Genomic DNA, 57,671 nt, shown 5'->3' with positions numbered 1-57,671 from the left:
AAAGGACTCGCAGGAGAAAATCTACGAGATCATATGACTGACCTAGAACTTATTATTACTATGCTTGGAGAAGCTACAACCTCCCAGCTTACACAACAAAAAAACTCACATGGTATGTCTAAATTAAGAAATGATGCAAAAATAGGTGGTGCTGTTGCAGGTAGAACGCGTAAAGATATTGAGAAACAATTGGGTGAAACGATAGTTTCAAAAGAAAACTTTCTACCAGATAAAAATCAAAACACACTAATTGAATAGCATCTCTCGTATATTGGCTATTTCTATGCTTGAGAACGAAAATGTTCTAAAATAGTCTGCCAGGGCACACCATAAAATACAGATTTAAAGCCTTTTTATAACAATAAATCGTATAAATAAATGGAAGTTACCTCTCTCCAAAAAGGATCCGAATATATGCCATCATCAGTTAAATTTATAGTAGGAAAAAATAAAAGAGGAAAACTGATCGAGGTTTCTTGTGAACCTAAAAAAATGTTTTCCTATAAAAACAAACAAGGCCTTGCAAAACCTGATCCATATCTAACAAGAGTCACCTTTAAAAGGCAAGTATTAGACAAATATTACTCAAATCCAGAATTTTATTCAGTTCAAGATGGCGTATTGAGGGGAGAAGATTGGTATATTCCAATAGATAATAATCATACTACGTACATCATGGCATATCTCGGAGATCTAAACAATTTGCCACATGATGAGCAACATTATTGGAGAAGTTACAATATTTTTGAAGAATCACCGCGAATGAGTAATGTTGCAATAGCTAGAGACTTTTACTGTGAGTTTAGAGGGCCGGATAGCGCCGATCTATTATTCAAAGAAATATTTGGCATATTCAATGAAATTTTTGACAAAAAAAATGGATGGAAATTATTTAAACCCCTTAATTATCATGATAAACATAATCTGGAATCATTGGCAAATTTGTCTATTAATAGCCAAAAACAATTTGATGAAGGAATTTTGCGTCTAGCAAAAATACTTATTGATTCAATAAATGTTAAAAAAATTAGCGAAGTGGTAACTTTTAATGATGAGGAAGAAGGAAGTTTGGATAAATTAGAAAAGTATTTCTCAGTCAGTAAAATATTTAAAACAGAAGAATTAATTAAAACCTTGAGACGAATTCAAAAATTGAGATCATCTGGAAGTGCTCATCGTAAGGATTCTAACTATGAAAAATCGCTGAAAAAGGTACCCGGTGATTCTTTACAAGAAAAATACTCTAAAATTTTAAATGATTGTAGCAAGTCACTAATGCTTCTTCTTAAGTAAAAAATTAATCTATGGCTAAGAGCTCTTTGACTTTTAAAATAAGAAAGTTCTAAAATAGTCTGCTAGAACACACCAGGCTTCACTCACAATAATCATACACAAAGGGTTTAACATGAAACATATATTTGCAATAATCATTGCATGTATTGGCTTACATACCGCACACGCCATGGAAGATCTACCACCAATAATAAAAGGTGATATACAGATACGTAACAATCTAAGCCAAGTTGTTACATATATTCTAACATATCAAATACACGGTAGAGACAAGGAATCAGGAGTATCATTTAAAAACAATCATATTGGAACTCGAGGTGAAATAGGTGCCCAGTCAATAAAGCTTCTACGTTCCTCGATGCAAATAGGCAAACAAAGTATATGGTCCACACCAATAGTATTACATTTTGCCAGCGATAGTTACCAACCAATAACCTTTCAGATAATTGAAGATCCTTTGGGCACCTATACTATTACTAGCTCAAAAACCGGCCAATTAGAATTCTGCAAAGAAAACACTGAAGATTAATTAACAACAAAAAAGGCGGAAATACATCCGCCTTTTTTTTGATCTTATGCTACTAGTTAGCTTAGAATATTCGTCACACCATCTTTAGTAACACGCACACGTTGTCCGTTACGCAATGTTAGCTCAAATCCGGTAAAATCTTGCTCATGGTATATTGCTGCCCAGTTTTGTAACACTTTCAAACCAACTTGTTCACCAAGCACCACACTCGCCTCTGCATCAGAACGGTAGTGTACACCGGCAAAATCACGAGCTATCGCAATGTTAGATGCAAGTTTATCAAGTTCACCACCTACCGTTAGCAACAACGCACCTTCTTCTTCCGATAATGGAACTAACTTAGTTGGATCAGATGGATCCGGTTTAACCGGTGCGGTATAGGTTGCAATCAACTCAGTATCATCAAAGAATGCTTTTACAATAGTTGCACTTGCAGAAGAAAACGTTGCATGCCCAGCCGGATATGATGGATGATCCGGTGAACCTTCAGGATATTGTTGTGCTAATAAGTAGGTATCTGCACCCTCACCTTGTTGTGAGTTATACTCTTTTACCCATGCAAGCAAATCAATTCCTGCAAGCTCTTCAAAAATAGTTTCATATAAATCAAAAGGATTTGTATCAGTTACTTTTGCACGGTGAACTAATCCAGCCATAGCTTCTGGACGAACCTTGCGTGATCCTAACCATTTATGTGCCCATGCATTTTTGAGCCCTTCTTGTGCCGCAGTAAATATTGCTGCATCAATATCAGCAATACCCATAGTCACAAATTGACACTCATTTGGCATATCACCATTAAAGTACGGTAAATTAGATGCTTGAGGAAACCTGTTATAAAGCAGTATATTTACTGCATCAAAAAAGAAAATTGCAGGAGGATCATTATGCACAGCAGTTCCAACATCTCGTCCATCTATAATATAACGATATCCACTAAAATCTGATGGCTCATACGGCACGGGAACTATACCATTTTCTATATCAATAAAATCATCCCACGTTACACCAAATTCACGATCTTGCGCAATAGAAAAATATTGCGGCTCTTCATATGCTGTATAATTTCTGTGTAAAGGTAACCACCAAAATTGTGAGATATAGGGACCAACCAAATCCCCTACCGCATTACCTCTGAATAGAACTCCCGCAGTTACCTCACCATCAACTTTTGGACCTTGGTACGCATCGCCAAGAGCTGTCAAAATTGCCGCTGCATTATTAGTAATCGATCCACCATTGACTGTATCAACGTCGGTACCTTCTCCAGTTCCATATTCATCAAATGCCACTGAACGACAAATTGCATGTAAATAATTCTCAATTATATCAGCTGCAGCTTCTGGACTTGAAATGGTTGGCGCTGGTGCAATCGGAATAATAGCACATGGAGCACCTACAAGGCTATGTGCATATGCACCTTGTGGATTTTTAAATTGAATGCTAGCGCCAATTGCACGTACAATCTCATTGAAATTCACTTGATCTGCCGTTTCTATAGCGTGTACCAGTGCTTGAAAGTTCTCTTGACCAGATGCATTCAAAAGACCGGTAACCGCATCATGTTGTAATGATTTGGTAAACGAACCTGCATAAGGAGCAACACTCTGATCCGCATTAAGCTCTGTTGTAATATCATATGGCGCTAAATTTGCCGTCATTTGATTTGCAGCAATCACACGGCACAAATAGTTATCAGCCCGTGGATTAATGCGTATGGTGTTTTCACCATACAGCACCGTGTTTAGGAATAATAAAATCGGAACTACTACTAAATACATCATACGAAAATCTCCTCGTTTCAACATTGTAATTAATTAAAAATCAATACCAAGTTTGCCCCATATTAACCAACGATCAAGAGACGTATTCATACGACCAGCAAACTCATATGACCCACCAACTCCTGCGGTAACCGGACACTTAATATCTGCCCAATCATAACCCAATGCAGCATATACGGTGTTAGAAAGTACACATGGATGCGCAGCAGAATTTAAATCAAGATCATCAATGGTTAATGCTCGTGTATCATAATTATCAATCACATCAGTTGTTGTGTTTTCACCATGGAATACTTGGTTAGCAACACTTGCTTCATTAGATAATAAATCATTTGTCATAGTACGAACTGGATTGACAAAACCACGACCTGAGTGATCTTTTATAGCAGCACCACCAAGTGAACAACATTCAAGTTCTACACATTCTGCTTCTCGCGCATAGAAGTTATAGCCAATTTCACCAGTAAATCCACGATCTGCAAAGTTTGGATCACGATTCAATGTCAATGCTACGTTAAGGCTCACGCTATATCCAGGTTTCACTTTCACATCTTGTGTTAATATATTAATACCCGGTGTTGCTAAGAACCATGCATCAATAGATGTAGCTTGCAAATCATTTGCTTGTATTGCTTGATCTTTGTTTTTGTAGAGTTCCATATAACGGCTCCATGGTTTGTATTTTAAATCCATAGAACGTTTTTCAGTGCGTGAGAATAAATATTGCATCATAATATCGGTATCAATAGTAGCTACATAATTATTACTACTAAAACGATGGAATTCTATTCCCATAGTTGTATAGGAATACAATCCCCAGTGCCCAGCAGTACCTACAATAGGTTCAAATATATATTTGCCTTCTGGTTTGTTACCGGTTGGAATGGTAATCCCAAGGAATGAGGTTGCAAAACAATGCTCATTCGATGCCCATTCAAGACCAAGCATTGCTTGAATAAATGCAAGACGAGTTTTTGATAATGAACCGCAACAAATTTTACCAAAGCACCAATCACTTTGATTTAATGCTTGCGTCATGTTGTGTAATTCTTGATTTAGATTAGTTACTTCATCTTCAATAGGTGTTACATCATAAAATTGACCTGTGCTCGTAATTACCTCACACAATCCCATATCATTTTTTACACGCATTAATGGTGCTGATACAGCAAAAAACCAGTTACGCTTGCATGCTTCAAATTTTGCTAGGAAAGAAAATCCAAGACCAATTACTGACTGTTCCGGCCTAAGAGTAATTCTACTGACAAATGGATCGGTAATGTTACTCACGCCCATTGGTAAAAACATAGCAACTTCATCACTATATTCTACGCTAAATAAATTAAAATGTTGCGGTAATAGCGCAGTACCTTCTTCTTCTATAGCGCCATTTACATTAATGCACTCAGAACAAAAAGGTGAGAAAAACTTAGCAATATCATCAGATTTAGTAGTTTTACCACCAAAAAGTGTCACATTAAAGTTCATGTTCTTTTCATCTACCGCGCCATTACATCTACGCATAAGCGTAAGATATTCAGGAGAACCAACTTGAAACTGTGGTCGCACACTGTAAAAAGTATGACTAGTAACTTTGCCGCAACAGTCATTGCAGTTATCCGCTCGTATTATCCCAGACAACAATAGCAGTACTGTTAGACAAAATAACTTAGAACGATATACAAGCATTACCTATCTCCTCATATTAGGGGTATTTTTATACAAAATAAAAAAACCATTTAATACAAGAAAATAGTTTCTTGAAATATCGTTAAAAAAGGTCTAAATAAGCCTATTACACTTTTTTAACGTTCACGTTATATAATTTTTTAAATTACTTGATTATCCCATTTTCTGGTGACACAAATAAGCGACTAAATTCTCTAGCCGCTTGAATTAAATGTTCTTTTGTATCATCTGATATATCAGCAGTGGTTGCAATTGTATCATAAATTGCTTGATGTACTGATCGTACATAGCTAACAAATTCTGTTGCAAATGCATGCACATGTCTTGGTGCAATATCATCCAGAAAATTTTCTCTGAATAAAAAGAGCATCAATGCCTGATCAACAAATGAATAGGTAACATGCAGTGGCTGCTTGAGTAATTCAACTGCTCGCTCACCTCGGCGTAATCGTCGTTTTGAAATCTCATCAAGCTCAGTACCAAATTGTGCAAAATCCAATAATTCATGATACTGTGCAAGTTCCAGACGCAAAGCTTTAGTTACCTTTTTAATGGCCGCTGTTTGAGCAGCACCACCAACTCGAGACACTGAAAGTTCTGTATTCACAGCAGGTCGCACGCCTTGGTTAAATAATTGTGTATCCAAAAATATTTGACCATCGGTGATAGATATTAAGTTAGTTGGAATGTAGGCAGTAATATCATCACTTTGAATTTGTGCAATTGGCAATGCAGTCAATGATGCCCCGTTTTTCAACTTACCTGCACGCTCAAGCAATCGAGAATGTAAATAAAACACATCACCCGGATATGCCTCACGTCCTGGTGGACGACGTAACAATAATGACATTTCACGGTATGCTATAGCATGATTAGTCAAATCATCATATACAATCAAAGCATCTCGTCCTTGATTACGGAAATATTCACCTATCGTGCATCCAACATATGGCGCAAGATATTGATTCAACACCGCCTGCCCTGCACGTGCACTCACTATAACGGTATACGCTAATGCACCACTTTCTTCAAGTAAGCGAATAATACGCGCAAGAGCTGCTTCGCGCTGACCGATAGCAACATAGATACAAATAATCCCTTTATCTTTTTGATGCAAAATTGCGTCAACTGCTAGCACTGTTTTGCCGGTACCTCGATTACCAATAATTAATTCACGTTGTCCTCTGCCTACCGGAATTAATGTATCTACCGCAATAGTTCCTGTTTCTAATGGCTCATTAACTGGACTACGCTCAACAATACCTTCAATAGGTGCTTCAACAGGATGCATAGCATCAACTTTGATCTTACCCATACCATCTAACGGTTTTCCTGTTGCATCAATAACGCGACCGAGTAACTCTTGACCAACCGGTGCCATAAATACATTACCGGTACGTTTGGCTACTTCTAATTCTGCTACAGGAATGTCAGCGTACAATAAGAATATTGAAACTACGTCTTCATCAAGCTGAAAAATAATACCGCGATTACCACCCTCAAAATCAATCATTTCACCCGATATGGCATTCGTCAAACCATGCACCTTGCAAATATTATCACCAACTTGAACAACAATACCTATTTCTTCAAGTTTATCTTCTGGCAGTCCACGTAATGAACGCTCAAATAATGAAACTAAATCAGTACTTTTAACTTCCATGGTTTTCCTTTAGCGCATAAAAAGCTGTTGTACATGTGCCAATTGCTTGCGTATAGAATGTTCCCATAGTGAGGTAGCACTTTGCAAACGAACGCCTGCAATCAAATCTGTGTTAACAGTATATTCAGACAAAATAACATGTCCTGTACAAGCAGCAAGAAATTGTTCTATTTCTTGCAACTGAGCATCAGACAATGCATGCGAGGCTTCTATAGTAAATGGCTCAATACCATGTATCTTGTAATAAATTTCACTTACCTTACTGAATATCAGTGATAATAATGCAGAACGCTTATCTTTAAGCAATATATCAATTAATGTGTGTGCTGCCTGTGGTACATGAAACTGCGTACACACATAATAAAGCACTTCGCGTTTGATATCCTTGCTAATAATAGGCAATCTCAAAAAAAATAATGCCCTACTCCTTTGGTGGAAAAAATGTGCTACCTTTTGCATAGCCCCTACATCTTCACGTGAAAAAGAAGCACCAAATACCTGCATAAATGCTTGCGCATATTTGCGTACCAAATAATCAGAGTTAACTTGTTTCATTTTGTACTCTTCATGTGATCTACAACGCTTTTTATGTACTGTACGCCGGCTGGTTTCTCAGAAAATTTTTCATGTAATTGCTCACGTGCTTGTTCTAGAGCTGATGGCAATGCTGCTCGTTCAAGATTCTGTTGATACAGATGTTGAGCCTTTGTTGCCATAGTCTGTCGTATTTGTTCTGCTTGTTCTTGTCTGCTAACACGTTGCTCATCAAGTTCTTGCTCAACTCGTTTGCGCCATTCAATTACACGTCTTTTGAGTTCTTCACACTCACGAGCTTCACGTTCAATCATGCTATCTAACTCTTTTACTGTTTCTTGCAAAGCATCTGCTTCTTCATGTAGCATTTTTTTTTCTGCGTCTTTTTGTGCCATCATCTGTAAGATAGAGTCTAAAAGATACTTCTTAAACAAATAAACAAGCACAACACCAAAAACAATAAAATTAATAATACGAAACACAATCGCAATTACATATGAGCTAGGAAACATGCTCTACCCTTTTTATAAGCGCCTGCTTAATGTGTTCTGTTGCATGCTTAATAGATTGAGCATCAAGTGGTTGTGGTGTGATAGAAGGCGTTAATTCTTTCAATACGACGAGATACAAATCCTGAACACGTGGTTTATGATCTTTAAAAAACTGTTTACATGATTGCACCTGCATATCTAGTTCTTGTTCTTTTTCAAGACACACCGCTTTACCACTCACAATTAAATTTTCAATCGCGCGATACGACTCTTGTTCATCGTGCAATAATGCTACGGTAGGCTTAAAAAATAAACTATACAGTAATGCATATGCAATACCAAAATTTAACATTTGAACAATAATGGTAATATTAATAGTCATCATAGCTATCGTATGTATCTATTAAAGGCTCCATCCAACAAAAATCAATGCCCCTGCAATCAATAACGCATAAATTGCCGAGGTTTCTACCAATCCCATTGCAATCATCATAGTGGTACGTATTGCATTACTTTGTTGTGGATATTTACCAATATTCTCACAAGCTTTCATACCAACAAAACCTTGACCTAATGCAGGTCCAACAGTACCTATCCCCATGGCAATCGATGCACCTAAAAAGGCTGCTGCTTTTGCAAAAAACACTGTTTCCATACGCACTCCTTGTGGTAAAAAGTGATATATTACTTGCATAAATCATATATTGATATTTATTCTACTGCACTTTCATATTATTTTACAAGTGTATAATTTACATGATCTGATGCGGATACTGCACCGCCTATCATCGCAAAAAATGCCACTATTTGATCCATATGTTTTTCTTGTTCATATCTATCATGTTCAAAATCACGATCACACGTAAGCGTTAATACCGGTATATCTCGCAAACTCTCGGCAACAAGCTCTTTACGTATTAACCATTGTTCATGGTATGCATGTAATTGTTGAATATACGCAAGTGCTACCGTTTCTTCTTCGGATCGGTTACGTTTTCTCAAACGTTCATAACATACGGCAGGATCAACTTGTAAATAAATAAAACCGGCGGGCTTTGGTATATATCCATCAACCAACCAATTAAACCATTCTTGATACAACTTCCATTCTAATGCATTCATGTTGCCAGACTCATACGCATTTTTGGCAAAACAATAACGATCAGAAAATACTGATCGCTCCAACACTTGAATAGAATATGGATTAGATTTTGCATGCTCTTGTTGTTCAATGACACGAGAAACAAAAGCATATGTTTGGAAGGTGTATGCCCAACGTGGCATATCTTTGTAAAATGCATCAAGCAAATTATGTTCACCACCTACTTGTTGCCACTTGGTATGTGGTTCACGCACTACCTGCACATTTAAATATTTTTTTATAACTTCCAAAAATGTAGATTTACCAGCTCCTATATTGCCTTCAACAATAAAATAATTTTGTGTCTGCTGTTCTCGTAATACCATATAGTCCCTTACAATTTTACAAAAACCCCCACGCATACAATGTGGTAATAATTAATCTTAACGAGTATACAAAAAAAAGCGATCATTATATTTATGCAACTTTGTCATGCAGCAAAAAATAATATAGAATCTGATTGTTGTTCTACATAAAGGTAAACAAAAATTTATAAAAAATTAAGAAGAGCGCACAATGAAAAAGCTAAAAATATATTTTTTACTTAGCATCTGTAGTATTTCATGCATAGTATCCGCTATGCATTCTTTCGACGATATTTTCGATATTTTTGACACCCCTGAGGCAATGGAATTTTTAAGTGAAGATTCAATAGAAGGCATTTTGCAGCATCACCGCAATGTCAGCCCAGAAACCATCATGCAACAATTAGTAGACGCAGGTATTATCCCTTTACTTGAAGAAGATTTGTATTGCCATACCAACCCATTCAATCAACGTAGCTTACTTGATTTCCCTTTATTTGAACTTTTACACTGCGATTATAAAGGTCGCTGGGTAACCGGTTTCGATTTCTTCTATAACCAGATGAGTGATTCATTCTATACTGACCACAGCGATAGGTTATCTTCGTATCTTAATTTTGCGAGTGAATCATTTATTGATAAAATTCAAAACTCTGTAACTCCTCTTATCGACGCCTTTTCGGATGAAGATTATAATATTGATATTGCCAAAATACTCTGCATCGCAGCCAACTTAAAAACGCACCAACGTCGTACCGGCTTTATGATTCATGGCATGCGCCAATGGAAAAAATGGCGCCTCAGATTTTTATTTCCACTTTATTATCTTGAACGCAATTTATTTCTAACCGATGCTGAACGCGATGCCATTGCAGAAGAATTTGGTTTCGATACCGAGCAAGAAGATGAAGAATTTCAAGATGCACACTTTATCAGCGATAAGCTCGGATTTGGTGACACTCGACTTGAAATCGAACGTAAAGTATTCACTGATAAACGTGCACGAGTACGCGCCGGCATTCAACTAACCATTCCAACTGCATTTGCACTCAAAAAAGGATTAAAGGGTAGTTCATTCGCTCGATTTAAAAATGCTTGCTTACCTGCACCCACGCTTATAGAAGATATTTTTTGCGACATTTTAGATCCGGCTGGCCCTCAAATACAAAAAGCATTTGATGAATTGACTGCATTTGCACTCGGCGCACTTGATCGCTTATCGGCAAATTTATTGGATACGAGCCTGGGCAATGGTGGCCATGTGGGCATTGGTGCCATACTACGTATTAATTCAGATTTGAACAAAACCATTCACTTGCCGTGGGCAGAAAATGTGCACGTATGCCACCGCGGCTCAATAGAATATTTATTCCCCAAAGATGAAAAAATATTTTATGTAGAAAAAAATAATGCAGCAGCTTTTGAAGACCGTGATTTTACCAATGATGCACAGGCTGCTGCAAACCTTGCATTTTTAGAACAAGAACTCGTCAAACGATTTTATCCTGTTGCCGTAGACACAACCGTACAACCGGGTATTATTTGGCGTTGGCTGAGCAGATTAGATTATTTGGGGGCGCATGCTGGTGCCAACTTTGGATTCGATTTTTGGCTACAGACTGAAAACAAATTAATTTCTATGGACACACCATGTTTTGGCGACATGACCTTGCATCTAGACAAAGATCGTGCAAAAATTGGCTATGCATGCCAAGGTCAGTTTTTTGGTGGCATAAACGGCAAAATAGAACAAGCAACACGCATCTGGTTTCTTGGCATACAAGCAGATGGTACGCTATTCTCTCGTGGTATAGGACATGATTGGACCGTAACATTTAATGTTGAAGTGAATTTTTAAATAGATCAAAGGAACGTATTATGAAAAAATTACACATAATTTCTCTTCTAAGTTTATTAACACCGGCAGCACATATTGCGGGCGTTCATGATACACATATTACACTTGAATCACCGGTACTTAAATTATTTGATGGTACTGCATTTGGTATTAATGCTGACATTATTGAATTAATCGGTCTTGTCCGTAGAGAAATTAATACCATGCTGGTTGGCAACAAAACAAAAAACGAATCATACGTAGGTATTTACACGTATGAAGGCAAGCAATACACCATAACTGAGTTAGCTGCCTTAGAACAAGATACACGTAGTTTGGGTAATACACACCGTAGCAGAACAATTCATGAATTGCTTGATCAAGTTAAAAAAGAGTTTATTGCTAAAGTTGAACCGTTTATGGAACGAGCGCGCAGTACCAAACACCAAATGCTCATCCTCATAGAAGAATCTACAAACAAACGCAATAAGAAAGATAATTTTTTACTCAAATGGGCCGATGCACCCGAAGGTCATGAAGAAGCTGTATTTTTAAAAGAAATTAAATCATTTACCGCACTTGTAGCATTTGCCCAAGATTTACTCGATTTTCTTGGTGACTTAGTACGTAGCTGCCCAAAAGGTCGCGCACAATTTGTAGAACGAGTTCAAAAATGCAATAAAATACATACGTTAATGCCAAAATCAATTCCACAACTTGATAGTGAAGGTCAAAAAGCATTTATGCACTATCTGAAAGACAAACATGTTGATAAACTAGATATTAACGATATAACACAAGACAAAATAGCTACTTTATTTTCAAGTTTTTCACGCAATGAGGATGTTTAATACTCAATGACCGAACCTTTAGAACAATTAAGTGGTACCGTTGACCGGTTATTTTTTCACAATGCAGAAAATGGCTTTACCGTCTTTGTATTACAACTGGATAAAAAGCGAGAAACCATTGTTAAAGGCTATTTGCCCAATATTCAACCGGGGCAACATGTTCGTGTCAGCGGTACTTGGATAACTCATCCCAAATTTGGCAGACAATTTGATGCACAACAATGTCATGCACAAACACCAACATCACTTATTGGCCTTAAGAAATATTTAGGCTCCGGACTTATTAAAGGCATTGGACCTACGTATGCAGAAAAACTGGTTAACTATTTTGGGCAGGATGTACTGACCATCATTGACCAACATCCCCAGCGTTTGCATGAAGTTCCCGGTATTGGCCCCAAGCGCGTAGACACTATTATTACTGCTTGGCATGACCAAAAAGAGATTTCTCACGTCATGGTGTTTTTACAAGACAAGGGGATATCACCCGTATATGCAACAAAAATTTATAAAAAATATGGTGCAGAATCTGTTGCCATTATTACACAAAATCCATATCGTCTTGCTACCGACATTTGGGGCATTGGATTCAAAATGGCGGATCAAATCGCCCAAAATATGGGATTTGCACATGACTCGGTCAAGCGTATCACTGCCGGATTATTACATACTATCTCTACTATTATTAGTAACGGTCATTTATACATTGAACTTGATGCACTAAAAACAAATTCAACAACGTTACTTGAGCTTGATGCAACCGATGCAGCACCAAAAATAAAATGTGCTCTGCATGATTTGTACAATGAAGATAAAATAAAATTGATCACGCATAATGAACAACATTTTGTCACATTATCACAATATTATTTTTCTGAAAAAGGCGTCAGTACAAAACTTAAAAAGCTAGTAGAGCAACTACGCTTACGTACATTTGATATTGATGCTATATATACCAAGCTTCGTACTGCACAAGATATAGCCCTTAATGAAGACCAACAACGAGGCATTTTAACCTGTTTGCAAAATAACGTAACCGTCGTTACGGGTGGACCGGGAACCGGCAAAACCACTTTAATTAAAAAGTTGCTCAGCATACTTGATGAAAATAAATACTCTTATAAACTAGCTGCACCAACTGGCCGTGCTGCAAAGCGCATAACTGAAAGCACCGGTAAACAAGCAGTCACCATACATCGTTTGCTTGAATTTGATGTGAGCACCATGGGTTTTGCACGTAATGAACAAAACGCACTGCACGTCGATTTCTTAATTATTGACGAAGCCTCTATGATTGATATCTTCCTTGCATTCGCCATACTCAAAGCAGTACCACTCAATGCACATGTGGTATTTATTGGTGATATAGATCAACTACCTTCCGTAGGAGCTGGTAACTTCTTAAAAGACATTATTGCCAGCAATATAGTCCCTACCATACGACTGACTGAAATTTTTCGGCAAGCTCAAGATAGCTTAATAATTATTAATGCACACCGAATTAATAATGGTGAATTTCCCGTATCGCAACTACCGGGCGCACGGCGAGATTTCTTATACATTAAAGAAAATGATCCACAAAATGTGCAACATCATTTGGAAAATATCTACAAACAAGGACTGGCTAAATTTAATATTTCACCACATAACACTACCGTACTGGTGCCTATGAATCGTGGTGTCGTCGGTACCCATACGATTAATTTTAATCTACAACAGCTACTCAATCCAGATGAACATAAACCACAAATAGCACAAGCGGGTACCACTTTTAAATTGCATGACCGTGTTATGCAAATCAGAAATAATTACGACAAATTGGTATTCAATGGCGATATTGGCACCATAGAACAAATTGATGTGCAAGAAAAACAACTCACGGTACGATATCCAGAACGCTCAGTAGTGTATGAATTTAGTGAACTTGATGAACTAGTACTCGCCTATGCGATTACTATTCATAAAAGCCAAGGTTCTGAATATGATGCCGTCATTATTCCCATATTTATGCAACACTTTACGTTGCTACAACGTAATTTATTGTACACGGCAATAACACGCGCAAAAAAATTGTGTATATTTATAGGGCAGCCAAAAGCAATTGGTATGGCAATTAATAATAATACCGGACTTGAGCGCACTACGTTTTTACCACAATTTTTAACTACTGATTTACAATGTCGCTAAAAAATTTTTTTTTATGTTTGTTAATTCCTGTAACAATTTATGCACGCATATACACACCACCAATTACTATCATGCTAGATCCAGCTGGTGATGCAAAAACCACCGGGCGGACCATACAAGATTCTCTTGAACGTAGTATCACTTTGCAATATGCAGAAGAAATAAAAAAAATACTAACCAACCGTAACCCACATATGCGCGTAAGCATTACACGCCAACCGGGTGAAATTATATACCCTTTGCAACAAGCATCTTTTGCTAATCGTATGCAACCCGATTTGTACATAAATATTAATTTTTATCACGAAGCAGGCACAAAACCACACATCTATATATATCATTTTTCATATGGTGATGATTTTATTACACATACACATGGGCTTGCATTATACCCGTATGATCAAGCGCATTTATTCAGTCGAAAAAAAACTCTTGCGTATGGTATACACATGTGCAACATTTTAAAACAACCTGCATATGATAAATTATTCACGGTACACGGCCCATATTCATTGCCATTCAAACCGCTTATTGGCATCATTGCACCAGCAATAGGCATTGAAATAAGTATAAAGAATAAAGATGATTGGCACTCATATGTGGAACCGCTTGTAGAAAGTATTGAATTTATAACAAAAGGTATTCTATGAACATAAAGCACATTGCTATTACCTTACTCTCCATACCATTTCTGCTTGCTAGCATGCAAAATACGGGTATGGAAATAGAAGGTATCTTAATTCCACACGATATACTCAGTGAATGGATTTCATGGGCTGCAGACTCATCAGCAGATGCCACACGTGCAAAACTAGAACTTCGGCAAGAGAAAAAACGTGAAGCAAATCTAGAAGAACAGGAATTTGAGAAAGAAAACAACAATGGACGCTTTTTCACCCAACTGACAACCGATGCATCATGGTGTGGGCTTGGATCCTTTACATGGGGAGAGAAAAAACAAAAAGAACATTTTTTTACCATGTGCAGGCAACTATACACATGCAGCTTGGTATGCAGGACATGGCATCATGCAGCTCAACTACCGCTGCGTATGCGTAACTACATGCTTACACATAAAGACAACCTATCCAAACTTTTACGTGGATTTATAATTGATACCTCTCATTTGCTTGCAGATGAAGTTATACAAAAAAACTATACCATATTGAGCACATTACTTGCGTATAACATACTTGACCTTACCATTCTTACCGACTGTATGGATTATACACCGGAGGTCAAACAACACCCACACCATGAGCGCATATGGCCTGCAAGAGCTTGGACTGAACACATTAATAAACCAACATTATGGACATTGCTACATTATGCTGCATATGCACCAAATCCAGATGTACTCGAGTTACTACTTGCAACCAACACAATACCAATTGACACCACAGACAATGCTGGTGCAACGCCTTTGCATATTGCATGTAATTTGATTGAAGAAGAAGATGAATGTCAATTCAACAAAAATTCATCAGACAATGAAGAAGAAGAATTTGAGTCATTAGACGTAAGAACAAAAAGATTTCATCTTAAATCGGTATGTACGTTACTAAATCATGGCGCAAACCCCAATATCGAAGATAACAATGAACACACACCAGCAGATTATACAAATAACACGGAAATACGGGGTTTATTTAAACAATATATAGTTTAACGTTCGTGAAAAAAATTATACTATATAAGGAAATCATATGAACCTATACACATTATTGATTACATTATTCTTATTTCCTCTATCCTCACATTGCATGCATATTAATGACATGCCCATGGACATGCTTATTCAGATTTTTTCTTATCTTATTGTTCCTGAACCAGCACCCGCGAATCAACCTGCTACAAGCACATGGGAATGCCCAGAAAAAGACGACAAAATAGATTTAGTTAAACATGCATGGCAAAAAAGGGATTGGCTTAGCCTTGTATGCCGTCACTGGCAATCGGCTGCGACCACGGCAACTGAGTCGTTTTATCAAGATTATGACATATCGCAAGAAACTATATTTGATACGTTATTTAGTTTATTCACGCCTCGAGAACACCAGCTCCTTAAAGCATATTTTAGTGACCAAGCATACGCTGACGAAGAACGGCCTCGTAAAAGAAGAAGATTACATGAATAATACCGGCAAAATATTATTTTGTGTGTTATCAACAGTAGCAATACACCTGCACGGCATGCATATCAATGATTTTCCTCATGACATACTGCGTACCATTCTTACCTTTGCAAGCTATCAGACCGCTTTGGATCAAGCAAACGAAGATGATGAGTATGTACAAGCGCTTGCAATGCAACAAGTAATGGAAACTGAGTTAAACTCATCAGAACATAAACAATTCATACGTGATTTCCGTTCTCCTGATGAGCCTATTCATTTTGAAGATTGTTTACCAGTATGGAGTGTTACGAGCAGCTTAGGACATTTTTTTGCATTTTGTACCGCAGCCAACAAATTTTGCCCATTAGTTTGCACAACATGGTTTAAGGCATGGCAATTCCACAATAAAGCGAATACCGTAACCCACACCATACAACAGCTGGTAAAACAAAATTATATACACAGCCATGCACCTGATCTGGCTTATACAGTATTATTTTTCGTTAATAACAATGCACATGATAATTTTGATGCAGAAGAAAAGGATATGCTTGCAGAACTAATTCGTTGTGATGCTATACGCCATACCGCCATTGATTGGAAAACTTGGGATTGTATGTACATTACGGTGCCTAAACATCCACATACGCGTGATGTCTCCACATCATGGTCACTACTCCATTATGCAGTGTACACACGCAAGGTGCCACTTGTAGCTCTGCTGCTTGATGCCGGCATACCAATTAATATACAAGATAATGCAGGAGTTACACCACTCCATATTGCAACCAGCAAGGGAACTCACCACATATTATGGCTGACATCCCGCAATAACCCTGATCAATTGAAAGGGTATAATGGAATTCTTGATGAGCAACTTGAAACAGTTAGATTACTGCTTGAGCATGATGCAGACCCGACGATGCAAGACAACCTCGAACAAACACCAATGGATTACACCGATGAATCGGAAATACATGCATTATTACAAAATTACACACCAACACATAAAAAGAGAAAATTAACACATTATCCCACATGAAAAATCATCATTACTACCTACTTGGATTAATCAGTTTGCTATGCGGTATGATATTATTTGCATGGTTTAATGAATTTATACTCATACGTACACCATTTAATACACAAACGTATACACCACCAGTTCGTGCATCAAAAAAAACAGTAACACTGCACTTTTGGCATACCGATGCGTGGCACACAGAAACGCAAGATATTATTTGGCATACTGATGCAGCATCTAATCTGTATTACTTACTAAAAGCGTGGCTCAACATTCTTGATGAAGAACAAGTGTTGGACAAAAAAGTTGGCCTACAAACTGCACTGATTGCTGCTTCTGGGCATGAAGCATATATTTCTTTTGACCGCAATCTATTCGATAAAACAGCATCTACTTTTGAAAAATGGATGCTTATTGAAGGATTACTCAAAACTATTCGTGAAAATAATATTCCAATTCAACAAGTACAATTATTAGTACATCATCAGCCATTACATGATATGCACTTGGATTTTTCCAAGGCATGGCGCATAGAGGGGTTTATTGCAATAATTTAATAACGCGCTAGACTACCTAACCATGTATTAACACTATGCATATTAATTTTGCAACGAGTAGTAATGAAACATACGCATCATGTGTACACACTATTTATATACCTTGTGTGTATATACTCATCAGTCATTGTCTGCCAGCAAGGACCCTTACGGGTCATGCATCAACCTATAGTAAATGGTAAATTAAAACCCGGAGAATTTGAGTTTACCGGTTATATTATGCATGAGGCATTCTGGGATTCGCATCAAGTGAATGGTTCTTCTGAAGATACGTCTCTCAACTTTCCTGATAGGCAGCATTATGATGCTCGTGGTTTTAATATCAATGCCAAAGGTCAATACGTCATGGTTCCTATTGAGACCAACTGCCGTTTAGAATTTGGTGGACCTAAAATTGGTGACGCTAAAAGTCATGTTGCAATTGAAGCTGACTTTTTTGGGTTTACCGAATTTATTACCAATTTAGACTTTGGTAGTATTTTGCGCATGCGACTTGCATTCATACATTTATCGTGGAAACATAGTGCTATTTTAGCAGGACAATTTTGGCACCCTATGTACATACCAGAATGTTTTGCAGACACTATTTCTTATAACTCTGGGCAACCCATTGATTTATATGCACGCGTACCACAAGTACGCCACACCTACGTCCGAGGTGATCGTCTAGAAATTATTCTGTGTGCAGCAACCGAGCTTGATTGTCCGAGCTTGGGACCTATTGGTGCAAGCACGACCTATATTCGTAATGCGCTTGTACCTAATCTACATATGCAAATTAAAACAAGAATTCGTAATCACTTTTTTGGATGTGGGGTAGATTACAAACGCTTAGTTCCACGCTTGGTTACCAACAAAGATGTAAAAACATCTACCGCACTCAATAGCTTTGCTATACTCGCATATGCAGCATTCAATTGGAATACGTTCTCTATGCACACAAAACTAATGTATGGTGGTAACTTGACTGATTATGGTGGGCTAGGCGGTTATGCCGTACATTCAGTTCAACCATCCACCGACATACGTACGTATACTAATCTCCGCAATATTAGTTTCTGGATTGATAGCGCAATAAAAAAATACCATACGGTGGAACCCGGGCTATTTATTGGTGTTGATAAAAACCTAGGCGCACCAAAAACGATTATTCAAAATATTACTGATGCAAACGGCATCAAAGAAAATACTATCTACTCCTTTGGTGCTGACATCGACATTTTGTTTCGTATATCACCACGCCTTCGGTACGTCATCAAAAAATTTACCATAGGATTAGAGCTCGAATATACACGCGCATCATTTGGTACTATTACATCTGATGGTACTGTCACTAACGCAAAACCAACCAGTAACACACGCTTATTACTTGCGCTGTATTATGATTTCTAGTCCGAATAGCGTATAAAAATTTATTGCAATAACCGCTAGATGATATAGGGTACTTACAAGACAACAGATATGGAAAAAAGATGGTAGTATACAAAAAAATTATTCTTCTTTTGGCAGTTACTGCCACAACTTCATACAGTATGGCAGAAAAACTGAACAAGACATTTCTTGAGACGTTCGAATTCTCAGGATATGTACGCCACAGTACATTTTGGGACACACGTCAAGTAGTTACCGAACGTGACGGTTTTGGTATTTATTGGCCAAAAGAAAAAATAGCCGATAGATGTGACAATGATATAAACGCAAATGGCGAATTCAACATGTTACCCATTCGTACCCGTCTGGAAGTCAAAATTAACGGCCCAAAGGTCAATAGCGCTAACAGCTGGGGATATGTTGAAGTCGACTTTTTCGGCAAAAAAGATTTGCCCAATTTAGTAACCATGCGCCATGCATTCTGGCAGCTTGACTGGAAACGTATCCATCTGCGTGCCGGACAATATTGGCATCCACTTTATGTACCCGAAGCACAAGCAGATATGATCTCTACGTCACTCGGATTTCCGTATCAACCATATGCATTCTCACCACAAATTATCTCTACATTTGATGTTTCAACTATAAAGATTATTACGGCATTAGTTACGCAACTTGATTACCCAAGTGATGGCCCAGAAGGTCCACGCACCACGTACTTACGCAATGCTATTACACCAGATTTACATGGCCAAGTTCGTTTTTATTTGAATAATCATTTTTTCGGCTTTGCAGCAGATTGGAAACGACTCAAACCACGGTTGAGTGCAACCAGTCCCTTGACAGGAGAAATTTTTAAGGTTAATGAATCAATAAGTAGTACCTCGGCAATTGTGTACGTTGCTCTACAGTATGAAAATTGGCGATTGCGTAGTAAGTTTGTATATGGAGAAAACTTATTTGATTTACAACAAATCAGTGGCTATGCAGTCAAAAGTAGAAATGCGTGTACCGGTGAACAAGACTATACAAATACGCGAGCTCTAGCCGGTTGGGTTGACATAGTTGGAACCAAATGGGAAACATTAGAGCCTGGAATATTTATTGGTTACACAAAAAATATTGGTTCAAAAGATGTATTATTTAGAAACGCAGAAGGTAACCCAATTATTTTTGCACATGCACCAAACATTCAATATGCAGCACGGGTTGCACCACGCATACGATGGAGAATTAGTAAGTTAACTATAGGCGCTGAAATTGAATATGATCGCGCAGCATTTGGTGATATTGGCCCACAAGGTAAAATTGAAAATGCAGTACCAGTAAGCAACACGCGATTACACATTGCATTGTTCTATTACTTCTGAAAATAATTATAAAAAAGGAGAAGTGATGAATATCCTCAACCCATTTGAAACGCTCAGCACGCAGCACAAAGGTTTTGTATTAGCAATAGCCGGCTTGGTGTTGCTACTCGATCGCTACGGTGTACCTATTCCATTTTTTAACAGCATAGTTATTGTCGGCTCTTTGTATATGATTGGTTATGGCATATATATGTCCGGCATATATAAACGATTATTAAAAAATACAAAAAAAATAAAACAATAATTTTACATGGGTGTGCCATGTATATCAATAAGCTATACCTACTTGTTTTGTATAGTTTGTTTTTTGCAAACATACTACCTGGTATGGATAAGCATGCTGAATTAAATGGCACACCAATACGTATAAAAAAATCGCTAGCTGCTACGTATGCATTGTTTGAAAACGTAGCTATGTTAAATGGCCCACTTGAATTATCTATAGGCATGCGGCAAGCACGATTGCTTTTTGTTGTCTGTAATAGCGCATATCAAAGCCAAACTAAGATCAAAGAATATCTATTCACGCTACCTATACATGATGTGCAAGACTTAATTATTACAAGTGATTATGTGGGCAATGACGATTTGTTACAATTAGCTATCAATATCTTTGTACAAAGAATAACCCAATCGCCACAGACATTATGGCAATGGCGCACTATTCTACATCAACGCTTAGAACACTTCCCCCTGCCACTTGAATGTGCTATTGACCGTTGCATACGTAATAAAATAATACAACAGATTATTACACTTAATTTAGCCACTACAAAGAAACGAATTATAACATACTGGTTTACGTACCCTGTCTCTTGTATGGGTATAAGTCCTGATAATATCTTTGTTAACGGATCTACACAAGGTGAAGTGTGCTTTTGGGATGGTATGTATGGTACTCATTTAAGATCGTATCGACAACCACATACACAAAAAATTATATCTCTACATTTTGATCAAAAAAACAAATATGCCGCATCGGTATCAGCAGACAATAGTATTCAATTATGGCAATTGTACGGGTTTTGTTCACCTCATCAGTCACCATTTGTTGGTTCAACATGCAATCTGAATGCTGATGGCACCCTTATTGCGGTGGCACATGATAACCTTATTACCATTTATGATACTACAAATTATAGTACAACAGATACACATGTCACCCGTTATACCAGTACAAAAATACCTTACAATATAAAAAAATTATGCTTCAACAATGCGAGTACTATGCTTGCATCATACATAAAAAACACCGACATAAATACATACGGCATACATGTATGGGACATAGCAAATAATACATATATAACAATTACAACCAAACCACTTATGGAATTATATTTTAATCATGATACGCAAATCACCGGTATTCATTATGATGGTACTCATACTACATGGAGCACACAAACGGGGACCCGTATTAGAAATACTCAAGAATTCGAGTATTCTGCAAAATTTCCAATTCATACAGAAACAAATTCTACTGCACACTTATTTATGCAAGCCACGTGCGCACAACAAAATATATCGGGTAAACTAAAGAAAAAACATCCCGATGATTTTAACCTATACACTATAAGTGCAAATGGCAGATCCATAGCACGGTCAACGTGGGGAAATCACATAATTACCAAACTAGAACTCTTCAATGAACGAGAAATAAATGCCCTACATTCTCTAAAAACAGCCACTACAACCAATCAACTATTGCTCATTACTGCGCTCATACAAGCTGCAAAAAAGAATCGTCATATAGATTTATCAAAATACCCCGTATTGTCCAAGCAATACCGTACTGTCCCTAAAAATGTACGTAAGTTACTCAAAAAAAGTATTACCATAAAAGTATAAAAGCTTACTCTTTCATGCCTTTACCTTCTGATATTCTGCCATTTTCAGGAATACCTGGTTTTTCTCCAATACCCGGTTGTACGACTGATACATAACGACGCACCGGTACTGCAATATCAATACCATGTTCCTGTAATTTTTTGACGATCAAAATACGTACATCGCTTGCAATAACCCATTGATCCAACGTATACACATCACTCAAAAAACCACGCACCATGAATTTATATCCATATTCAGAAAAATCATCAAGACGTACAATCGGCCGCGGATTTTTCAATACTTTTGGATGGGACTCAACAGCCTCGGTAAGTACTTGCAGCACAAAAGCAGGATCATGTGCATAATCAATAACAATAAGAATGTCATTAAACGCAATAAATTTACGTACATAGTTCCAGTTTACTATTGCATGATTAATAACATATGAATTAGGAACTACAATGGTTGTGCTATTTTTTCTGCGTAAAACAATAGATCGTGGTGTAATTTTACGTACCACGCCAAGCGTATTTTCATCTATTTGAATAAAATCACCAATTTTAAGTGGACGCTGTACTAAAATTATAAAATAACCAACAAAATCACTGATTGGTTCTTTTAATATCCAACCAACCCCAAGTGCCAATGCACCCACAATCCAAATGACAAGATTCCCAAGGCCAACATTCTGTAAGCCAAGAAACACGGTAGCAATAACAATCAGATACCGAGATATACTGGTAACCGTGTGTTGTACACCCATATCAACAAGAAGCAAATCAAATATTTTATCAAGCACAAAACGATTGAGCGCATATGATACGAGTAACCCTCCCAACACAAACGTAATAAGTTTGAGAATCGACATTACGGTAATTGGTGGCGTAACGCCAGGTATAAGCGGTTCACTCAGCCAGCTGCCGACATCTTTGAGCCCCAGTGGCCACCCCCATATATATGCATTAAGTACAATACCGAGTATACCTACACATATAAATAAGGTGATAATAAGTAAACCAAACCATGTCTTTGCATGAGAAAATCGCTCACGTACAATTTCATCTTCACGCGCAAAAAACACCCGTGATGCAACATTTTTGAACACACCATATAGCCAGAACAATCCTGCAGCAAGCAAACTGGTCAAGAATATGCCTTTGAGCAAATACCAGACCAAACTTCCAAAACCTACGTATGGATTGATCATTACAATAATAGTAATTACTGCTAACAGTAACAATGCATAATATCTATCAACTTGATCTCGCACCCAATGGCTAAAATTATTATTGTCAGGTAATACATTGAGTATTTGTTCTTTGGATATTAAGAAAATTAAACCGATCTGGAAAATAATATAATTTATAGCAAACAAAATACTTGCTAACTCTGATTGATAATCTCTAATCCAGCGGAAAACTTCAAATGCTTCACGAAATAAGAAAATAATAATAGTCGCATATAATAGCGTAGAAAAAACTATCATAAACCGACGTTCAAATTCTTGGCTCAAAATTGGATACTGCTCTTGTTTATTAAACGTAGACATAAAGCGAATAAAGCAATTTGACAATACAAGCAAATAAGGAATAGATCCCAAATAAAACAATATATATATGTATGGGTCTAATACAAACTGCGTCATAATAGCGGCAAGTAATACTACCCAAATTGTTATGCTCACAAAATAGGTATGTATAAACTTAAGTAGCACAATAAGCATCATACTCAGTACGCGTATAATACCACCCGTATGCATGCGCATAAGTAGCGCAACTACCGGCGTGATACACAGACGAACTACAAATAATCCAACAACTAAAATTAATAATTTCAAAAGAATAAACAAGGTATTATATGGATTTTCTATCGTGTCTTGCACTATCTCAACAATTGACTCAAAGCTAATACGTCGTAAATAGGTGTACACATCGGTAAAGAAAACTTCTACATCTTTGACAATATTTTTGACACCTTCCCATGAAATTGCATATTCGGGGCGATACCAAATAGTGATTGCATTCATTTCTGCAATAATAAAGTTAATTTGACGAATGGTACGTTCAGCAGCATCTATGCCTTCACCATAAATACTGTTCAATAACTTGAGTAAATCAATACGCTCTTTTACCGAACGCTCTGCTCGAGCAAGCATTTCTATGCAGGTAAGATATTCTTTACCTGCATGCTTGAATATACGCGATTGATTGTCTTGAATATTTTTACGCAACTGCGCAATAACATCGAGAATTTTCTTTTGCCCTTCAAGCTGCTCATCTATATTTTGTATCTCGGTACGATACAAGGTAATATTTGCTTTTGCTTCTGACCGTGGTGCATCATATTTTTTTAGCTCTTGAGCAATTGCATCTTCGGAAGAAAAAGCACCACTGTTCAATTTGTGGAATGACTCTTTGACTTGTAACTGAATTGCCTCATTATTGGAAATAACTGTTTCTATGGTACTCTGCAAATCAAGTAAGCGTCGTTTTGTTTCAAGTAATAGTATGTACGCATTCATTGCACCAACTTGGCAAACTCCCAAATAAGATGCCACTGTTTGTTGCGGCTCTATACGCCATGCATCAAGATCTGCACCCAATGGCACATTGAACCGTTTGCTCATTACTTCGAGCGTATTACTCTTTTCTTGTTTATCTGCCAGCACTACTCCTAACCGCTGGCGATACACATCTTGCATGGCAAGATGTTTTTTGCGCTTATTTGCAAGTTCTTGTTTGGCATTCGCAACATCTGCTTCACTCACACGAATTGCCGGCTTGATACGCCTAAACTCATCTTTCAATATACGCAGCTGACCTTCTGCTATAAATTTTTTTGTTTCAAATAATGCAATTTTTTGCAGAATTTCACGTAAACGCAACTCATCAAGTTGATTACGAATACTAAACAAGCGTTCTTCAAGATTAATTAAAGTAAGGTTTTCTTGCTCATTAGCCTCAGGTTCAAACTCTTTTGGAAATCGCTCTAGTTCTTCTCGTTTTTGTTTAAAGACCTGTGCTGCTGCCGCTGCACTTTGCTTGCGATGACCAAGCTCTGTTTTTGCATTATTTATTTGCTCAGTTAACTGTGCAACACGGCGTTCTTGATCCAAAATAGATTGGTGCAATTGGTGTAAATCATCAAATGAGTAATAAATAAGGTAGTCTTTAAACTTATGATCTTTTTTAAATCGACTAAAATCAGTATCTTCAAGATATGTGGACAATAATTTAATGTGCTCATCCAAGATAGAGATCAACTCTTCGCGTGCTTTCTGCAGATCTTTAATACCTTGGTATAATTCATTGAGTATAGTTAGTTTTTTGTTAAAAAAATCATCAACAGGATTACGGCGTAATTCTGTTTTGACTTGTGTAATTTCTTGATCAAGTACTTGTAACTGCTCACTGGTATCAAGCTGGAATTTATCTGTCGCTTGTTCTAAGGTAGTTTTTTCTTTTTGAAGTTCGGCACGTTTTTGTTTTTTTTCTTCTATCACATCAACAAAAATTTTCTCACCGGCTGTACGCAACGTTGATCCCGCCTGGCTGAGTAAATCATTTGCCCCCATGGACACACTAACACTAGGTACCAATATCATTACTATCGAAAAAATATGTATCAAATTTTTCATGCCACCCTGCTTTTTACTAAAAAATGTATGGTTTTTAAAGTTTGTATATCTGTATATTCTGCCATACAATACAATAACCATCTATCTAATTTTTTTTCGTATGTTAAATCTAATTGCTTAGCATCAAGTGTGTCAATAGACACCGTAGCCAAATACTCAAAAAAACCATGCTCATGCTCTTCCGGTGCACTCATACCCAGCGTATAGAGCAATTTAAATAAAAAAATTTTTTTGATAAACATATTGTGCTGAACTGGTTTATAGATAAATTGCACGAGTTCAAACATATCTGCTACACAACTTCCTACCGGCATAAAATGATAACATAGTTCAAGCACATGATGTAGAAATAAAATATCAGATTGTGCTAATGCAAGCGGTGCATCTTCTATCTGCACTGCCTGTATAAAATAAGTGGTACGTTTATATTCAATCTCATAACTAATGAGCGCACCAAGCATAGCAGTATCGTACCGCACAACAGCATCAATTCTACCAAGCTGGCTATCAAGTAGTGCAATGGTATACTTTTTTGGGAAAAAACGATGTAAAACTATTCCGTAGTGGCGCATAAACCTACTGCATCAATCCCAAATCTTTTAAAAACGCTTTATTATTTGGCTCGCGTCCCAGAAAATTTCTGAGCAATTCATTTGGATCAGCACTACCACCTTTGCCAATCACTGTATTGATATATTTTTGGCCTATTTCAGGGTTAAGCAACCCATGTTTTTTTATTTCTTCAAAAATATCAAGCGCAAACACCTTCGACCACATGTAGCCATAATATTTTGCCGCATATCCCGTCAAATGCCCCCAAGAAGCATAAAAGTGATTTTCCGGCATCCAGGTAAACTGTGGACGGTATGCATCATGCAAATCCTTCATGATTTGATAAGGATCTTTGTCTGCACCGGGCATATAATAATGCAACGCTTGCTTAGACAGCACTAATTGTCGCTGCAAGAAATTACCAGAATCAAACGTCTTGAGTGCAAGAATATTATCAATCATGTCATCAGGTAATGGCGCACCGGTTTTGTAGTGACCACTCACTTTTTTGAGCATATCACGATCCCACAACCATTCTTCAAGCATTTGTGATGGCAATTCAACAAAATCATTCTTTACATTGGTGCCGGCTTGTGATGCAAGTTCTGTTCTACCAAATACCGTATGCAGCGCATGTCCAAACTCATGGAAAAATGTATTAACATCACTGCGTTTGAGTAATGCTGGTTTATCACCAGTTGGTTTAGGAAAATTTGCCACTACCAACACCACCGCAGGAATCTTCTTACCATCACGCTGGAGAGCGGGACTTAGCCCCCACTGTGCTGCATGGCTAAATTTATTTGGGCGTGGGTATAAATCTAAGAAAATATAACCCAACAATTCATGACCATCTTTGCTATATACCTCAATAAGCTCTACATCTTCATGCCAAATTTGAGTATGAGGCACTTTTTTGAAATCAATACCAAAAAACTGTTTATAAATATCAAACAAACCATCAACCGTCTTTTGCATAGGAAAGTATTCAGATAAGGCACGTTCATCAACAGCAAGGTGCTTCTTTTTATATTGATTTTGCATATAGCTAAAATCCCATGGCTTGATGGTACCATCAGCTGCTAATGTTACTGACTCAGGCAAGTCACGTTTGAGCTGCGCAAGTTCTTGATCAACTTTTTGCTGCGATTTCGTCAATAAATCATCCATAAATTGTTGTGCTCGATTAACCGATTTGACCATTTGCTCATCCAAATCATAATCAGCATAACTGTTATAGCCTAACTTTTTTGCCAACTCATCACGCTTTGTAATAATCTGTTTGAGCAATTCTGCATTGACTGGGTATGCACGATTATTAAACGCTATAGCAAGTTTTTTACGCGTATCTTCTACGGCACAATTTTCTATGACATTAAAGTACGTTGGGTAATCTACGCCCAAGATGTACTGCCCATCATCAGTTTTTTTAAGACTTGCAATAAAATCTTCATCCAAGCCTGCAAGACCCGATTGAGGAACCACAATAGTTGTATTGTCCACTGCAATATTTTGGGAAAATTCTAAACATAACTTTGCAATATCTTTTTTTAATGTACGCAATTGTTCAAGTTCGGTATCAGGTAAATCAAGCCCCGCGCGTCTGAAGCCTTTCATCGTTTCTTCAATAAAATATTCTTGCTCAGGAGTCAGATGCTCTTTGTTTTTATTACCTGCAACATATGCTTTAAACGCTTCATATAGTTTTTTATTATTACTTACCTGATCAATCCAAAACGCTTGCATGCGCAATGCTGCATCATGCGCTGCTTGACGCATTGCTGCATCCGGATGTACATGCTCCATAACTTCAATCATGTTGCCGCCTATTGCCAAATCAGATGCGCCACATACATCATCTAATGCTTTGGCCGTATTTATAAACGTACGTTGATCATGAGGAATTGCAATAATAGCATCTAATGCTTTTTGTGCCTGCATCATGTAGCGATCAGTTCTGGTACTTATTTCTTGCGGATTTTTTGGAAATAAATGTACTACCTGTTGCACACTGGTAATCGTATCAATTAACGGCATATCTTTTTTCATGGTACAAAATCCCAAGCTAAATGTTATTAATCCAACAAAAAGTAATATAACTACCTGATACATCTTAATACGCATACTCTCACCTTATATAATAGATTAGAAAGGTAAGTATAAAAAATATGTGATGAAAAGTAAAAAACCGCAGGCTATGCTGCGGTTCATAAATATGAGACCAGTAAAATTACTTTGTTCAATCATACTACTTTAATTTTTCAAAAGAGGTACTCACACAACACCGCTCCTCCAGCTACTCCAATAATGAAACCTACCATAAGCTTGGATATACGATTATTACCACTCTCTAGTATATCTGCCATATCAGGATATCTATATTGAACCAAATCAACCGGTGTTTCACCTTGATTATTTCTTATATTCTTATCTGCTCCTGCTTGTAGCAATATTTCTGCGCCACGTCTATGGCGTAACATAATAGCTCTATGCAATGGCGTGTTTCCGTCATTATCCTTTGTATTTTTATCTGCTCCTGCTTGTAGCAATGTATGCATGCATGCTAAATAACTTTGCATGAGAGGTTCATAAGTAACATATATTACTGAGAATGGTTTATATAATGGTGTTTGTCCTGTATTGTCTTTTGCATCTTTATCTGCTCCTGCATCTAATAATGCCTGTACACACGTTACATTGCCATGAAAAGCTGCATGATGTAATGGTGTCCATTGGTTATTATCTCGTGCATCTTTATCTGCTCCCGCTTGCAATAATGATGGAATACTTTTGTGACCACTACACCATATGATTGCAGTATGTAAAGGAGTCTTCCCCTCACTATTTGTTACATTAACATTTACTCCATGCTTAAGTAATATCTGTAAACACGGAATTCTGCCCAATGCAGAATATAATATTGTTTCATCAGAAGGACCATTAGGTCTTACCTCAATATCCATATGTTCTGCTAATACATCTAACATTTGCTCATGACCAGCATCAATAGCCCAATACATGAGATAGTAATCCGTATCATGGTTTACCTGCAAAAACGCTCTAAGCCAACTAGTGCCTTGAGCACTTTTTTCTACCAATTTGTATAATGTATTTTTCCAATCTCGTGGTGAATAACTGAATTGTTCTTTTAACGCACCACCCATTAATTGCGCAGAAAGCAATTTATTGAAAAATGAGTTTGTAGCTCGTAAAGAAGCCAAGTCCTTGAGAGTTCTTGCTAATGTACCTTTTTGAAACATATCGCTTTCAGGTAAGCTTTGTAACGTTAATAATTTAATAATTTTTAACTCTTCAATATCATGTTCCACCAAAGGCTCATTTATGCGCAGTACAACTTCAAACCACATATCCCGTGGTAAGCCTAGAAACCATTCAGCCTGCTCATCTCCACCTGTTAGTTCAATTGACTCAATGTGTTGCTCTGATTGTTCTAATGATGCAGTATCATGAGTTCGCTTCATTGCGCTCAGTGTTGATATAACACATAATCCCATCATAAATATCTTGAAAGCATACATATTATTTATCCTTACGATTACTAACGACTCGGTGTCATATAAATTTTATGATTTATAATTTTCTATCATGTTCGCAAGCTCAATAAATCCAAGTTTCCTGGCTATATCTGTAGGTGTTCGTTTTAGCCAATTTTTTGCGTATGCATCTGCCCCTGCATCCAACAATGCTTGCACACTCGCTATATGACCACAAGTAGCTGCCAAATGCAATGACATTTCTTCATAACTATCTCTTGCATTCACCTCTGCTCCTGCATCTAACAATGCCTGTACACATGCTACATAACCACCTTTAGCCGCTACATGCAACGGTGTTATTTGATACCAATCGTCTACATGCACGTTTGCTTTTGCATTTACCTCTGCTCCTGCATCTAGCAATGCTTGCACACATGCTACATAACCACCTTTAATCGCTACATGTAATGGTGTCCATTGTTCATTATCTTTTGCGTTTTTATCTATTCCTGCATTCAGCAATACTTGTACACATGCTACATGTCCCACTTGAGCTGCTACATGTAACAGTGTTAAATAATTACCGTACCTTTTATCTTTATCTGCTCCCGCATCCAACAATGCCTGCACACATCCCGTACAACCATTAATAACCGCTACAAACAATGGCGTATTTAAACACCAATTTTCTGCATCCTTATTGGCTCCTGCATCCAACAATGCTTGCATACATACCACATAACCACTTTTAGCCGCTACATGCAATGGCGTCCATTTTTTTCTACTATCTTTTGTATTCACCTCTGCTCCTGCCTGCAGCAATTCTTGTACGCATGTTATATGGCCATTACTAACCGCTTGACATAATGGCGTCCATTGCTTACGACCTTCTCTTGCGTCCACCTCTACTCCTGCCTGTAACAATGCTTGTACACATGCTACATCGCCATTACTAGCCGCAAAATGTAATGGTGTATATTGAAGCAAATTCTTTGCATCTTTATCTGCTCCTATCTGTAGCAATTCTTGTACATAGACTGTATGCCCCCTTTGAGCTGCTTCATGTAATGGTGTTTTTTGCTCTTCATCTCGTGCATCTTTATTTGCTCCTGCCTGCAGCAATGCTTGTAACCAAATCATGGCTGCATTATTTTTCTCAATCACTACAAATAAAGATTTATTTAAAAGATGTTCCTCATAATTCACACTTTGTAATATCTTGCTCATTACGGGAACTGATAACAAATTATTAAAAAATCTACTGACATTTCGCATACAAGCTAATGTTTGTATCTGTTCATTTATATTTTTTTCTGCCAACGGATCTTGTAATCGAACCACAATTTCAAACCACATATCAGATGGTAATCCCACACACCACTCTGCTTGCCCGTCCATAGCACTCAGTATAAATACAGACATAACGCTCAATAAACTTGCTAATATTTTGATACGCATTGGTATTCTTTCTTTAAAAACCATATTTATAAACCACACCTTGCTTTATTACTGCTGCTTTTTCAATTCCTGCCACTCAGAGCGCAGGGCAATTGCGGTTTCAAAATCAAGGCGTTCGGCCGCATCCTGCATTTGTTTTTCGAGCATGGTAATACGTACAACAATAGCATCGCCGGATAATGCCTGCTCTTCTTTCTTCTTCTTTTTAGACTTAGATGCTTGCGCAATTAATGCCTGCATGTTGCTGATACTTTTGGTCACTTCACGCTTTACACTCACCGGAGTAATGTTATGTTTTTTATTATAATCTTGTTGCAGCTTTCTTCGGCGATTTGTTTCATCAATGGCAGCACGCATAGATTGTGTCATCTTGTCTGCATAAAAAACCACTTTTGAATCCATATTACGCGCCGCACGACCTACAATCTGAATGAGTGATCGTTTATCGCGCAAGAAACTTTCTACATCAGCATCCATAACTGCCACAAATGCAACCTCGGGCAAGTCTAGACCTTCCCGCAACAAGTTGACTCCTACCAAACAATCAAAAATACCCAATCGTAATTTCTGCAACAACTCGGTACGCTGTGGCGTTTTCAGATCACTATGTAAATAACATACTTTAATTTTTTGCTCTTCTAGATATTCAGCCAATTCTTCGGCTAACTTTTTAGTCAATACGGTCACTAAGGTACGGTATCCATTCGCCGATGTTGCTTTGATTTGTTCAACCAAATGATCAATCTGTCCCACCCTGCCGTGTACTTCTATCTGCGGATCAAGTAAACCGGTCGGCCGAATTAATTGCTCAACCGTTGTATCTGAGTTACGCAATTCATAATCACCCGGCGTTGCAGAAACAAATACTACATCATTGAAGTATTTTTCAATTTCTTCAAATTGCAATGGTCGATTATCATACGCAGATGGTAGTCTGAATCCAAAATCAATCAAAGCTTTTTTGCGCACTCGATCACCCGCATACATACCACGCAGTTGTGGAAGTGCTATATGCGACTCGTCAATAATTAATAAAAAATCTTTGGGAAAGAAATCAAATAAGCAGAATGGTGCTTCACCGGTAGCACGGCCGTCAAAATGCGATGAATAATTTTCAATACCTGCACAATGGCCAGTTTCTTGTATCATTTCAATATCATGCGCAATCCGTTTTTCTAGTCGTTCACGATACATAGGATTTGTTATCGTAGGTGCATATTCTTCAAGCTCTGCCTGTATACTTTTGATTGCGGCATCTTTGCTTTCTTGTGTAGTTACAAAATGTTTTGCAGGAAACACCAAGGTATTGTCTAAATTCATTAAAACATGGTTATTTTGCTTGCTCACCCATTGCAAACTTTCAATGGTGTTGCCAAATAACTCAATACGTAATTTTTCTTTTTGGTATGGCAAGTTAACTTCAATCGTATTACCCAATACTTGGAATGTACCAGAATCTTTAGCCACATCGTTACGTTTATATTGAATAAAAATAAGTTTACGCAACAAATCTGATCGGCTTATCTCTTGACCCACCTGGAGTGAAAACGCAAGATCACGATAATCATTTGGATTACCGAGTGAATAAATTGCAGAAACTGATGCTATCACAATCGTATCTGGACGGTTAATCAATGAAGCAGTCGTTTCTACCCGCAAACGTTCAATTTCGGTATTTATCTTGGTTTCTTTGGGAATATAAATATCTTGTGCCGGCAAGTATGATTCCGGTTGATAATAATCGTAGTAGCTAACAAAATAACAGACTTTATTTTCGGGGAAAAATAATGAGAATTCTTCATACAACTGCGCAGCCAATGTTTTATTGGGCGCCAAGACCAAGACCGGCTTGTTTTGCTGCGCAATAACATTGGCCATAGTATAGGTCTTGCCCGAACCGGTTACCCCGATGAGCGTTGACCTACCTGGTCTTCCTTTTTTTAACTTGGCAATGGCTTCCGGCTGGCTTCCTGCCGGTTGAAATGGTGCATGTAGTTTAAATAGACTCATAATTTTATTATTTAGTTTTATCCCTATACCCTAAACCTGCTGATGGGTTACCCTAGTTCGTTTGTGGGGCCCTTCATCAAGCTTTGAGCGAGTGGACAAGGTTTATTATTTTTTTTGTACGCGGCGCTTTTTAGTCGGTTGTTCTTGCTCATCTGATGTATCAAAGATTAACCGTTTTCTGGCCGGTTGGTAAGGCTTTGTCGATAATTGCTGGTGTTTATATGGCACACAGTGATGCTCAATATAATCATCAAATGCTTCTTTAAAATGTTGTGCTACCTGAGGGTTGGTAGAATATTCATCAACATTAAACTCTTGATCGCCTTGGGATGTTAAGTTTGCTGTTGAGTTAATAACAAGCGTATCATCACCATCAAAACGGAGCAAGAGCTTGCTATGTTGAATAGCACGCTTGAGGCCTTCTGGATCAAATACAAACACCGGTACCCCTGCGGCAGCTAGCTCATTTAATTGCTCATTACCTCCCCGCAGTGCCGAACCATTCACTATAACTTTAATCTCAACTCTCTGCTCATGCGCATTAATAAGTGCCCGAGTTACCGCGGGCGTATTCCAATTCATAGAAGAAATATATAACACTCGTTTTTGTTGCTTACTACGTGCCAATTTATCAATGCGTAACGCCTTGGATTCACTTAATCTATAACTCCGAGAGGTAAACAGCTGCAGACCACATGGAGTTTCTGCTACATGTAACTTTTCTTTCTTTTTTTCTGGCGTCTTCATATTTGCAAGGGATTGATGGTTTTCAAACTGCTGCATAAAGTAATCTGTGGCATCTTGAGTAGTGGTTGCTGCTTCAAAATTCTGATGAGCAAAGTAGGTTAAATTGCTTGAACCCATAAAGGTTGTTGTCTTGCCCGGAGAACCCAAGCGTGGATCCTTTTCACTAATTAGTATACGCTTCATATGCAAATGAGGCACTTGAGTAACCTGAATGCCCATTTCCCGCAATTGAGCTATAAAGCCTTTATTTTGAGAAAAACTACCCACATTCACCTCAATATAAGCACCATTCTCCTTTGCTTTGCGAATAGATTCCAAAATTTCACGATTGGTAAATACAAAGGCATCAATATTAATGAATTTGCCCTGTTCAATCGATTCTTGGACAGCTTTGAAGATATTTTGGCGATTATGCGAGACCAGGGCACAAATATCCGCTTCTTTCTCCATACCTGCGATAGGCATGTTCCCTAGAAAAAGAGCTAAAATAGCTATATTAACCTTATGCATCCCTGCGACCCCTAGCAATAAACACCTATCCCTAAATTATTACTTTAAGTATAGCAGAATATTGCTGGTTGATACAATGATATGAGTTCCGGGGAGAAGATTTGAGCTATTACTGTTCTAATCGAGGTCTTTTTTGGTGAAACAGATAGGAGAACTCCATTAGATGTTAATTTTAATATGAAAAGAATTACTTTAAATTAAGAGTTGAAACATTTTTATAAATCAAACCAAAATTTGTTCATAAAAACTAATGAGCTCTTGCACCAAGACATCAGGTTGGTATCTTTGGGCAGTTCCCCACGCACCTCTTCGAAGTCGATCGTGCATGTGAGCATCTGCTTGTATCTGGGTAATGCAGTCTGCCATCTGCTCACGGGTTGCCACCAAAAATCCATTATGAGCATCTTTTACAATGTCAGCCTGCCCAGGACCTGCAACAGCCACAACTGGCGTCTGGCATGCCATGGCTTCTGCCAGAACAAGCCCCTGCGTGTCTGTCGTTGATGCAAACAAAAATAGATCTGCTTGTCGATAGTACCGGATCAAGTCTTTATGTGGAGGTTTATGTACAAATTGCACAAACTGCTCTGAAAACCCGCATTGCCCATACGCATGGTGTTGTAATGCAGTTAACTCAGCCCCAAAACCAACTAGTTTTAGTTGATAGCGCCCATCCCCCGGTAATAATTTCATAACATCCAGTATAAATTGAATATTTTTTTCTTTCGTAAAGCGCCCAACATAGAGTAACTGAAATGGGCGTTGTGCAACTGGATTTATAGAAATATTCAGTTGTTGCACAAACATGTCTTGTAATCCGCTGGGAATAACACGTATAGGAGCGCGTACTCCTTGCGCATATAATACATCTGCAATTGCGTTACTTGGCGCAACAATAGCATCAACTTTATTGCAAAATGTGCGAACCATATGAGCAACCAATTGTTTGGTCACATATTGCGGTAGAGGTACATAGTGTGTATATGCTTCATACATAGTGTGATACGTAAATATGACAGGGATTTTATATTCCCTTGCAACACGTGCCGCACTCGCACCAAGTAAAAATGGATGGTGTACATGTACTATATCAGGTTTGAATAATTCTACATGTTTACGTATATGTTGCGTCACGAGTAATGGGACTGCCATATGATTGTTTTTGTACACAAATTTAACTGGACATGGCACACGTACTACATACGATGGATCATTATGCGTACTGCCTAAAAAATTTAATGTTATAATGCATACTTCATGTCCCGCACGCCGCAGCGCTTGTACCGTAGCATTAATCGAGCTGACAACACCGCCACTGTATGGTGTGTAATTATTAGTAACAAAAATTATACGCACGAGACATCCTAAATTTACGTATAGTATACCGTGCGCTCAAAGCTAATCAATGTACCATTAAATCTACTGCTTGAGTACGACAATCCAAACAACTGCAAACTTCAGTATCGCGTAGTTCTTTGTACACTAATGCGCTTAATACATATGCAGGAAACACACCATCAATTGATGCAGGATTATTGTACAAGGTCAATTTTTGCAATTTTCTGTTATTAAACAAAAAATGCTTAGGAAACGTATGCACATTATTATTATTCAAAAATAATACCTTTAATTCAGTGCAATTATGCAAAAATTGACGCGGTAGCAAATCAAATTTGTTATGTGATAATACAAGCCCTATCAAGCCAGTATTATTCTCCAAAAAATATTCAGGTAAGGTTTTCAATTGATTATGCGATAAATCCAGCCCTTCTAAAAGAAAGTTTTTTGCTAAAAAGTTTTTTGGCAATTTAGCAATTCTGTTACGCTGCAATAACAACCGTTCCAAGTTAGGACACGCATCCATAAACATAAGTGGTATCTTGGTAATTTTATTATTACTCAAATCAAAATCACGAATCATTGCGGGATTAATATTAAATTCCGTGATCAAATAATAAAAACCATCAAGACTCGTAATACCCATATTGCTCAAATCAATATCAATACATCTGCCACCTTCACGAATCCAAATGTGTTTGAGTGCAAAAATCTTTTGGCTATCAATTAAATCTTTTATTGAAACCGCATACAAACTATTGGTTACCCATATCAATAGAAACAGCATGTATTTATACATAGTTATTCCCACATTACGGAAACTGTTTAATACCCAATTTCTGCCAATCGGCATTAAACTGCGCCATCCCACGACCCGTCAGTACATGCGTATTAATTTCCTGAAACAATGCCGGTGGCATCGTAATCGCATCGGCACCAGCCATGATTGCATTGTGTATATGCTGCGCATGACGCATGGATGCTGCAAGTATTTGTGTTTCAAACCCATAGCAATCCACCATGTGACGGATATCAAATAACAACTGTGAACCATCTTCTTTATTATCATCCAAACGTCCCACAAATGGCGAGATATAACGGACACCAAGCTTGCACATCATCGCACTTTGCAACAATGAAAACACCAATGTAATATTAAGCGCTATACCTTCTTGCACAAGCTTATGAATAATACCGTAATAATCTGCGTGGCACGGAACTTTGACAACTATATTTTTTGCAAGCTTGGCAATAGCATGTGCTTGCTCATATACTTTATGCGGTTCTTGCTCGGTAACTTCAACACTTACTTCACCATGCTTGAGTATGTTGCAAATTTCTAATACTTGTTGCTTAGGATCGCCGCCTTCTTTGCTCAGGTGCGTTGGATTCGTGGTAACACCATTGATTAGGCCGGTCTGAGCATATGTTTTAATTGCTTCAATATGTGCCGTGTCCAAAAATATTTTCATCAGTAATTATCCTCTCAACGGCCAAACCAGAAATGATCCAATGAATAGGTACCACTACCGGCAATGGTAAGACCAACAAACACAAAAAGTAATGCTAATGGATGAGAAATGTATCCCCACGGATCACGTTTGCCAACATGATACAGCACCGCAACGAGCATAGTAAAAGCCAAAAATGGGCTTACAAGGCGTGTACCTAATCCAAGCGTCAAGCAAACACCGCCAACAAACTCCGCCAGCATAGCCATAATTCCCCAGAATAAAGGAGCAAACGTAATACCCAGATACTTCATTTGCTCACCAGTCCATGCGAGCTCTTGCATGCCACGCGCTATTTTTAAAGAGCCATGTTTTACAAATATAAGCCCAATCGCTATACGTATAACACACAATCCAAGATCTTGCGCCCAGTTGTTTTGTTGGACAATAATTTTTATCACTTCGATCACCTTAATCTCCTTTTATTTTTTTTAATTTTTTACGCGCATTCGTTAACGTTTGTGTATGTTTGTTTATGATATGCCATGGGTCCTTTTTTTTGCTCAATCTACTGAATATATTCTTGATGGTAAATTTTTGTGCTGATGATAAACCAACTAATTCATTCCACTCAATGGGTGTTGCTATTGGTGCACCCTCCTTTGCACGTACTGAATATGGCGCTACCCCATGATGCCCATAATCATTACGTAGTGTGTCTAAGAAAATTCTGTTACCACGTTTGTTTTTGCGTATTTCACGTGTTAACTTATCTGGATATTGTTCAACCAAATACTGCGCAATTTCCTGCGCAAAATTTTTTACCCGTGCATATGATTCTACTGGCTTGAGTGGCACAACTACGTGCAGACCACGTGAACCGGTGGTCATCACAAACACCGTAAGCTCCAAATCATCTAATAATTTTTTGATTGTCTTTGCAGTCCATTTGACTAGCGTAAACGATGCTTTACCCGATGGGTCAAGATCAAAAATCATACGATCAGGATAATTAAGCTTTGATACCCTACTTAACCAAATATGTTGCTCAATCGATGCTTGATTTGCAATGTACACAAGCGTTGCATCATGGTTACATAACACATAAGCAGTCGTACCACCTTGTGATTTTTTTATGGCAATACTTTTAATCCAACTTGGGAAATAATCCGGTATATCTTTTTGGTAAAATCCTTCGGTCGCAATACCATCGGGAAATCTACGCATAGTCAAAGGACGATCTTTAACATATGGAATCATAACAGGCGCAATACGATCATAATAATTAATCAGATCACCTTTGGTAATCTTGCTTTTGGGAAATAAAATTTTATCTTCGTTGCTTAATTCTATTATGTATTTGCCAACATTTATACTTTGCTTGTTACTCATTTTTTTTCTTTTTCTTTTTTTTCTCTGCAGTATTCCTTTTTGTCTTGCTCGCCGTAGCTTTGGCAGAGTGAGAAACCTTCAAAGCAGCATCTTTTTTTATTTGCACCATCGTGCGTCCGGTTTTTACCGATTTGTTTGCATCTTTGTAGGGTTGTTTGCGATCGGTTGCATATTCATCGCGCATTTTAATAAGCAACCAACGCTTATCAGATGGATCTTTACCAATTTTTACCAAGGCAAACCCACCATATACTTTCTTCCCTTTTAAAAAAACCTCTATTTGTCCGTCTTTAAAACTTTGTTTGATTGGTGATGTTTTTTTATTTGCTGGTTTTTTTATATCGCGAAAGGTTCCTTTATCCCACACCATTACCACACCTGCACCATATAGGCCCGCTGGAATCACTCCTTCAAAAGTGGCATACTTCATGGGATGATCTTCGGTCAACATAGCAAGACGTTTATCTTTTGTATTCATGGACGGTCCTTTTGGCACTGCCCATGACTTGAGTACACCATCAATTGCCAAGCGCAGATCATAATGCAAATGGCTCGCTGCATGCTTTTGTATTACAAAAATATTTTTTGATTTTTTTGCAACTTTAGCTTTTGGTTCTGGTGATTTTTTCAAATCACGTTTTTTTTTATATTCTTTTAACGGTTCTTGCACTCGTGGCATAGCTTCCTTTCCAAACAACAAACACACAGCAGCTATGCAAACACCATACTTAAATATGGTTTGATTCGTAAATAGTTTGTTATACATCCACCCTCCCCTCACTTTAAACAATCGCATTCTTGCACTAAGTAGTTGCTCCCTTCGCAGACCATGTTATAGTAGGTACTGTTTACTTTACCAAGGAGAATATCTATGTACGCAACAAAAAAATCGTTTATTTTATGTCTTTTATTAAGTGCATCATGCATACCATCTTATTCTATGGACTGCACAAATACCTATACCGATGAAGAAATGGAAAATAGATCTGGATTATATGATCTTGATGCACCTATCCAACGTGCTTCTTGCTTATCACGCATATGCACATGGAAACATGTTTGCACGTATGGTGCACCAATTATCACCATAGCTGGCAGCACAGCCATCGCAAGTATATTAGTATACCAATGGATGAATCCAACCATCAGTGCTGCACAAGAAGATCTTACGTTGGCACGTACCGTCATGCAGGATATGCCAGAGCTTATTGATAACGCAAAAACACTTATGCACAAAACAAATATTTTCCTCGATAAAGCAATACAATTGGTAGATCAAGCGAACGAGGCAGCACCCGGTGCAAAAAGTATTATCGAGCAAGTAGAAGTATGGTATCCATATGTAGATTATGCCATACATAAATTTATTAATGTTACTGAAATGATAGAACATTTATTTGGCAAACATCTTTAGCCGCATCTGCATATATATGTATAGTACACATGTGATACCATGCAAACACCACACACAATAAATAAACAGAATTTGACGGGAACCGGACAGTCGTCCAAGCAGTCTCTGTTAGGCGGGTTCGGTAAAAGTGACCTTACCCATTCTTCAAAAGTATTAACTACGAGCTCGCTTCGGCACACCCAACACCGTTGCCCCAATTGCACGTGCCGTGCACGGCATTGGCCACAAATAGCATAGTGCGCAGGATGATTATTAGCGCACGGAATACGGCCAAGATTATCTTCTGCGTAACAAAAAAGACAATGCCTATCTTCCTGCTGCAGTTGCATTGCATACGATGTTTGCATCACACATAATAAAATCAAACAGATATACTTCATATGTTATGTATTGCATCCGCAAATTTTATTCGAAAACAATTCATACATATATAGCGCTGCTTGTTTACATGCATTTGCAAAACTTGGTTTTGTAACAATTAATTGAGACCTGCAAAGTGGGCACGTACCTGTTTGCTTTCTGCATAAATCTAAACATACATCACATATTTTATCCGTATGGTTTATCACACTTGCACATGCAATTTGATGTACTTCTTTTTCTTCCATACAAATACAGCACTCTTCTACGACCATAATTGGCAATTGATCATAGCTGGGTTTTCGCACAATGGTATGCCCACTGCGCCACTGCATTGGATAAATTAAATTTGAAAAACATCCTATGGTAATAAAAATTAAAATCATATATTTCATAGTATTACCCTTTTTTATGATTAATATAATGAAACTTCTCTATCCGCTCATCCTGAACTTGTTGAAGGATTTAGCGGAATATTTTTAGATTTTTGGATGCTATTTAATCTTTTAATTTCTTGCCAATCTTCTTGCATCAGCGCTTCTTTTTTTTTACGAGACCATCCCTTAATTTGCCGTTCTGCAAAAAAAGCATCATCTCGAGTAGCAAGCATATCCACAAAAACAAGCTCTACCGGTCTACGCTTATAGGTGTAACATGTCTTTATAAGGCCATGTTGATGTTCATATAATCTCTTATCCATATCATCTGTATGGCCTGTGTAATAAGAACCATCCTTACACTTTAATATATAAACATAAAACCCCATAAATTATCCTTATAAGGAATCCCGCTTAACCCTTCAACTATGTTCAGGGCGAGCGGGAAAAATCAATCTATTAAAATTATATTTTAATCACTTAACTACAAAATTAATCAAGCGATCTTTTACAAACACTACTTTAACTACCTCTTTATTTTCAAGCCACTTAAGTATTACATGCTTTGCAGCATCTTCAACAACCGCTTGTTCCGCTCCACGTGGTACTAATATATTAGCTCGCATCTTGCCGTTTACTTGCACAATTATAGATGCCTCATCTTCAACAACCAAAGCTGCATCATATGTTGGCCATGTACAATCACGCAACTGTTTATGCAATAAATTGTTGATCAACTCACTCGCCATATGTGGAGCAAGGACTGAAAGCGATACTACTATTTTTTCCAGCGAATCATTACTAAGTTGCATAGTATGTGCGGTCAAATCATTAAGCAGCTCCATAAAGGCAGACACTGCCGTATTTGGCTTGAAGCGCTCAAGACGCTCTTGATACTCTTTCAAAAATTTGTGCACCCGCTTGGTTGTCAATTCATCTTCATCATCAGTGCGATTAGCCGGGTTAGTCAGATACGTCCACAGGCGATTTAAAAATCCTTTAATACCCTTGAGGCCATTATCTTGCCACTCACAATCAAGTTCTGGCGGTCCCATGAATAACATATACATACGCAATGCATCAGAACCAAATTCTTCCACCATTTCATCCGGACTGACTACATTGCCTTTTGATTTGGACATTTTTTCTACTTGACCGGACTTATCTGAATATTTGAGTACCATACCCTGATTAAATAGATGAGTAAATGGTTCATTAAACGACAAAAATCCAAGATCGTACAACACTTTGACATAAAAACGTGCATACAACAAATGCAAAATTGCATGTTCAATGCCGCCAACATATAAATCAACCGGCAGCCAATAGTTCATGTCTTTCATGTCCCAAGGCTTGTCGTGCAAATGCGGATTTGGATAGCGCAAGAAATACCAACATGATCCTGCCCATTGTGGCATGGTATTTGTTTCTCGCTTTGCATTGCCACCACATTGTGGACAGGTAGTATTAACCCATTCAGTAATTGCAGCTAATGGCGATTCACCAGTCCCCGTTGGTTGATAATTATCTACGTCTGGCAATTCAACCGGCAACTGATCCTCTGGAACCGGTACAATACCACATGTAGCACAATGAATTAATGGAATTGGTTCACCCCAGTATCGCTGACGAGAAAAAACCCAATCACGTAATTTATAATTAATGGTACGCACTGCTACACCTTGCGTTACCAAATATTCAATAATTTTGTCTCGGCCTTCTGTTTTTGCGTGCAGTCCATTAAACGGCCCGCTGTTAATAAGCGGTGCCCCAGAAGTAGCATATTCAACAACCGCAATCACATCATTATTTGCATCAGTCTTCATGCCCTCAATAGCAACAACTTGTGGACGCGGTAAATCAAACTGCTTTGCAAATTCAAAATCACGTTCATCATGACCCGGCACACCCATAACGATACCAGTTCCATAATCAGGCAATACGTAATTTGCAATATATACAGGAATCATTTCTTTGGTTGCAGGATTTTCTGCATATGCACCAGAAAACACACCTGTTTTTTCTTTATCAAGCATACGCTCAGATGAACTAAGTGTTTTAGTTAAATTCTGATAAGATTCAATTTCTTCTCGTTGTTCTTCGATCAATAATTTTTCTACGAGTGGATGCTCAGGCGCAACCGCAATAAAACTCACCCCATATATAGTTTCTGGGCACGTGGTGTATACCGGCATATCTATTTTTTGCCCATCAAGATCTGTAGCTTTGAAAATAATTTCTGCACCTTCACTTTTGCCAATCCAGTTACGCTGCATCGTTTTGACTTTTTCTGGCCAGTCAAGTGTATCAAGTCCTGCAAGTAACTTGTCGGCATAGTCGGTAATTTTGAGCATCCATTGGCGAATATTTTTTTGCACAACTGCCGTGCCACAACGCTCACATGCGCCATTAACTACTTCTTCATTGGCAAGTCCCGTCAAACATGATGGGCACCAATTGATTGGAACCACCGCTTCATACGCTAGTCCGGCCTTGAACATTTGTAAAAAAATCCATTGTGTCCATTTATAATAATCCGGATCAGTCGTATTTACTTCTTTGTCCCAATCATACAACGCAGCAATTTGTTTGAGCTGTTTTTTAAAGTTCGCAATATTTTGCGCTGTGCTTGTTTGAGGATGAATACCTTTTTTGATTGCATCATTTTCTGCAGGTAGCCCAAATGCATCCCACCCCATCGGATGCAATACATTATATCCTTCTAACCATTTAATACGCGCATATACATCAGAAAGCACATACCCACGCCAGTGCCCCACATGCAACCCGGAACCTGACGGATACGGGAACATATCTAAGCAATAATATTTTTTTCCTGTACCTGTTGGTTGTGTCTGTGCGGGATGAGCTTCCCACAGCTTTTGCCATTTGCGCTCGAGGGTTTTGAAATCATAACTCATGGGGCTTCCTTTACCGAACCATTAACTTGTGTTAGTATCGAAATCTTTATGGTATTAATAGTATGTTTTTTGCGTATTGTCGTCAAAAAATAAAGGAGAAGCATGACGTACTCAAAACAAACAAAACTTCTTTGTATATTAATGTTGTCCACATTCGCCACGGTCATTCATACAACCTACCTTAACAAAGAACTCTTCCGATGTATTTACCGTGCCAATGTGTGGGGCGACCCATATTCACGTTCAGGGCCAGGATCAAATCTGGAACAAACATGCGCAATCAGAGAAATGCTACCCAAGTTAATTATCGCCTACAATATTACCAGCATACTCGACGCACCATGCGGTGATTTCTATTGGATGAATTACACTGACCTTTCTCACATACAACAGTATATTGGCGCTGATATTGTTGATGAATTAATTAAAGAAAATGAAGACAAATATACCGACACAAACAAACAATTCATGGTATGCGATATTATACGAAACGAATTACCACGCACAGATCTTATTTTGTGTCGCGATTGTTTACCACATTTGCCATATATCGATATTGCCTTAGCAATTAATAACTTTAAAAAAAGTGGATCTACCTACCTACTCACCTCTCATTACCCGCACGTGCAAGAAAATCAAGATCTATCACATGAGGCACTTGTTTCTTTGTGGCGCTTTCGTGCAATTAATTTTGAAAAGCCACCATTTCAATTTCCATCGCCATTGTTTACACTAGAAGAAGGCTTCAACGGCAAACATCTTGCCCTCTGGCGTATTGCTGATTTGCCCACGTTCATGTTCAACTAACTCCCATACTAAAGGAACACTTCATGACAACACAAACTAGTCAACACACAGAATCGCGTCCATATGATGAACGTATTCTAGTAGTCAAACGAGCACATCTTTTTGCCAACGGACCATGGGAAGGAGTTAATATTGAGCAACTGGTTCCCTGCATAGAGGCAATTGGCAAACATAGCGAATTCCATCTACGCAGTCTTATGGAGCAAGATCCAACTTATAAACAAATTATCCCGTACCTTGTGTTCCAATACCAAGACAAATTTTTTATTATGCAACGCAAAAAAGAAGCGTCTGAGCAACGGTTGCAAAGTAAATACTCGTTGGGCATTGGAGGCCACATGCGCTATGAAGATCTACAACAAGGCGCCGACCTTTTTTCTTGGGCTCGTCGAGAATTCGAAGAAGAAGTAGCTTATGAAGGCAACATCGAAATTGTACCTTTAGGCGTACTTAATGACGACTCGAATGAGGTAGGCAAAGTACACCTTGGACTTGTATTCATGGTTATTGGTGATTCAGACAACATTAAGGTAAAATCTGAGCTTGCCAGCGGTACCCTCATGACACTTAGTGAATGCCTAGACTATGTCCCTAAAATGGAAACATGGAGTCAGATGGTGCTCATGACCTTACTCAAGGAAGGTATGCGATTTGCGCAAGAAACACCCGACCAACAGCAACATGAGACCTGCGGCGAAGACGAAAAATGCTGCGAATAAAAATATTCAAATTGCACGTAGAACTCGTGAGGTTGGTATAAATCCAGCCTCACTTTTTCGTTTGGCAATATTCAATTATTGTGTTATGTTTTTATATACGTATTAATAATAAGTATAACCCTCTTAACCCCAGTCAAAATCAGTCTTATCTTATATTTTGATTGGTATATTGGAGTTCTCTTAATGTCAAAAGAGCATATATATCCGAGTCAGTTTCGTACTATCAAAAGTAAACAAAATTTTGATACTACCTCTCTAGAGTTGAGCGACGAGCAAAAACAGGCGCTTTTATCTCTCTATGAAGAAGTGGATTCATTTCATCCAGGCAACGTGGTAGCTGGTACTATCATAGCAGTTGACTCAGATGGTGTACTCGTAGATATCGGGTACAAATCACATGGCTTAATCCCAAAATATGAATTTGGTGAACATGAGCTCAGAGGCCTTAAACCTGCACAAGCAATCGAAGTTATACTTGATAACCTAGAAGATGCGCAAGGTAATTTGGTCCTTTCATATGAAAAAGCAAAAGCTGCAAAAGCATGGAAAAAAATTACTGAACTCTTTGAAGCAAATAAACCGGTTGAAGGTATCGTTACGCACAAAGTCAAAGGTGGCTTGAGCGTTGATATCGGCATTGGAGCGTTTCTTCCTGGTTCTCAAATTGACCTACAACGCGTTACTGATTTTGACCAATATGTTGGACAAACCATTACGGCAAACATTCTTAAGATTAATCAAAAACGTGGTAACGTTATTATTTCACGCCGTAAATTCTTGGGTGACCAACGTTCAGAAGCTCGCAAAGAAATTCTTGGCACGCTTAAAATTGGCGACATCATTCCTGGTATCGTTAAAAATATCACCAATTACGGTGTATTCATCGATATCGGTGGCGTAGACGGCTTATTGCATATCACCGATATGACCTGGGGTCGTATTTCTCATCCAAGTGAAATGGTTAAACTTGGTCAAAACATTGCCGTTAAGGTACTTTCTTTTGACAAAGATAATGAAAAAATTTCATTGGGACTTAAACAACTTACTGAAAATCCATGGGCTCAAGTCGTTGATAACATTCAAGTTGGCAGCCGAATTAAAGGTAAGATATCAAGCATTACCGATTATGGTCTTTTTGTTGAAGTTGCACCAAACGTTGAAGGCTTGGTTCACATTTCTGAAGTATCATGGACAGATCGCATTACCAATCTTTCTGATAAATATAAAGTTGGCAATGTAATTGATGTACTTGTGGTATCTATGGATAAAGAAAACCGCCGCATGTCATTGAGTATCAAACAGCTTGAACAAAACCCATGGGAAGCAGTTGACCAAACATTCAAGATTGGTCAAAAAATCAAAGGAACCATCAGCAACATTACTGATTTTGGTATCTTTGTACAATTACTCCCTGGCATCGATGGCTTAGTACATATTTCTGACCTTTCATGGACAGAACATATCGAACACCCAAGCGATCGTTACAAAATCGGCCAAGAAGTTGAAGCAGCGGTACTTGCTATCGATAAAAATAGCAAAAAAATCTCATTGGGCATCAAACAACTTGATCAAGATCCTTGGGATAATGTTGAGCAAGAATACCAAGTTGGTAAGGTTATAGAAGGTGAAGTTTCTAAAATCACTAATTTTGGTGCTTTTGTAAAGTTACCTACCGGTATTGAAGGCTTGTTGCATAATGCAAATATTGCAGAAGGTAAAAAAGCAGAAGATGTACTTAAGGTTGGGGATAAAGCTCAATTCCGCGTAATCAATGTTAATAAAGGTGAACGTAAAATTGGCCTTGATATGCGTCTTGAAGCAGATGCTCCAAAACCAAAGCATACTACTGCTAAAGAACGTGCACCACGTGCTGATAAAGAATCCATGCATAAAGCAATGGGTGATCAACCAAAAACTAAGTCAGCTTTCCAAATAGCTCTTGAATCAGCTATGAAAAAAGATGATGAATCAAGCGAACAATAAGGAATAACCTACATGGCTATGGAAATCACATTCGCAATGATCAAGCCTGATGCGGTACAGGCAAAACATGTTGGCAAAATTATCGACATGATTGAACAACATGGTTTTGAAATTATCCGTATTGCAAAGGGACAACTTGCTGAGCAAGATGCGCAAGTGTTCTATGATGTACATAAAGAACGTCCGTTTTTTGGTGAACTCGTAGAATTTGTTACGTCAGGACCTGTAGTTGTTATGGCATTAGCACGTGAAAATGCGGTAAAAGAATGGCGTGACTTGATGGGCGCAACTAACCCAGCAGAAGCAGCAGAAGGCACTGTTCGCAAACGGTTTGGCACCAGCATTGGGTCAAACGCAACACATGGTTCAGATGCACCTGAAACTGCATTGCGCGAAATAGCATTGTTCTTCCCTGAGCTTGTACAAAGAAAAGAGCAATAAAAAAATATCTTCCTCCAAGAAGATGGTGTTAAAACACTGCTTACTAAAAAAGGGCCGCTTAATCGCGGTCCTTTTTTTACCTTAAAAGTTACACATAGAAAACATACCCTATCACATAGCCACCCCTTTTGCTTGAACCCTCAAAATCAGCTACTATAAGGGATATATGGAGAATTATGCCTATAATCTAAACAAATGGTGGTTATTATGAATAAGAAAACCTTTATGTGTGCCTTATTTGCAGCATTAATTGTTGCTATGCCAAGCGCAGAACTGCAGGCAGTAAAACCAACAACAAAGCGCAGCCGCATTAAAAAAGCAGCAACCCCTGCACAAAACAATCAAGTGAAACAAGCAGAAACTACACAACTCAATGATCCTCAACGTAGCATACAGCAAGAAATAACAGCAGATGCATCAGAACAAACTCCAACGTTATCTGAAACATGGGGCAAAGTATTGCGCCTCAAGTGGACTTCACTCAACCGTCAAGATGCAAAAAATATTGGTGAAACGTTCGTTGTTATGGCCACCGGTTATGGTGCATACAAATTATATGCTGCATATAATGCAACAGCACCTCGTTTTAATGGTCCGGCAGGAGTTGGTCCACACACTCCGCAACCACCTATGCCACCAGCACCGCGAAATGAACCACAACCAAATTTTGCGTCATCTGCTCCTCGATTTGAACACGCAAGACGCACATCATTTGGCCACAACACTGCTGTCGATCAACAAACACAAACATTGCATGACTTACTTGATCAAGAAGCAAAATACCGCAGACATGGCCAAGCAGTTCCTGCATGGTTAACCAAATCAATCCGAGAAATCTTTAAAGATAGTACGCAAGACATAGAGCCTTCTTTGCTACATGAATCATCTGATTCTGATGAAGTTGGCATTCCATCACCATCGCAACCGAGTGAACCAACACCAAGCAACAAGTATAAATCTGAAGCGGCACCTACACATCCGGTGGAACCAATAGAATGTCCAATTTGTATGGAAGACACAGGAGCCCACGATCAAATACGTTTGCAATGTGGACATACGTACTGTACCGATTGTTTAACTGCTCAAATTGATCTTGGACTCAAAGAACAGAATACTGCATATATCAAGTGTCCAGATCCACGTTGTAAAAAACGTAAACTCGATCCACAAGAAATTCAACGTATCCTAAAAAATAATCAATACAAAATGAACAAATATTATGACATTACCTTCAAAGAATTTTACACCGGAAATCAGGATATTAAACATTGTCCAACACCAGACTGTTCATACGCCTTTGTGCATGGTGCACATGACCAACGTCAGCAAGTACAATGCCCTAGCTGTAAGGCACAGTACTGCTCAAACTGTTTACACAATCATGCACATAATACAACCTGCCAAGAAGCAGAAATACAACGTAATCCATCCGCTGCTGAAAAAGCAAGTACTGATTGGATTAAAAAGAATGCAAAGAATTGCCCAAATTGTGGTCACGCTATTCAAAAAACTATGGGCTGTAATCGTATGTCTTGCTCACAATGCCGCCATGAATTCTGCTGGGAATGTCTAAAAGAATGGAATGCTGCTGGAGGATACAATCATACATGCGCATTGGGAGATTTTGGACTTGGAAATATTTTTAATCAACAACTACAGCAGCCACACAGGAATGGTGGTGTTATTTTTAATCCAAATAATCAGGATATAGCTCCCCATATATTAGACTTAGCAGAATTATTTGCAGGATTTGATATATTCAGAAACATATAAAGTTACACATAGAAAATATGCCCTATCGCATAGCCATCCCCTTTTGCTTGAACCCTCAAAATGAGCTACTATAAGGGATATATGGAGAATTATTCCTAGAATCTAAACAAATGGTGGTTATTATGAACAAGAAAACCTTTATGTATACCTTACTTGCAGCATTAATTGTTGCTATGCCAAGCGCAGAACTGCAGGCGGTAAAACGTACTCCCAAACGTGCTAGAATTGCCAAAAAATCTACTGCTCCTGCTGCTTCCAAGTCCGCTCAAACTTCTTCTAACCAGACAACCGATGAGTATACTGAGCAAGCAATCCCTGAAGATTTTCCGGGATTAATACGTACAACACCTCGATGGATGCAACCGCAACAAAACGGTGAATTTCCTAATGAGAAAACTCATAGTACCGTTGAAGCAACACCAAATATAACTGAACAAAATCCATCTATTACACAAACATGGGGTAAAGTATTGCGCTTCAAGTGGACCTCACTTAATCGTCAAGATGCAAAAAACATTGGTGAAACGTTCGTTGTTATGGCTATCGGTTATGGTGCATACAAATTATATGCTGCATATAATGCAACAGCACCTCGTTTTAATGGTCCGGCAGGAGTTGGCCCACACAATCCGCAACCACCTATGCCACCGGCACCACGTGGACCGCAACCAAGATTTTTTGATGATAGTGATAGTGATGATGATCATTCATTCCCTCATTTAGCACCACAATCTGGACAACCAAACAATGACCCGTTCAGTTTGAGCGCTTTAAGACGTGACTTAGCGCATGATAATGTATCACACAGAGGCACCCTTGATGATTTGATTGAAGAAAGTAATGCACGAGCACGACACACATTATTTGGTCACAATGCCGCAGTGGATCAACAAACACAAACATTGCATGACTTACTTGATCAAGAAGAGCAATATCGCAGCCATGGTCAAGTAGTTCCTGCATGGTTAACCAAATCAATCCGAGAAATCTTTAAAGATAGTACGCAGGATATGGAGCCTTCTTTACTATATGAATCATCTGATTCTGATGAAGTTGGCATTCCATCGCCATCGCAACCGAGTGAACCAACACCAAGTAACAAGTATGAATCTGAATCAGCACCAACACATCCGGTGGAAGCAATAGAATGTTCAGTTTGTATGGAAGATACAGAACCTGCAGATCAAATACGATTAAATTGTGGACATACATATTGTATTGGCTGCTTAACAAAGGGAATGGATCTTGGATTAAAAGAACAAAATACTACGTACATACAATGCCCTGATCCAGCATGTAATAAACGTAAGCTAGAAATAGATGAAATTAGAAATATACTCCGTAATGATACTGAAAAAATGGATAAATATTATAGTATTACGCTCAAAGAAATTCTTGATCAAGATCCGAATGTAAAACAATGTCCCACCGCGGATTGTTCAAATAGATATGATATTTCTGGTCAACAACCCCATGCATATACATGCCCGGCCTGTAAAGAAAAATATTGTTCTCATTGTCTGTATAACCACTCACAAAACACAACTTGTGAGCAAGCAGCAGAGCTCCGCTCAAATACAGAAGATTCAGCTAAAACAGAAAAAGCATCTGCTGATTGGATCAAGCAAAATACTAAACCTTGTCCAAACTGTAGCAAGGCTATTGAAAAAAATGATGGTTGCCAACACATGACCTGTCGCCGTGACTTTGGCGGTTGTGGGCATCATTTCTGTTGGGAATGTCTGCTTGACTGGGATAGAGCTGGACATAGTTTCTATAATTGTCCAGTAGCCAGAATCAATCAAATGATACAAAGTAATAATAGAGCGGGGTTACAAAGTTTACTTGCCAGACTTCAACAACAATTGAATACTATCAACACCAACACTTTGTGGGAGACACCGTCTGCAGCAGATAGACGACACCAACTTGCATTACATACCCACATACAAAGAATTAATGATGCACTGAACTCTCAACCAGCACCGTCGCCATCTCCATCAGTTGCAAGTCCATCACCGGCAGCACTTGAAGCAGCATTACAAGCAGCAAGAAACGCTCAAACTACAATTGCATTTAATACTGTAGCCAGTTCTCCTACTTTAACCAATATAATAATAACCACAACAAATAGACATATAGCCATTTTACAAAATGAGTCAGCTAGACAACCCTACAACACGCAAATAACCACTGCGCTAACAACATTAAGAAATATTGTGGCACAAGTTCAAGCACAACATAGAAGCTTTAGATAGTAATTACATAAAGCAAGCATAAAAAATGACCGCTTAATCGCGGTCATTTTTTTTACCCAGTACATCTCTTGCCAATACACACATGTACTTTTTATAGTCAGAAAAAAGAGAGTACTGCCGTGTATACTAAATATATTTTATTAGTTTTAATTATCTATTTTTCCCCTGCTTATGCATATCGTAACCTATTTATTATTATCCATGGCACATGGGCAAGCAGTACGGATTGGCATATGCCCGGAGGCGATTTTTTTGATGCATTGCAACAAACAGTTCTTCAACATGAAGGTTATGTGGTCACGTATGCGTGGTCCGGTAAATTAGATCATGCACAACGCCTTCAAGCAGCACAAGGGCTTAAGCAATTAATTCAAAGCTATGATTTAACCCGTAATATCTACTTAATTGGCCATAGCCATGGTAGTAATGTTGCTGCGCTGGCAACACAACTACTTGGCAAAGATATGTATAATAAACATACTATCACGGCATTGTACATGCTCGGTACACCAATTAATGCAGAATATTATTTACCTGATATGGATATAGTCGGACATGTATACAATTTATTTTCATCAGGAGATTTTATACAACATGTGTTTGGCAGATATGATCGCGAATTGCCCAAGCACCCGCGCATTGCTAACATACGCATATTCATTAATGATGTAGAACCAGGGCATAGTGAATTGCATCATCCGGTTATTGCCAAGTGGTTGCCATTATTCCCAGATAGGCTTATTGAGCAACAAGAAACAGGATTTATGTTCTTTACCTGTACAAATCCGGGAGTGCTCAAATTTTATTATGATGCACCACCAAAATATGAGATTGATTTGCGACAGCGGTTTTTAGATCTGTATCAAGAAGTTGTTCGGGCTTAGGTGTAGCCCTACCCACAAGTATTAATACTTGCTATTGTTTTTTCTTTGATTCATTTTTTTATTTTTGAAAGTTTTGTGCTCCCCGCGCAGGGTAAATATAATGAACCAATACATAAAATAAAGAATCCGGTAGCGCATCGGTAGACCTCGGCCAAAGGCCAGAGGGTCGTGTCCTATGCGCGAAAGAAGGATCAAACAGACTGTTTGTGTATTTTAGTCCAGACCTTTTGTACACGCAAAAGGTCTGGTGCTGCCTGCATAAGGCAAATTTACAAATAAAAAGAGAATAGAATAGAAAAAATATTTATAAAAAATAAGACTATTCTTTTACTTGCTTGACCGCTTTATCCAAAATACCATTAATAAATCTGAATGCATCTTTCTCTGCAAAACATTTAGCAAGTTCAATTGCTTCATTAATGATAATACGCGGATCAGTATCAGTATGTTGTAGTTCCCAAATAGCAAGACGCAAAATTAATTTGGTACATACACTTACCCGGTCAAAGCGCCAATTAGTCAACAATGGTTCGTAGATCTTATCAAGCGCTTCACGATCACCAATAACTGCTTGCGCTATTTCTACCGCTTCGCTATTAAGTGGCACATCCCACTCGAACCCACGATTAAAATTATCAACAATTGCATCCAGCGAAACATCATAATCATATGCTTCTGCCGCATATAAATAATGGAAAATTAATGCACGAATATCACGGCGTGACAAATCACTATATGATCGAGCTTCTTCTAACTCGGGAGTTATAACTTCTACTTCACCCGTTTCTTCATTCACCGGCATAGGTTTATGGTCTGCAGACATACTCATAAGGGAAACCTCACATTTATTGCAAATTATTTTTTGACACGCTCAACATACACACCTTCACGGGTGTCAATCTTGACTAAGTCACCTTCTTCAACAAACAATGGTACTTGTACCACAAGACCAGTTTCTACGGTTGCCGGTTTGGTTGCACCACCTTGTGCGGTATCACCACGTACACCCGGTTGAGTTTCTGTCACGAGTAATTCCATAAAAATTGGTGGCGTTACTGCTATGGGTTTTTCTGAGAAATACAATACGGTGTATACCGTTTGTTCTTTGAGATAATCAAGTACTTCATCAAGTTGATTTTTATTCAATGCAACCTGATCATAGGTGTCTTGATCCATAAAGTTATATAGGCCATTGTCTTCGTACAAATATTGCATATCTTTGTACTCAAGGTTAGGATCGGGAAATTTTTCACCTGAACGGAAGGTTTCTTCATGCATCAAGCCGGTGATCATGTTTTTCATTTTGGTACGTACAAATGCACCACCTTTACCCGGTTTAACATGCACAAAACTAATAACCATATATGGTTGGTTGTCAAAAAGAATTTTTGCACCACGGCGAAAGTCGGAAGTAGAAATCACTGATATATCCTTTATATAAAGCCTATACGTATATTCTCAGTATAAAAAAGCCAAGCAAAAAAGCAATCTTGATACGTAACTTTCAGTATGATTCTTTTTTTGGTAATCTCACCAACAGCACTATAACTTCTATACCAAGGATGGCCATCGTATGGAAACCCGCATAGATTCGCACGTAAGTACTATTATATCCAAAGAACAACACCGCATTGCAACCTCCATAAACCTGATTGCATCTGAAAATTATGTTTCTCCTGCCGTCATGGCTGTCACCGGCTCAGTCCTGACCAACAAATATGCTGAAGGATATCCTGGCAAGCGTTACTATGCCGGTTGTCAGATTGTTGATGAAGCAGAAAATTTAGCCATAGAACGCTGTAAACAATTGTTTGGGGCTGCACATGTTAATGTACAACCACATGCAGGATCACAAGCCAACATGGCGGTTTATTTTGCCGCGCTCAAGCCAGGAGACACGGTGCTTGGCATGAGCTTGAGTGAAGGAGGTCATCTGACTCACGGGCATAAGGTTAATTTTTCCGGGTCTTTGTACAACAGTGTACAATACACCGTCGATCGCGAAACTGAACTACTCGATTACGATCAGATAGCACAACTGGCTCACCAACACAAACCAAAATTAATTATCGCCGGCGCTTCTGCATATTCTCGTACTATTGATTTTGCTCGCTTTGCAGATATTGCACGCCAAGTTGGCGCACTCTTTTTGGCAGATATCGCACATATAGCGGGATTAGTTGCAGTGGGTCTACACCCAACTCCCATAGGCCATGCCGATTTTACTAGCAGCACCACACACAAAACATTACGTGGTCCACGCGGTGGTCTGGTTATGTGCGCCGCAGAACATGCACAGGCGCTTGACCGTGCCATTATGCCGGGCACGCAAGGCGGTCCGTTTATGCATGTAATTGCAGCAAAAGCAGCAGCTTTTGGTGAAGCCCTACAGCCAGACTTCAAAATCTATCAACAACACGTAATAAAAAATGCTCAAGCTATGTCACACACCTTACAAGAACTTGGCTACCGTATTGTTGCCGGTGGCACTGATAACCATTTATTTATTGTTGATTTACGCAGCAAAAGCATTACCGGCCGTGCGGCAGAGCTTGCACTCGAAAAAGCAAACATTACCGTGAGTAGAAGTGGCATTCCATTCGATCCAGAAAAACCATGGATCACCAGTGGTATACGCTTGGGTACTCCGGCAATCACCACGCGTGGCATGCAAGAAAAAGAAGCACAACAGATTGCACACCTGATTAATGAAGTTGTTATGCATCACACGGATGAGAGCAAACTTGCCGCAATTGGTAAACAAGTAACCGCATTGTGTAAACAATATCCGGTCTATGGCTGATATAAAAATAGTTATCAAAGATTTTTTTCTTTATACCAGTGGCGCCATCGCAGTACGCGGTATTACGTTTGTTTTGGCGCCACTTATTTTACGGACTATTTCTCCGACAGAGTATGGTACGCTTTCGTTACTCAATTCCTTTATAGGTATTCTTGCATCATTCGCTGGCCTTGGATTGCGCCAAGTTCTTTTCATTGAATATTTTCATCATGACACCACCGGTCGCAAACGTATAGTGAGTGATATTATTATTATTTATGTGTGTGCAGCACTCCCCTTGTTTATATTTTTGTATTATTATCGTAATGTATGGTCTCCATACGTATTCAATACGGTTATACACGGCACGCTACTTGCACTCGGACTACTGAGTGCATTTTTATTTTTCTTCAGCGAATTATTCAACCAAATCCTACGCTATGAACAACAATCAAGCATGCTCACCCTGCTACAACTTATTATTGCACTCACCAATGGCTCATTCACTCTTCTTTTTTTACTTTTTTTACAAAGTGGAGTTACGGGTATTATTGGTGCACAATGCGTAGGAACTTCAGTGGCTTGTTGTACAGCAGGATTTTTATTTTTTAAACACAACTACAATCTACATATAATTATCAAGAAAAGTATGCAAAAAGCCGGGTACTATCTTGGCTATGGCTTGCCCTTTTTACCCGGTATTTTATGTTCATGGATTTTATCATCAGGTGATAAATGGCTGCTCGCACGCTATGCAACGCTCCATGATGTTGGTATTTATGGTATTGCAGACATGTTTGGTCAATTGTTCCAAGTATTTATTTTGTACCCGTGGTCCAGCGCATACTTACCTTATATTTTACGCCAGTTTGTACACCATAAAGAAAATATTACACCCATTGCAATGCACAATAATCGCATCATGTATGTATCAATGCTCGTAGTAAGTACGCTTATAGGTGTTGGTTATTTGATTGGCACACCATTATTACAATGGTTTTTACCTGCTACGTACCATGATGCAATTGCCTACATTTGGATCATCTTACTTGGTTATGTATTTTTGTTGGGCAGCTATTTTGCATCAAGCGTAATTCAGTTTTATAAAAAAACATATTTTTTAGCACTCGCACTCGCTATACCGGCTATTCTCAATCTAATACTTAATTATTTTTTTATACCATGCTGGGGCATTTATGGATGCACGAGTGCAACATTGATTTCTTATGTGATGTATTTTATAATCACGCTTTGGTATAGCACAATACTAAGCACATAAAAAAGAAACAGGTATTAGTAATGAAGTTCATGTATCAAACATATAAACCACTATTTAACAAACATATTTCAAATCAATTGAACAATGCCGCAGATAGACTTGGTAAAAAATTAAATCAATTAAAAATTGCAGAACTGGCTATTTCACAATACAACGCACAATATCTGGCACATGATCATTTGAATAATCTCACAAGCACATTACAAAAATATGTATACATTCTAGGATCATGTATACAGTCTACCCAGCTACCAATTAATGAAATTACTTTTTTAGAATATGGGGGCGGCATTGGTATTTTGTCATTATTAGCTCGAGAAGCCGGTGTTAAATCAGTACTCTATAATGATATTTATAATATTTCAGTACAAGATGCGCAAAATATTGCAACACATTTAGGGCTGACAGCCAATCATTATATACCAGGTGATATCGATGACGTTATTAATTATCTAAAAAATAACAACATCGCATGTCACGCAGTTGGCTCATATGATGTAATTGA

General features: G+C 38.2%; 53 protein-coding genes (2 of these 53 running past the window's edge). 26 read left to right on the top strand and 27 right to left on the bottom strand.

Annotation, left to right across the window (positions count from 1 at the left end; translation table 11 throughout):
• From PK943_04995 to PK943_04985, 3 genes are all read left to right on the top strand, one after another.
• Positions 1–258, top strand: the end of a protein-coding gene (locus PK943_04995; GenBank protein ID HRN78574.1) for a Bro-N domain-containing protein. 579 nt of this gene lie to the left of the window's left edge; the window shows 258 of its 837 coding nt (coding positions 580–837); its start codon lies beyond the left edge, outside the window; its stop codon occupies positions 256–258.
• A 156-nt stretch (positions 259–414) separates the two neighbouring features.
• Positions 415–1,293 (top strand): hypothetical protein, encoded by an 879-nt coding sequence (locus tag PK943_04990; GenBank protein HRN78573.1) that lies wholly within the window; start codon positions 415–417, stop codon positions 1,291–1,293.
• A 112-nt stretch (positions 1,294–1,405) separates the two neighbouring features.
• Entirely contained in the window at positions 1,406–1,822 is a 417-nt protein-coding gene (locus PK943_04985) for a hypothetical protein (protein ID HRN78572.1), read from the top strand.
• Positions 1,823–1,878: 56 nt separating this feature from the next.
• Here PK943_04985 and PK943_04980 read toward each other — a convergent pair whose 3' ends face one another.
• The 8 genes from PK943_04980 to PK943_04945 all read right to left on the bottom strand — a co-directional run bounded on the left by PK943_04980 (position 1,879) and on the right by PK943_04945 (position 9,450).
• Positions 1,879–3,606 (bottom strand): vanadium-dependent haloperoxidase, encoded by a 1,728-nt coding sequence (locus PK943_04980; GenBank protein HRN78571.1) that lies wholly within the window; start codon positions 3,604–3,606, stop codon positions 1,879–1,881.
• Between the two features lie 33 nt (positions 3,607–3,639).
• Positions 3,640–5,295, bottom strand: a complete 1,656-nt coding sequence (locus PK943_04975; protein HRN78570.1) for a hypothetical protein — start codon at positions 5,293–5,295, stop codon at positions 3,640–3,642.
• A 145-nt stretch (positions 5,296–5,440) separates the two neighbouring features.
• Positions 5,441–6,958: a F0F1 ATP synthase subunit alpha gene (atpA, locus tag PK943_04970; GenBank protein ID HRN78569.1), complete on the bottom strand. Its 1,518-nt coding sequence runs from the start codon at positions 6,956–6,958 to the stop codon at positions 5,441–5,443.
• 9 nt (positions 6,959–6,967) lie between these two features.
• Positions 6,968–7,513, bottom strand: a complete 546-nt coding sequence (gene atpH / locus PK943_04965; GenBank protein HRN78568.1) for an ATP synthase F1 subunit delta — start codon at positions 7,511–7,513, stop codon at positions 6,968–6,970.
• Positions 7,510–8,004 carry a hypothetical protein gene (locus tag PK943_04960; protein ID HRN78567.1) on the bottom strand — a complete coding sequence of 165 codons (495 nt, stop codon included), beginning with the start codon at positions 8,002–8,004 and terminating at the stop codon, positions 7,510–7,512. Before PK943_04960 ends, atpH begins: the two co-directional genes overlap by 4 nt.
• Positions 7,994–8,368 carry a hypothetical protein gene (locus PK943_04955; GenBank protein ID HRN78566.1) on the bottom strand — a complete coding sequence of 125 codons (375 nt, stop codon included), beginning with the start codon at positions 8,366–8,368 and terminating at the stop codon, positions 7,994–7,996. The genes PK943_04960 and PK943_04955 overlap by 11 nt, the downstream gene beginning before the upstream one ends.
• A gap of 18 nt (positions 8,369–8,386) precedes the next feature.
• A complete protein-coding gene (locus tag PK943_04950; GenBank protein ID HRN78565.1) occupies positions 8,387–8,638 on the bottom strand; it encodes an ATP synthase F0 subunit C in 252 nt (83 codons plus the stop codon).
• Positions 8,639–8,715: 77 nt separating this feature from the next.
• On the bottom strand, positions 8,716–9,450 hold the full coding sequence (locus tag PK943_04945) for a deoxynucleoside kinase (GenBank protein ID HRN78564.1): 735 nt from the start codon (positions 9,448–9,450) through the stop codon (positions 8,716–8,718).
• Positions 9,451–9,640: 190 nt separating this feature from the next.
• On the opposite strand from PK943_04945, the gene PK943_04940 reads away from it, so the two are divergent.
• The 12 genes from PK943_04940 (at position 9,641) to PK943_04885 (ending at position 22,594) form a co-directional block, all read left to right on the top strand.
• Positions 9,641–11,287, top strand: a complete 1,647-nt coding sequence (locus PK943_04940; GenBank protein ID HRN78563.1) for a hypothetical protein — start codon at positions 9,641–9,643, stop codon at positions 11,285–11,287.
• Between the two features lie 20 nt (positions 11,288–11,307).
• A complete protein-coding gene (locus PK943_04935) occupies positions 11,308–12,117 on the top strand; it encodes a hypothetical protein (protein HRN78562.1) in 810 nt (269 codons plus the stop codon).
• A 6-nt stretch (positions 12,118–12,123) separates the two neighbouring features.
• Positions 12,124–14,304 carry an ATP-dependent RecD-like DNA helicase gene (locus PK943_04930; GenBank protein ID HRN78561.1) on the top strand — a complete coding sequence of 727 codons (2,181 nt, stop codon included), beginning with the start codon at positions 12,124–12,126 and terminating at the stop codon, positions 14,302–14,304.
• Complete coding sequence (locus tag PK943_04925; protein ID HRN78560.1) at positions 14,295–14,954, top strand: N-acetylmuramoyl-L-alanine amidase; 660 nt, start codon at positions 14,295–14,297, stop codon at positions 14,952–14,954. The genes PK943_04930 and PK943_04925 overlap by 10 nt, the downstream gene beginning before the upstream one ends.
• A complete protein-coding gene (locus PK943_04920; GenBank protein HRN78559.1) occupies positions 14,951–15,973 on the top strand; it encodes an ankyrin repeat domain-containing protein in 1,023 nt (340 codons plus the stop codon). Before PK943_04925 ends, PK943_04920 begins: the two co-directional genes overlap by 4 nt.
• Positions 15,974–16,010: 37 nt before the next feature.
• Positions 16,011–16,442: a hypothetical protein gene (locus PK943_04915; GenBank protein HRN78558.1), complete on the top strand. Its 432-nt coding sequence runs from the start codon at positions 16,011–16,013 to the stop codon at positions 16,440–16,442.
• Complete coding sequence (locus PK943_04910; protein HRN78557.1) at positions 16,435–17,463, top strand: ankyrin repeat domain-containing protein; 1,029 nt, start codon at positions 16,435–16,437, stop codon at positions 17,461–17,463. The genes PK943_04915 and PK943_04910 overlap by 8 nt, the downstream gene beginning before the upstream one ends.
• On the top strand, positions 17,460–18,002 hold the full coding sequence (locus tag PK943_04905; protein ID HRN78556.1) for a hypothetical protein: 543 nt from the start codon (positions 17,460–17,462) through the stop codon (positions 18,000–18,002). Before PK943_04910 ends, PK943_04905 begins: the two co-directional genes overlap by 4 nt.
• Positions 18,003–18,158: 156 nt before the next feature.
• Complete coding sequence (locus PK943_04900) at positions 18,159–19,394, top strand: hypothetical protein (protein ID HRN78555.1); 1,236 nt, start codon at positions 18,159–18,161, stop codon at positions 19,392–19,394.
• 80 nt (positions 19,395–19,474) lie between these two features.
• The gene (locus PK943_04895; protein HRN78554.1) at positions 19,475–20,743 is read left to right on the top strand and encodes a hypothetical protein; all 1,269 of its coding nucleotides are present in this window, start codon (positions 19,475–19,477) and stop codon (positions 20,741–20,743) included.
• 25 nt (positions 20,744–20,768) lie between these two features.
• A complete protein-coding gene (locus PK943_04890) occupies positions 20,769–20,987 on the top strand; it encodes a hypothetical protein (GenBank protein HRN78553.1) in 219 nt (72 codons plus the stop codon).
• A 17-nt stretch (positions 20,988–21,004) separates the two neighbouring features.
• Positions 21,005–22,594, top strand: a complete 1,590-nt coding sequence (locus PK943_04885) for a hypothetical protein (protein ID HRN78552.1) — start codon at positions 21,005–21,007, stop codon at positions 22,592–22,594.
• Between the two features lie 4 nt (positions 22,595–22,598).
• On the opposite strand, the gene PK943_04880 is transcribed toward PK943_04885, so the two are convergent.
• The 13 genes from PK943_04880 to PK943_04820 all read right to left on the bottom strand — a co-directional run bounded on the left by PK943_04880 (position 22,599) and on the right by PK943_04820 (position 39,934).
• The gene (locus PK943_04880) at positions 22,599–26,213 is read right to left on the bottom strand and encodes a mechanosensitive ion channel (GenBank protein HRN78551.1); all 3,615 of its coding nucleotides are present in this window, start codon (positions 26,211–26,213) and stop codon (positions 22,599–22,601) included.
• Positions 26,210–26,785 carry a hypothetical protein gene (locus tag PK943_04875; protein HRN78550.1) on the bottom strand — a complete coding sequence of 192 codons (576 nt, stop codon included), beginning with the start codon at positions 26,783–26,785 and terminating at the stop codon, positions 26,210–26,212. Before PK943_04875 ends, PK943_04880 begins: the two co-directional genes overlap by 4 nt.
• A gap of 4 nt (positions 26,786–26,789) precedes the next feature.
• Positions 26,790–28,889 carry a M3 family metallopeptidase gene (locus PK943_04870; protein HRN78549.1) on the bottom strand — a complete coding sequence of 700 codons (2,100 nt, stop codon included), beginning with the start codon at positions 28,887–28,889 and terminating at the stop codon, positions 26,790–26,792.
• Between the two features lie 137 nt (positions 28,890–29,026).
• Positions 29,027–30,304 carry an ankyrin repeat domain-containing protein gene (locus PK943_04865; GenBank protein ID HRN78548.1) on the bottom strand — a complete coding sequence of 426 codons (1,278 nt, stop codon included), beginning with the start codon at positions 30,302–30,304 and terminating at the stop codon, positions 29,027–29,029.
• A gap of 45 nt (positions 30,305–30,349) precedes the next feature.
• A complete protein-coding gene (locus PK943_04860; protein HRN78547.1) occupies positions 30,350–31,720 on the bottom strand; it encodes an ankyrin repeat domain-containing protein in 1,371 nt (456 codons plus the stop codon).
• 48 nt (positions 31,721–31,768) lie between these two features.
• Positions 31,769–33,730 (bottom strand): excinuclease ABC subunit UvrB, encoded by a 1,962-nt coding sequence (gene uvrB / locus PK943_04855; protein HRN78546.1) that lies wholly within the window; start codon positions 33,728–33,730, stop codon positions 31,769–31,771.
• Positions 33,731–33,835: 105 nt separating this feature from the next.
• Positions 33,836–34,987 (bottom strand): phospholipase D-like domain-containing protein, encoded by a 1,152-nt coding sequence (locus PK943_04850; GenBank protein HRN78545.1) that lies wholly within the window; start codon positions 34,985–34,987, stop codon positions 33,836–33,838.
• 222 nt (positions 34,988–35,209) lie between these two features.
• A complete protein-coding gene (locus PK943_04845; protein ID HRN78544.1) occupies positions 35,210–36,343 on the bottom strand; it encodes a glycosyltransferase in 1,134 nt (377 codons plus the stop codon).
• Between the two features lie 46 nt (positions 36,344–36,389).
• Positions 36,390–37,124 carry a hypothetical protein gene (locus tag PK943_04840; protein ID HRN78543.1) on the bottom strand — a complete coding sequence of 245 codons (735 nt, stop codon included), beginning with the start codon at positions 37,122–37,124 and terminating at the stop codon, positions 36,390–36,392.
• Between the two features lie 13 nt (positions 37,125–37,137).
• Positions 37,138–37,797 (bottom strand): transaldolase family protein, encoded by a 660-nt coding sequence (locus PK943_04835; protein HRN78542.1) that lies wholly within the window; start codon positions 37,795–37,797, stop codon positions 37,138–37,140.
• Positions 37,798–37,811: 14 nt separating this feature from the next.
• Positions 37,812–38,246 (bottom strand): DoxX family protein, encoded by a 435-nt coding sequence (locus PK943_04830; protein HRN78541.1) that lies wholly within the window; start codon positions 38,244–38,246, stop codon positions 37,812–37,814.
• Between the two features lies 1 nt (position 38,247).
• The gene (gene ligD, locus PK943_04825) at positions 38,248–39,168 is read right to left on the bottom strand and encodes a non-homologous end-joining DNA ligase (protein HRN78540.1); all 921 of its coding nucleotides are present in this window, start codon (positions 39,166–39,168) and stop codon (positions 38,248–38,250) included.
• Positions 39,161–39,934, bottom strand: coding sequence for a DNA polymerase ligase N-terminal domain-containing protein (locus PK943_04820; protein ID HRN78539.1), 774 nt, complete (start codon positions 39,932–39,934; stop codon positions 39,161–39,163). The genes ligD and PK943_04820 overlap by 8 nt, the downstream gene beginning before the upstream one ends.
• 105 nt (positions 39,935–40,039) lie before the next feature.
• Here PK943_04820 and PK943_04815 point away from each other — a divergent pair, with 105 nt between their 5' ends.
• The gene (locus PK943_04815; GenBank protein HRN78538.1) at positions 40,040–40,582 is read left to right on the top strand and encodes a hypothetical protein; all 543 of its coding nucleotides are present in this window, start codon (positions 40,040–40,042) and stop codon (positions 40,580–40,582) included.
• Here PK943_04815 and PK943_04810 read toward each other — a convergent pair.
• From PK943_04810 to leuS, 4 genes are all read right to left on the bottom strand, one after another.
• On the bottom strand, positions 40,579–40,962 hold the full coding sequence (locus tag PK943_04810) for a hypothetical protein (protein HRN78537.1): 384 nt from the start codon (positions 40,960–40,962) through the stop codon (positions 40,579–40,581). The two genes, PK943_04815 and PK943_04810, sit on opposite strands and share 4 nt — an antisense overlap.
• Positions 40,963–40,965: 3 nt before the next feature.
• Positions 40,966–41,337: a hypothetical protein gene (locus tag PK943_04805; protein HRN78536.1), complete on the bottom strand. Its 372-nt coding sequence runs from the start codon at positions 41,335–41,337 to the stop codon at positions 40,966–40,968.
• A gap of 47 nt (positions 41,338–41,384) precedes the next feature.
• Positions 41,385–41,708, bottom strand: a complete 324-nt coding sequence (locus PK943_04800; protein ID HRN78535.1) for a GIY-YIG nuclease family protein — start codon at positions 41,706–41,708, stop codon at positions 41,385–41,387.
• Positions 41,709–41,795: 87 nt separating this feature from the next.
• Positions 41,796–44,240: a leucine--tRNA ligase gene (gene leuS / locus PK943_04795; protein ID HRN78534.1), complete on the bottom strand. Its 2,445-nt coding sequence runs from the start codon at positions 44,238–44,240 to the stop codon at positions 41,796–41,798.
• Between the two features lie 102 nt (positions 44,241–44,342).
• Between leuS and PK943_04790 the strand changes: the two genes are divergently transcribed.
• The 7 genes from PK943_04790 (at position 44,343) to PK943_04760 (ending at position 53,105) form a co-directional block, all read left to right on the top strand.
• Positions 44,343–45,047, top strand: a complete 705-nt coding sequence (locus PK943_04790; GenBank protein HRN78533.1) for a class I SAM-dependent methyltransferase — start codon at positions 44,343–44,345, stop codon at positions 45,045–45,047.
• Positions 45,048–45,070: 23 nt separating this feature from the next.
• Positions 45,071–45,766, top strand: coding sequence for a hypothetical protein (locus PK943_04785; GenBank protein HRN78532.1), 696 nt, complete (start codon positions 45,071–45,073; stop codon positions 45,764–45,766).
• A 183-nt stretch (positions 45,767–45,949) separates the two neighbouring features.
• Complete coding sequence (locus PK943_04780) at positions 45,950–47,749, top strand: 30S ribosomal protein S1 (GenBank protein ID HRN78531.1); 1,800 nt, start codon at positions 45,950–45,952, stop codon at positions 47,747–47,749.
• Between the two features lie 18 nt (positions 47,750–47,767).
• A complete protein-coding gene (gene ndk, locus PK943_04775) occupies positions 47,768–48,190 on the top strand; it encodes a nucleoside-diphosphate kinase (GenBank protein HRN78530.1) in 423 nt (140 codons plus the stop codon).
• Positions 48,191–48,397: 207 nt separating this feature from the next.
• Positions 48,398–49,963: an IBR domain-containing protein gene (locus PK943_04770; protein HRN78529.1), complete on the top strand. Its 1,566-nt coding sequence runs from the start codon at positions 48,398–48,400 to the stop codon at positions 49,961–49,963.
• A 122-nt stretch (positions 49,964–50,085) separates the two neighbouring features.
• Positions 50,086–52,221, top strand: coding sequence for an IBR domain-containing protein (locus tag PK943_04765; GenBank protein HRN78528.1), 2,136 nt, complete (start codon positions 50,086–50,088; stop codon positions 52,219–52,221).
• A gap of 119 nt (positions 52,222–52,340) precedes the next feature.
• Positions 52,341–53,105 carry a hypothetical protein gene (locus PK943_04760; GenBank protein ID HRN78527.1) on the top strand — a complete coding sequence of 255 codons (765 nt, stop codon included), beginning with the start codon at positions 52,341–52,343 and terminating at the stop codon, positions 53,103–53,105.
• 319 nt (positions 53,106–53,424) lie between these two features.
• Here the strand turns inward: PK943_04760 and nusB are convergent, their stop codons facing one another.
• Both nusB and efp read right to left on the bottom strand, forming a co-directional pair.
• Positions 53,425–53,934 carry a transcription antitermination factor NusB gene (gene nusB / locus PK943_04755; protein HRN78526.1) on the bottom strand — a complete coding sequence of 170 codons (510 nt, stop codon included), beginning with the start codon at positions 53,932–53,934 and terminating at the stop codon, positions 53,425–53,427.
• A 26-nt stretch (positions 53,935–53,960) separates the two neighbouring features.
• Entirely contained in the window at positions 53,961–54,527 is a 567-nt protein-coding gene (gene efp / locus PK943_04750) for an elongation factor P (GenBank protein ID HRN78525.1), read from the bottom strand.
• Between the two features lie 151 nt (positions 54,528–54,678).
• Here efp and glyA point away from each other — a divergent pair, with 151 nt between their 5' ends.
• The 3 genes in view from glyA to PK943_04735 are tightly spaced (at most 20 nt apart) and all read left to right on the top strand, a layout consistent with a single transcriptional unit that may run on beyond the window.
• Positions 54,679–55,908: a serine hydroxymethyltransferase gene (gene glyA, locus PK943_04745; GenBank protein HRN78524.1), complete on the top strand. Its 1,230-nt coding sequence runs from the start codon at positions 54,679–54,681 to the stop codon at positions 55,906–55,908.
• The gene (locus PK943_04740) at positions 55,901–57,166 is read left to right on the top strand and encodes an oligosaccharide flippase family protein (GenBank protein HRN78523.1); all 1,266 of its coding nucleotides are present in this window, start codon (positions 55,901–55,903) and stop codon (positions 57,164–57,166) included. The genes glyA and PK943_04740 overlap by 8 nt, the downstream gene beginning before the upstream one ends.
• A gap of 20 nt (positions 57,167–57,186) precedes the next feature.
• Positions 57,187–57,671 carry the 5' end (the start) of a hypothetical protein gene (locus tag PK943_04735; GenBank protein ID HRN78522.1) on the top strand. It continues 607 nt past the right edge of the window, so 485 of the gene's 1,092 nt are visible here — the first part of the coding sequence; its start codon is at positions 57,187–57,189; the stop codon falls past the right edge of the window.

It is taken from the genome of Candidatus Dependentiae bacterium (assembly GCA_035445995.1).
Lineage (GTDB): Bacteria > Babelota > Babeliae > Babelales > Vermiphilaceae > DAOMRS01.
Note: the sequence above shows the minus strand (reverse complement) of the source record. Positions and strands in the feature narration are given on the sequence as shown.

Excerpts from the sequence above, each read along its gene's own strand:
- PK943_04990 (HRN78573.1), top strand. The coding sequence starts at position 415 with ATGCCATCATCAGTTAAATTTATAGTAGGAAAAAATAAAAGAGGAAAA.
- PK943_04985 (HRN78572.1), top strand. The coding sequence starts at position 1,406 with ATGAAACATATATTTGCAATAATCATTGCATGTATTGGCTTACATACC.
- PK943_04980 (HRN78571.1), bottom strand. The coding sequence starts at position 3,606 with ATGATGTATTTAGTAGTAGTTCCGATTTTATTATTCCTAAACACGGTG.
- PK943_04975 (HRN78570.1), bottom strand. The coding sequence starts at position 5,295 with ATGCTTGTATATCGTTCTAAGTTATTTTGTCTAACAGTACTGCTATTG.
- atpA (HRN78569.1), bottom strand. The coding sequence starts at position 6,958 with ATGGAAGTTAAAAGTACTGATTTAGTTTCATTATTTGAGCGTTCATTA.
- atpH (HRN78568.1), bottom strand. The coding sequence starts at position 7,513 with ATGAAACAAGTTAACTCTGATTATTTGGTACGCAAATATGCGCAAGCA.
- PK943_04960 (HRN78567.1), bottom strand. The coding sequence starts at position 8,004 with ATGTTTCCTAGCTCATATGTAATTGCGATTGTGTTTCGTATTATTAAT.
- PK943_04955 (HRN78566.1), bottom strand. The coding sequence starts at position 8,368 with ATGATGACTATTAATATTACCATTATTGTTCAAATGTTAAATTTTGGT.
- PK943_04950 (HRN78565.1), bottom strand. The coding sequence starts at position 8,638 with ATGGAAACAGTGTTTTTTGCAAAAGCAGCAGCCTTTTTAGGTGCATCG.
- PK943_04945 (HRN78564.1), bottom strand. The coding sequence starts at position 9,450 with ATGGTATTACGAGAACAGCAGACACAAAATTATTTTATTGTTGAAGGC.
- PK943_04940 (HRN78563.1), top strand. The coding sequence starts at position 9,641 with ATGAAAAAGCTAAAAATATATTTTTTACTTAGCATCTGTAGTATTTCA.
- PK943_04935 (HRN78562.1), top strand. The coding sequence starts at position 11,308 with ATGAAAAAATTACACATAATTTCTCTTCTAAGTTTATTAACACCGGCA.
- PK943_04930 (HRN78561.1), top strand. The coding sequence starts at position 12,124 with ATGACCGAACCTTTAGAACAATTAAGTGGTACCGTTGACCGGTTATTT.
- PK943_04925 (HRN78560.1), top strand. The coding sequence starts at position 14,295 with ATGTCGCTAAAAAATTTTTTTTTATGTTTGTTAATTCCTGTAACAATT.
- PK943_04920 (HRN78559.1), top strand. The coding sequence starts at position 14,951 with ATGAACATAAAGCACATTGCTATTACCTTACTCTCCATACCATTTCTG.
- PK943_04915 (HRN78558.1), top strand. The coding sequence starts at position 16,011 with ATGAACCTATACACATTATTGATTACATTATTCTTATTTCCTCTATCC.
- PK943_04910 (HRN78557.1), top strand. The coding sequence starts at position 16,435 with ATGAATAATACCGGCAAAATATTATTTTGTGTGTTATCAACAGTAGCA.
- PK943_04905 (HRN78556.1), top strand. The coding sequence starts at position 17,460 with ATGAAAAATCATCATTACTACCTACTTGGATTAATCAGTTTGCTATGC.
- PK943_04900 (HRN78555.1), top strand. The coding sequence starts at position 18,159 with ATGCATCAACCTATAGTAAATGGTAAATTAAAACCCGGAGAATTTGAG.
- PK943_04895 (HRN78554.1), top strand. The coding sequence starts at position 19,475 with ATGGTAGTATACAAAAAAATTATTCTTCTTTTGGCAGTTACTGCCACA.
- PK943_04890 (HRN78553.1), top strand. The coding sequence starts at position 20,769 with ATGAATATCCTCAACCCATTTGAAACGCTCAGCACGCAGCACAAAGGT.
- PK943_04885 (HRN78552.1), top strand. The coding sequence starts at position 21,005 with ATGTATATCAATAAGCTATACCTACTTGTTTTGTATAGTTTGTTTTTT.
- PK943_04880 (HRN78551.1), bottom strand. The coding sequence starts at position 26,213 with ATGAAAAATTTGATACATATTTTTTCGATAGTAATGATATTGGTACCT.
- PK943_04875 (HRN78550.1), bottom strand. The coding sequence starts at position 26,785 with ATGCGCCACTACGGAATAGTTTTACATCGTTTTTTCCCAAAAAAGTAT.
- PK943_04870 (HRN78549.1), bottom strand. The coding sequence starts at position 28,889 with ATGCGTATTAAGATGTATCAGGTAGTTATATTACTTTTTGTTGGATTA.
- PK943_04865 (HRN78548.1), bottom strand. The coding sequence starts at position 30,304 with ATGTATGCTTTCAAGATATTTATGATGGGATTATGTGTTATATCAACA.
- PK943_04860 (HRN78547.1), bottom strand. The coding sequence starts at position 31,720 with ATGCGTATCAAAATATTAGCAAGTTTATTGAGCGTTATGTCTGTATTT.
- uvrB (HRN78546.1), bottom strand. The coding sequence starts at position 33,730 with ATGAGTCTATTTAAACTACATGCACCATTTCAACCGGCAGGAAGCCAG.
- PK943_04850 (HRN78545.1), bottom strand. The coding sequence starts at position 34,987 with ATGCATAAGGTTAATATAGCTATTTTAGCTCTTTTTCTAGGGAACATG.
- PK943_04840 (HRN78543.1), bottom strand. The coding sequence starts at position 37,124 with ATGTATAAATACATGCTGTTTCTATTGATATGGGTAACCAATAGTTTG.
- PK943_04835 (HRN78542.1), bottom strand. The coding sequence starts at position 37,797 with ATGAAAATATTTTTGGACACGGCACATATTGAAGCAATTAAAACATAT.
- ligD (HRN78540.1), bottom strand. The coding sequence starts at position 39,168 with ATGAGTAACAAGCAAAGTATAAATGTTGGCAAATACATAATAGAATTA.
- PK943_04820 (HRN78539.1), bottom strand. The coding sequence starts at position 39,934 with ATGTATAACAAACTATTTACGAATCAAACCATATTTAAGTATGGTGTT.
- PK943_04815 (HRN78538.1), top strand. The coding sequence starts at position 40,040 with ATGTACGCAACAAAAAAATCGTTTATTTTATGTCTTTTATTAAGTGCA.
- PK943_04810 (HRN78537.1), bottom strand. The coding sequence starts at position 40,962 with ATGAAGTATATCTGTTTGATTTTATTATGTGTGATGCAAACATCGTAT.
- PK943_04805 (HRN78536.1), bottom strand. The coding sequence starts at position 41,337 with ATGAAATATATGATTTTAATTTTTATTACCATAGGATGTTTTTCAAAT.
- PK943_04800 (HRN78535.1), bottom strand. The coding sequence starts at position 41,708 with ATGGGGTTTTATGTTTATATATTAAAGTGTAAGGATGGTTCTTATTAC.
- leuS (HRN78534.1), bottom strand. The coding sequence starts at position 44,240 with ATGAGTTATGATTTCAAAACCCTCGAGCGCAAATGGCAAAAGCTGTGG.
- PK943_04790 (HRN78533.1), top strand. The coding sequence starts at position 44,343 with ATGACGTACTCAAAACAAACAAAACTTCTTTGTATATTAATGTTGTCC.
- PK943_04785 (HRN78532.1), top strand. The coding sequence starts at position 45,071 with ATGACAACACAAACTAGTCAACACACAGAATCGCGTCCATATGATGAA.
- PK943_04780 (HRN78531.1), top strand. The coding sequence starts at position 45,950 with ATGTCAAAAGAGCATATATATCCGAGTCAGTTTCGTACTATCAAAAGT.
- ndk (HRN78530.1), top strand. The coding sequence starts at position 47,768 with ATGGAAATCACATTCGCAATGATCAAGCCTGATGCGGTACAGGCAAAA.
- PK943_04770 (HRN78529.1), top strand. The coding sequence starts at position 48,398 with ATGAATAAGAAAACCTTTATGTGTGCCTTATTTGCAGCATTAATTGTT.
- PK943_04765 (HRN78528.1), top strand. The coding sequence starts at position 50,086 with ATGAACAAGAAAACCTTTATGTATACCTTACTTGCAGCATTAATTGTT.
- nusB (HRN78526.1), bottom strand. The coding sequence starts at position 53,934 with ATGAGTATGTCTGCAGACCATAAACCTATGCCGGTGAATGAAGAAACG.
- glyA (HRN78524.1), top strand. The coding sequence starts at position 54,679 with ATGGAAACCCGCATAGATTCGCACGTAAGTACTATTATATCCAAAGAA.
- PK943_04740 (HRN78523.1), top strand. The coding sequence starts at position 55,901 with ATGGCTGATATAAAAATAGTTATCAAAGATTTTTTTCTTTATACCAGT.